The sequence below is a fragment of the Limimaricola cinnabarinus genome, assembly GCF_047631075.1.
Taxonomy (GTDB): domain Bacteria; phylum Pseudomonadota; class Alphaproteobacteria; order Rhodobacterales; family Rhodobacteraceae; genus Limimaricola; species Limimaricola cinnabarinus.
The window spans coordinates 1-46629 of the sequence record NZ_JBLHYX010000023.1 but is presented as its reverse complement, the minus strand read 5'-3'; the positions used below and the strand labels follow the sequence as shown (position 1 = coordinate 46629).

Genomic DNA, 46629 nt, shown 5'->3' with positions numbered 1-46629 from the left:
GCAGCGTCTCCTGCGCCTGTTTCACGCCGATCGACACCGCGACGATCTCCGACGCCGTGCCCCCCTCCTTGAGACGGATCGCCTCCTCGACCGCGATCTCGTCGAACGGGTTCATCGACATCTTCACATTGGCCAGATCGACGCCCGAGCCATCCGACTTCACGCGCACCTTCACGTTGTAGTCGATCACCCGCTTCACGGGGACGAGAATCTTCATAGTTTGCTCCTGTCTCAGAAGAACGCCTGAAGGCCGGTCTGGGCACGGCCCAGGATCAGCGCATGGACATCATGCGTGCCTTCATAGGTGTTCACGGTTTCCAAGTTGATCATGTGGCGCATCACCGGGAATTCGTCAGAAATGCCGTTGCCGCCATGCATGTCGCGGGCGTGGCGCGCGATTTCGAGCGCCTTGCCGCAATTGTTGCGCTTCATCAGCGAGACCAGCTCGGGCGAGGCGCGGCCCTCATCCATGAGGCGGCCCAGACGCAGGCTGCCCTGCAGGCCGAGCGCGATCTCGGTCTGCATGTCGGCGAGCTTCTTCTGGAACAGCTGGGTCTGCGCCAGCGGCTTGTTGAACTGCTTGCGGTCGAGGCCGTATTGCCGCGCGGCGTGCCAGCAGGCCTCGGCCGCGCCCATCGCGCCCCACGAGATGCCGTAGCGCGCGCGGTTGAGGCAGCCGAAAGGACCCTTGAGGCCTTGCACGTTCGGTAAAAGCGCGTCCTCGCCGACCTCGACGTCGTCCATGACGATCTCGCCGGTGGTCGAGGCGCGCAAGGACAGCTTGCCGCCGATCTTCGGGGCAGAGAGGCCCTCCATGCCCTTTTCGAGCACGAAGCCGCGGATCTTGCCTTCATGCGCCTCGGACTTGGCCCAGACCACGAAGACATCCGCAAACGGCGCGTTCGAGATCCACATCTTGGAGCCCGAGAGCCGGTAGCCGGTGTCGGTCTTCTTGGCGACGGTCTTCATGCCGGCGGGGTCCGAGCCCGCATCGGGCTCGGTCAGGCCGAAACAGCCGATCAGCTCGCCCGAGCACAGGCCGGGAAGATATTTCTTCTTCTGCTCATCGGAGCCATAGGCGTGGATCGGGTAGATCACGAGGCTCGACTGCACCGACATCATCGAGCGGTAGCCGGAGTCCACACGCTCCACCTCGCGCGCGATCAGGCCATAGGTAACGTAGGACGCGCCGAGCCCGCCATACTCCTCCTCGACCGTCACGCCCAGGAGGCCCGCCTCGCCCATCTCGCGGAAGATCGACGGATCGGCGGTCTCCTCGCGGTAGGCCTGTGCCACGCGCGGCGCGAGCTTGTCCTCGGCGAAGGCGCGCGCGGCGTCGCGCAGCATCCGCTCGTCCTCGTCAAGCTGGGTTTCGATCAGGAACGGATCGGACCAGTCGAACTGGCCCAGCTCGGGGCCGTGTCCTTGGGTGTCCTTGGGCATGTCAGTTCTCCTCCGCGTCGAGTGCGGCCAGGCGGTCGGCGAATGTGCCCAGCAGCTTGTGTTTCAGGATCTTGCCGGTCGCCGCAGCGGGCAGCCGGTCCACGATCAAAATCTTCGATGGTCGCTTGTAGCTCGAAAGCCGTTCCGAGACATGGGCTTTCAATGTCGCGGGATCGGGGGCGGGATCGATGCACTGCACGAAAGCGAGCACCTCTTCGTTGCCGCCCCGCGCCCGGCCGATGACGGCGGCCTGCACCACGCATGGGTGGTCGTTCAGCGCCGCCTCGACCTCGGGCGGATAGACGTTGAAGCCCGAGCGGATGATCAACTCCTTGCAACGGCCCACCACGTGCAGGCGGCCTTCGGCGTCGATTTTCCCGAGGTCGCCGGTCCTGAGCCAGCCATCGGCGTCGATCACTTGCGCCGTGGCCTGCGCGTTGCGGTAGTAGCCCTTCATCACATGGGGCCCCCGCGTGTGGATCTCGCCCACGCCCTCGGCATCGCTCGGGGTGGGATCGATGCGGATCTCAAGGCCGGGCAGCGCCGGGCCGACCGAGATGTCGGGATCGCCGATGGCGTTGCGGGTGCCGCTGACGCCCGCGGTACTCTCGGTCATGCCATAGCCATTCTGCAGCGGCAGGCCATAGAACGCCTCGGCCTTGCGCTTCCAGGCCGGGTCGAGTGGTGCTGCCCCCGATGAGACATAGCGCAGCTTCGCGCCCTCCAGCCGCTCGAGGCCGAGGGACGCCGTGTGCTTCATCAGGAGCGCGTGCATCTGCGGCACCGCCGGCAGCACCGTCGCGCCGTCCTTCAAGGCGGCCAGAAGCCGGTCGGGGGCGAAACGGGTCTCGAGCTGCACGGCCGCGCCGCAGGAGGCCCCCGCTATCAGCATCGAGGCCAGCCCGAACACATGGGTGAGCGGCAGCGCGCCGTAGATCCGGTCTTCGGGCACCATAGCGCGCATCCGCGCGCTCGACGCCCCGGCGAAGAGCAGGTTGGGATGGGTCAGCATCACGCCCTTGGGGTCGCCCGTGGTGCCGGTGGTGTAGAGGATCACCGCGACCTGCCCCGGCCCGGCCTCGACCGGGTCCGACGCGCCGGCGGGGCCGGAGGCCACGGCGATATCGGCGGTCGCGGTGGCAACCTGCGCCGCGCCCGCCCCTTCGGCATGGGCGCGGGCTTCGGGGGAGACGTGGCAGGTGAAGAGGATCGCGCGCGGCTCGCAATGCGCGACGATGCGCGACAGCTCCGGCCCGGTCATCCGTGCGTTGACCGGCACCGCGATGGCGTCGAGCGCCGAGGCCGCGAAGATCGCAAGCGCCGTCGCGGCGCAGTTCTCGGCCACGATCAGCACCCGGTCCCCGCCCACGACACCGCGATCGCGCAGCAGGCCGGCCATCTCCTCGATGGCGGCGAGATATTCCGCAAAGCTCAGCACCCGCCCGTCGCCATCGATCAGGCCGGGCGCCTGGCCGCGCTGCGCCGCCTGCCGCGCGATCAGCTCGTGAATGCGCCGCGTCGTCTCACCGCCGCCTTGCGTGTCGATTCCCTGCACGCTCGTCATACCGCCATCCCCTCCTTGATCCGCGCAGGCGCCGGGCGCAGTCGCGCCAGCGCCGCGAGCGCCTCCTCTTCCAGCCCGCCGACGATCCCGGCCAGCGGCGCGATATCGCCCGTGAGCCCGAGCGCCTGCCCCGCCGAGAGCATGCCGCGCGACACGTCGCCGGTCTCGTAGGCGCGGCGTCCGATCTTGCCCGAGACATGCGGCAGCAGCGCCTCGATCCCGATCTCGGGGTTCTCGGCCTCCATCCGCGCCACGGTCTGCGACGTCTCGTTTTTGAGCGTGCGGATCGTGTTGCGCAGGCTCGACATGCTGAGCATCGTGTCGGTTTCCTTGGCCCCCGCAAGCGCGCGCTTGTAGTCGGGATGCGCCGTCACCTCCTCGGCCACGAGGAACCGCGTCCCGATCACGACACCCGACGCCCCGCCCGCCAGCGCCGCGACGATCTGCCCGCCATGGCCGACGCCGCCGCCGATCAGGAACGGGATCTTCAACCGGCGTTCGGCCAGCGCGAGATTGACGAAGGAGCCGATCAGGTCGAGGCCCGGATGGCCGCCGCATTCCGCGCCGACGATCGACACCATGTCGACGCCGACCGACTGCGCCTTTTCGGCGAAGCGCACGCTTGGCACCTTGTGCAGCACGGTGATGCCCGCGTCCTTGAGCAGCGGCAGCCACGGCTCGGGGTTGCGCCCCGAGGTCTCGACGAAGTGCACGCCTTCCTCGGCAATGAGCCGGAAGATCTCCTCGGTGCGCTCGCCCGGCACCAGCTTGGGCAGCATCGACACGTTGACGCCGAACGCGCCGCCCTCGGAAAACTCACGCGTTTTGCGGATCTCGGCGCGCAGGGCGTCGGGTTCGGGAAAGCTCGCCGCCGTGAGAAAACCGATGATCCCGGCGCGGGCGCAGGCCGAGACATAGGCCGCGTCCGAAAGCCACATCAGCCCGCCCGCGACGATGGGCAGACGTGTGCCATAGGCGCGGGTAACGGCGGTGTCGAAGGCCGGATCGGTCATGAAACGCTCCTCAGCTTCGCAAAATCGGGCGCGCGCTTTTCGAGAAAGGCATTGATCCCTTCGGCCGCCTCGGGAGAGCCCTGCGCACGCGCCATCGCGTCGCGCTCGGCGTCGAGTTGGGCCATGAGATCGCCCGTCGCGGCGCTGGCGATCAGCGCCTTGATGTCCCCTTGGGTCGCCGACGGTCCCTGAGCCAGCCGGTCGGCCAGCGCCATCGCGGCGTCGAAAGCGCCCCCCTCCGGGGCCAGCTCCGACAGCGCGCCCAACGCGTGCAGCCGGTCCGCCGGGACCGGCTCGCCCAAAAGCACCATCCGCGATACCATGGCGCGCGGCAGCAGGGCGGACAGGAAATGCGTGAGGCCCGCATCGGGCACCAGCCCGGCCTTGACATAGGCGGCGGTAAAACGGGCGGTGTCGGAGGCGACCGTGAAGTCGCAGGCCAGCGCCAGCGACATCCCCGCCCCGGCGGCCCCGCCCTCGACGGCGGCGATCATCGGCTTGGGACAGCCGGTGATGGCGCGCACGAGGTCGTGCAGCCTGTCGACGTTGCCGCGCCGCTCGGCCTCGGTCTGGGCCGCGCGGGTGGCCAGAACCGACAGGTCGCCGCCGGCGCAGAAGAACCCGCCCTCGGAGGCGAGGATCACCGCGACGATGCGCGGGGTGGCGGCGGCCGTCGCGATCACCTCGTGCAGCGCCGCGTAGTAATCGGGGGTCAGCGCGCCGCGCCGGGCGGCGTTGAGGTTCCACACCACCAGCCGGTCGCCGAGATCGTCGATCCGCGCCATGCTCATGCCGTCTCCTCCCGTGGGGCCTGCGGCACCGGTTTGAACACGCCGGTCGCCGTGGCGATGAGCCGATCCTCGGGACCGCGCAGCTCGCCTTCGATGAAGACGAGCTTGCGCCCGCCGCCGGTGATCCGCCCCACCGCCACCAGCGTCTCACCCTCGCATGCGGGGGCGAGGTATTGGGTGTTGAGCGAGATCGTCAGGAACGGGTAGCGCCCCTGCGGGTCGCGGGTCAGGCTGCCGGTGGCCCCCATCGCGTTGTCGAGGATCGTCGCGACGATACCGCCATGCAACATGCCGTGCCGGTTGGTGTGCTCGGGGCCCACCGTCAGGTGGCAGCGCGCACGCCCGTCGCTCCGCCCCACGTCGAGCATGTAGCCCAAGAGCCGCTGCGCCCCGGTCTCGCCCCTGATGATCCCCTCCCCGGTCATCTCAGGCGGCCCGGAGCCGGACGAAGCGCCCCAGATGGAAGGTGCTGTCGCCAAAGCGGTGGTCGAGCATCGACAGGCGGCGCGCGAAGCGGCCCAACTCGTACTCCTCGGTCATGCCGATGCCGCCATGCATCTGGATCGCTTCCTCGGCCACGAGGCGCGCCACCTTGCCCACGAGGTGCTTGGTCGCCGAGACGTGGATCTCGCGCGTTTCGCGGTCTGCCTCCAGATGGCCACAGAGGTTGATCACCGCCGAGCGCGCCTGCTCGATCTCGATCAGCATCTCGGCGGCGCGGTGCTGCAGTGCCTGAAACTTGCCGATCGGCTGGCCGAACTGCTTGCGTGTCTTGAGATAGTCGCCGGTCAGGCGGCGCGCGGTCTCCATCGCGCCCAGACCGTCGGCGCAAAGCGCCGCCGTGGCGCGAGCATGCGCGGTCTCCAGCGCCCCGATGGCCTGCCCCTCGGCGCCCAAGAGCGCGGTCTCGGGCAGCGTGACGCCTTCGAGCATCAGCTCGGCGGCGTGGCCGCCCTGGGCCAGCGGGTAGTCGCGGATCTCGACGCCGGCCGTGCCCTTGGGCAGCACGAAGAGGCTGATCCCATCGCGGTCGCGCGCCGCGCCCGAGCTGCGGGCCGAGATCACGACATGATCGGCCTGCGCGCCGTTCACCACGACCGCCTTGCGCCCCGTGAGGGTCCAGCCGTCGCCACTGCGTTCGGCGCGGGTCTCGACCCGTTCGATGTCATAGCGGCTGCCGGGCTCGCCATGCGCGAGGGCTAGCTGGACCGAGCCTTCGACCGCCTGCTCGACGAGGGCGGCCTGCGTCTCGTCGCCCAGCGCGGCGATCAGCCCGCCCGCCAGAAGCACCTCGAGCATCGGCTCGGACGTGCCGGCGCGGCCCAGCTCCTCGAACACGGTCATCAGGTCGAAGCCCGCGCCGCCGAAGCCGCCCTGCTCTTCGGTGAACAAAGCGCCCGCGACGCCCATCTCGGACAACCCGGACCAGATCTCGGGCGAGAAGCCCTCGCCCTCTTCGGCGGCCTTGAGCGCCGCCGGTGTGACGGCATCGCCGAGATAACGGCGCAGCCCGTCCTGCAGCATCTGCCGCTCTTCGGTCAGTTGGAAGTTCATGGCCCGCTCCTCAGAGTTCCAGGATCGCCTTGGCGATGATCGTCTTCTGCACCTCGTTCGATCCGCCATAGATCGAGAGCTTGCGGTTGTTCAGGTATTGCGGCGTCGCGGCCATCGCATAGGCCGGACCCACCGGCCCCGCATTGGTGCCCGCCTCGAGCGCCTCGGAAACGAAGGGCATGGCATAGGGACCGACGGCGGCCTTGGTCAGCGCGTTGATCTCTTGCCGGATCACCGTGCCCTTGACCTTGAGCATCGAGCTTTCGGCACCGGGTGCCTGCCCCGCGGCGGCGGCCGAGACCACCCGCAGGTTGGTCGTGGCCATCGCCATCAGCGCGATCTCGACCTCGGCGATCCTGGCCGCGAAGAGCGGGTCCTCGATCAGCGGGCGGCCTTCGGATTGCTCGAGCCTCGCGATCCGCTTGAGATTGGCGAGACCCGCATTGGCAAAGCCGACACCGGCGATGTTGGTGCGCTCATGGGTCAGCAGGTACTTGGCGTAGGTCCAGCCCTTGTTCTCCTCGCCCACGAGGTTCGTGACAGGCACACGAACGTTGTCGAAGAAAACCTCGTTCACCTCGGGTTCGCCGTCGATCAGCACGATCGGGCGCACGGTGATGCCCGGATCATCCATGTCGATCAGCAGGAAGGAAATCCCTTCCTGCGGCTTGCCCTCCTTGGAGGTGCGCACGAGACAGAAGATCATGTTGGCGTACTGGCCCAGCGTGGTCCAGGTCTTCTGCCCGTTCACCACGTAATGGTCGCCGTCGCGCTCGGCCGTGGTCTTGACCGAAGCGAGGTCCGATCCGGCCCCCGGCTCGGAATAGCCCTGACACCACCAGTCGTCGCCGTTGAGGATGCGCGGCAGCCAGTAGTCCTGCTGCTCCTTGGAGCCGAACTTCTGCAGCACCGGCCCGAGCATGGCGAGGCCGAAGGGCACGATGCGCGGGGCGGCGGCGGAGGTGGTCTCCTCCTCGAAGATGTGCCGCTCGACCGCGTTCCAGCCCGCGCCGCCATGCTCCATGGGCCAGTTGCCGGCGAGCCAGCCCTTCTCATTGAGGATGGCGTGCCATTCTTCGTAATCGGCCTTTTCGAGCCGTTGGCCAAAGCGCACCTTGTCGGACAGGCGCTGTGGCAGCTTCTCTTCGAGAAAGCCGCGCACTTCGGCGCGAAAGGCCTTCTGCTCATCGGTGAAGTTCAGGTCCATCTCCGGGCCCTCCTCAATAGATCTCGAACAGGCCGGCAGCACCCTGCCCGCCGCCGATGCACATAGTCACGATGCCGAGCTTGGCGCCCCGCCTACGGCCCTCGATCAACAGGTGCCCGGTCATCCGCGCGCCGGTCATGCCGAAGGGGTGACCGATCGAGATCGACCCGCCCGAGACGTTGAGCTTGTCGTTGTCGATGCCGAGCTTGTCGCGGCAGTAGAGCGCCTGGGAGGCGAAGGCCTCGTTCAGCTCCCACAGGTCGATGTCGTCAACGGTGAGACCCTGCCGCTCCAGCAGGCGCGGCACGGCAAAGACCGGGCCGATGCCCATCTCGTCGGGTTCGCAGCCCGCGACGGCAAAGCCGCGGAACGCGCCGAGGATGTCGAGGCCGAGGCGCTCGGCCTCCTTGCGGTCCATCATCACGAGGGCGGCGGCGCCGTCGGAGAGCTGGCTCGCGTTGCCGGCGGTGATGAAGTTGCCCTCGCCGCGCACCGGGTTGAGCTTGCGCAGCCCCTCGATCTCGGTCGAGGGGCGGTTGCACTCGTCTATCGAGATCGTCTCGGTGACGTGGGAGACCTCGCCGGTCTCCTTGTCCTTGACGGCCTTGGTCACTTCCATCGGCGCGATCTCGGCGTCATAACGCCCGGCCTGCTGCGCCTCGGCGGTGCGCTGCTGGCTCGACAGCGCCAGCTCGTCCTGCGCCTCGCGGGAGATGCCGTAGCGCTTGGCCACCGTGTCGGCGGTCTCGATCATTGCCTGATAGAGCTCGGGCTTGTGCGCCTCGATCCATTCGTTGCGCGAGTGGCGCGCAGGCGGCTGGACCATCGAGATGCTTTCGACGCCGCCGACGAGAATGGCCTTGGCGCCCTCCTGGGCAATCATGTGGCCGCCCATGGCGATCGCCTGCAGCCCCGACGCGCAGAAGCGGTTCACCGTGGTCGCGGCGATCGAAACCGGCAGCCCGGCGCGGATCACCGCCTGCCGGGCAATGTTGCCGCCTGTCACGTATTCCGGATAGCCGCAGCCGAAGATCGCGTCCTCGATCAGCGCAGGGTCGATGCCCGCGCGCTCGACCGCGTGGCGGGCGGCGTGGCCGGCCATGTCGGCCCCGTGGGTGATGTTGAACGCGCCCCGTGCGGCCTTGCCGATGGGGGTGCGGGCGGTGGATACGATGACGGCGTCGGTCATGTCGTCTCTCCCTCTCAGCCGTTCAGGCTGGCGAATGTGGAATTGTCGGAGGCAAGGCGGTCGAGCAGCGGCGCGACTTTCCAGAAATGATCGTCCTCGGCGGCGTATTGCTTGATCCGGTCGCGGATCGTGGCGAGGCCTTCCGTATCGGCGTAGTGCATCGGGCCGCCGCGATGGCGCGGGAAGCCGTAGCCGTAGAGCAGCGTCACATCGACATCGAGCGGGCGTTGCGCGATGCCCTCCTCGACCACGCGGGCGCTCTCGTTGACCATGGCGGCCATGTAGCGCGCGACGATCTCCTCGTCAGTGAAGTCGCGCGGGCCGACGCCCTGCTTCTCGCGCTCGGCGGCGATGATCTCCTCGACCTCCGGGTCGGGGCGGCCGCGCGGGCTTTCCTCGTCATAGATATAATAGCCGCGTCCGGTCTTCTGGCCCAGACGCCCCATTTCATAAAGCGTGTCGGCCCAGCCGGGATAACGGTCCTTCTCATGCCGCTGCGGGGCTTTGCGCTGCCGCGTCATGTAGCCGATGTCGAGGCCGGCGAGATCGCCCACCTGATAGGGTCCCATCGGAAAGCCGAAGTCGCGCAGCGCCTTGTCGATCTGGTAGGGGCTGGCGCCGTCGAGGATCATGTGATCGGCGGCGGCCCGGTAGTGCGACAGGATGCGGTTGCCGATGAAGCCGTCGCATACGCCGGCGCGAACTGAGACCTTGCCCAGCTTCTTGCCGAGCGCGAAGGCGGTGGCGGTGACTTCGGGCGCGGTCTTGTCGGCGACGACGACCTCCAGCAGCTTCATCACATGGGCGGGCGAGAAGAAGTGCAGCCCGATCACGTCCTCGGGGCGGCTCGTCGCCTGCGCGATCTCGTCGATGTCGAGATAGGAGGTGTTGGTGGCGAGAACCGCGCCCGGCTTGGCGATCCGGTCAAGCTCGCGGAACACGTCCTTTTTGACGTCCATGCTCTCGAACACGGCCTCGATGATCACGTCGGCCTGCCCCAACGCGTCGTAGCCGGCGACGCAAGCGAGCGCATCCGACAGGATCGCGTCGCGCTTGGCCTCTTTCAGCTTGCCGCGCTTTACGGCCGCCGCGAGGTTCTTTTCGATGGTGGCGCGGGCGCGGGAGGCGGCCTCATCGTCGCGCTCGACCAGCGTCACGCTCAGGCCGCGCAGCAGCGAGGCGGTGGCGATGCCCGCCCCCATGGTGCCGCCGCCGATCACGCCGATGGCCAAGACGTCGCGGGGGCTGACGCCCTCGATCTCGGGCAGCTTGGCGACCTTGCGCTCGATGAAGAAGGCGTGGATCAGGCCCGCGCGCTGCGGCGTCTCCATCATCTTCATGAACTGGCGGCGCTCTTCGGCGAGGCCCTCGTCGAAGCCCATCGTCGTGGACGCCTCGATCGCGTCGAGCGCGGCCAGCGGTGCCACCTCGCCGCGCAGCTTCTTTCTGAGCGCGGCGCGGCGCGCGTCGAACATCTCCGCGTCATGTGCCGGGGCCGCGATCTCGCGCACAGGGCGCGGGCCCGCGCCCTGTTGCAGCAGCTCCTCCGCATAGGCCAGACCGGCATCGAGCGCCTCGCCCTCGCCCAAGCGGTCCACGAGGCCCATCTCGACGGCCTTGGCCGCCGGAACCGGCATGCCGGTCGTCGCCATCTCGATCGCGGCCTCGGCCCCGACAAGGCGCGGCGTGCGCTGCGTGCCGCCGGCACCGGGGATCACGCCGAGCTTGGTCTCGGGCAAGCCCAGCTGCGCGCCCGGAACGGCGATGCGGTAATGCGCGCCAAGCGCGACCTCCAACCCGCCGCCCAAGGCCGCGCCGTGGATCGCGGCGACGACCGGCTTAGTGCAGGCCTCGATGCGGTTCACCACGTCGGGCAACGAGGGCTCCATCGGCGGCTTGCCGAACTCGGAGATGTCGGCGCCGCCGATGAACAGGCGCCCCGCGCCGTGGATCACCGCGATCTCAGCGGCATCGGCCTCGAACCGCTCGATCGCTTCCACCAGCCCGGCCCGCACGTCGCGGCCCAGCGCGTTCACCGGCGCATGATCCACCGTGATGACCGCGATCCGGCCCCGGCTTTCGAAATGCACTGTTCCTGCCATGTGGTCCTCCCTCTCCGGCACCAATCTAACAATCGGCCTAATCTATTTCAACATGCAAATCATAATTCCACTATGCGGAAATATGATTGCGGTTAGATATCGTGTCGCGACAGGAACGGCCCCTGCCCCATGATCCGCTCAAGCTCGCGCACCCCTTGCTGCAACCGTGGCCCGACCTCGGTCTGCATTCGCTCCATGCTCAGATCCTTGGGCATCGCGCCGCAGGTGAAGATGACCGGCTCGCTCAGGTCGCGCGACTGGAACGGCACCGAAACGGCGTGGATGTTGGCGGCGAAATACGACGCCGGATCGGCGATCACGAAGCCTTCGGTGACGAGCTGCGTATAAGCGATGCGCCGCGCCTCCCGCGCCGTCTCCTCGTCAAGGCCGCGATGCCCCTCGGCATCGGCCACCGCTTCGGCAAAACCCTCCTCCGACAGCGCCGCCAGCATCGCGTGACCCGAACTCGACCCCTTGAAAGGGAGCCGATGCCCGACCTCGAGCCAGATCGAGGAGACCTCCTGCGGCCGCCATGTCTTGGTGATCAGCACCCGTCCCCGGTCGCGCACCGACAACAGCGCCAGCGTGCCGGTCTCGTCCGCCACACGCTGCATGATCGGCCCCGAAAGCTCCACAAAGGAGATCGACGCGCTCGCGACATTGCCGAGGGCCAGCAGTGCGGGCCCCGGGCGGTAGCGGTCGTGGCGGCGCGCATGGCTGAGATAGCCCAGAGATTGCAGCGTGAAGGTCAGCCGCGACACCGTGCTCTTCGGCAGGCCGGTCCGCTCCGAGATCTCGGCATTGCCCAGCCCGTCATCGGAGGGACGGAAGGCGCGCAGCACCGATAGCCCACGCGCCAGCGTGGTGGCGAAACGGCGGTCCTGGCTTTCGTCGGTGATCTTCATGTCAGCCTCACATCGAATAGGGGATCAGCAGCGACAGCGCCGGAACCGCCATGATGAGGATCAGCACCAGAACGTCCAGAGCGAGGAAGCGCGCGATGCCCGCAAAGATGCGGTCGATCGGCACCTCGCGCCCCACCACACCCGCGATGACGAAGACGTTGAGGCCGACGGGGGGCGTGATGAGACCGATCTCCAGAAGCTTGATCACCACGACACCGAACCAGATCAGGTCGAAGCCATAGGTCTCGATCAGCGGGATCATCAGCGGCAGGGTCAGCACCATGATGCCGATCGGATCGAGAAACATGCCCAAGAGCAGATAGATCGCCGCGATCGCCAGCATCAGCACCACAGGCGACAGCTCGGCCGCGGTGACCGCCTCGACGATGTCGGGGGCGACGCCGGTGAGGGCGATGAAGGCCACGAAGATCTTGGCCCCGGCCGCAATCAGGAAGATGGACGTGGTCTGGATCGCGGTTTCACGCAGGCTCTCCCATATCGCGCGCAGCGTCAGCTTGCGCTGCACGAGGCCGATCAGGATGGCGGCCGAGACACAGACCGCCGCGGCTTCGGTCGCGGTGAAGATGCCGCCATAGATGCCGCCGACGATGATCACGAAAAGCAGCACCGCGGGCCAGCTTTCGAGCGCCGCGCGGCCCCGGTCGGCCATGGTGATGGTGCCGGTGAAGGCGGGCGCGGCCGAGGGGTCGCGCTTGACCCAGATGAAGATCACCAGAAGGAAGCCCAGGAGCGAGACGAGGCCCGGCAGGATGCCCGCGAGGAACAGCTGGCTGATCGAGGTCTCGGTGAAGATGCCGTAGATGATGAAGAGCACCGAAGGCGGAATGAGCGAGCCCAATGTGCCGCCCGCCGCGACGCTCGCCGTGGCGAGACGCTTGTCATAGCCGACCGAGAGCATCTCGGGCGTGCAGATCCGGCCCATGGTCGACGCGCAGGCGATGGACGACCCGGTGATCGCCGAAAAGCCGCCGCAGCCCACGACCGAGGCCATTGCCACGCCGCCGGGCACCTTGGCGAGCCAGACCCGCGCCGCGTGGTAGATCTTGGTGGTGATGTCGGCGCGATAGGCGATGTGTCCCAGCGCCACGAAGAGCGGGATCATCGACAGATCATAGCTGTGGATGAGATCGAAGCTGTTGGAGAACACCAGCGACGAGGTTGGGCGGATCGCGCGTTCGGGCGCGAAGCTCCCGGTGCGGAAGGCGAAGATGACGAAGGTGCCTATGGTGGCGATGGCCGCCAGCGCGAAGGCGATCGGCACGCGCAGCGCCAGAAGGAAAAGAACGGAGCCGAAGGCCACGAGACCGATGAGAGTGCCGTCCATGGTCTCAGACCTCTTCGTGGGGGCTATGCGTGGGAAGACCGGTCAGCACCCGGCCGCCCGAACGGATGGTGCGGATATCGCCCACGACCTGGATCGCGAGGCGCAGCCAGCAAAAGGCGACGCCGAACAGGAAGATCACGCGGCCCGGCCACTTCGGCAAGGACAGCTGTCCGAAGAAGTAGCTGCCGGATTCCAGCGTGTGCACCGCCTCGTTCCAGCCCGCCCAGATCAGCGGCGCCAGAGCGAAGAGCCCGACCACCGAGCCCAGAACCACCAGCCAGTCCTGGGTCAGCGGCGACAGCCGTTCCGAGAGCACCTCGACCACGATGTTGGCGCGCGCGGCGGCTGTCGCGGCCAGTGGCAGCACGATGGCCGCGACCATGAGTTCGCGCACCATGTTGATCGTGTCGGGGATCCCCGAGTTCAGCGTCGCGCGCAGCAGCACGCTGGTGGTGATCAGCAGCCCAAGTCCAATCACCGCGATGGCGGCGAGGTTGAGCAGGAAACTCTCGATACGGCTCAGCATCGGCAATCCCTTCCGGCCGGGAGCCCGTGGCCCCCGCCGCTCTGGCGAATGTCAGTGTGAATGGGGCGGCGCGGGTGAGACGCGCCGCCCGGCGGTCTACCCGGTGCGGGTCAGCCGCGCTCCCAAGGATAGCCCTCGGCCTCGACCTCGGCCTGGTACTTGTCGATCAGGCCGCGATACTCCTCGAGCAACGCCTGCCCGTCGAGACCGGCGGCATCGGCCTGCGCCGACCACTCCTCGAGGTAGGTGTTGCCCTTCTCGACCAGCTTGGCGCGCTCCTCCTCGGGCAGCTCGATGATCTCGACGCCCGCTTCGCGCATCTTCTCGACGGCGGCGTCGTTGTCGGCGTTCACGAGGCGGCCGAACTCGTCGGACAGGCCCTCACCCGCTTCCATCAGCGCCTGCTGCTGGTCCTCGGGAAGCGAGTCGTAGGCATCCTTGTTCATGAAGATGCCCAGAGCACCGACCTGACCCCAGTTGAGCATGGTGTAGCTGTCCATGACCTCTTGCTGGTTCAGCGCGCCAACCGCGTAGGAATAGCCCTGAGAGCAGTCGAGCAGGCCCGAATCGAGGCCCTGATAGGCGTCGTAGATCGACATGTTGACGAGGTTCGCGCCGAAATCGGCGAAGGTCTTGCCATAGGCGCCGACACCGCGAACCTTGAGCCCGTCGATATCCTCGACCGTGCGGATCGCCTTGCCCTTGCAGCCGATATGCACGGCCGAGGTGGTGTAGGTGCCCAGATAGACGAGGTTCTGGTCGGCGAGGTTCGCCTGAATCGCCTCGGAGCCGCGCATCAGCTCGTCGGTGGCCTTCATACCGACCCAAGGGTCGGGGTTCTGCACGGGCAGGTCGGCGATGCCGTAGGCCAGCATTTCCTGTGGGAAATAGACGCCGATGATGGTGCCGGCATCCGCCACGCCGTCGGCCACGGCTTGGGCCGCGGCATCGGCCTTGAACAGCGCACCGCCCCACTGGACGTCGAAGGTCAACTCGCCCTCGGTGCGGGTCTTCACGTCCTCGACGAACCAGTTGAGCGCCTCGGCGCGGGCGCCGCGGTTGGGACCGGCCTCGCCAAAGAACAGCGTGGTTTCGGCATGGGCGATGGAGCCGAGCGTGGCACCTGCGAGAATCGTCGTGGCGAGAGCCGCCTTCAGAAATCGTGTCATTTCAGTCTCCTCCCTGAAGTTTCGCATAGTGGAATTATATTCTACTACATGAAACCTACGAGAGCGCCGACAGTCTGGCAACCCATCGCTTACGCCGCAACGCGGCATCGCCGGGCCTCAGTCGATGATAGTGCATAGATCGGCGCGCGGCGCGCCCTGCCCCGCCTGCAAAAACGCCAACGTGATCGGCAGCTTGAACCGGCGCGGCCCGGCGGAGCCGGGGTTGAGGTAGAGCACATTGCGCGATGTTTCGATCAGCGGCCTGTGCGAATGTCCGCTGATCACGACGTCGATCCCGCGCGCGGCCGCGTCGAAATCGAGCGTCTTGCGGTCATGGCGCATGTGGATGCGCAGCCCGCCGAGATCGAGATCGACCGTTTCGGGGAGCCGGGCGCACCACCCGGCCGTGTCGATATTGCCCCGGATCGCGGTGACCGGCGCGATGCGCTCGAGCGCGTCCACGATCTCCTCGCGGCCGATGTCGCCGCCATGCAGGATATGATCGACCGGCGCCGCGCCCGCTGTCCCGGCCAGCGCGGCGATCGCTTCGGGGCGCAACAGCCCGTGCGTGTCCGAGATGACCCCGATTCGCATCATGCGGCGGCGCGGCGCAGTTCGGGGGCCACCTTGGTGCCCAGAATCTCGATCGCCTTCATCAGCTGCGCGTGGTCATAGACCCCGATCGCCATCTGGATCAGCATCCGATCAAAGCCGAAAAGCTCGTGTGTCGCGAGAATCTTGTCGACCATCTCGGCGGGGCTGCCGACGAATTGCGCGCCATTGGGTCCGCGCGCCGCGTCGAACTGGGCGCGGCTCGTGGGACCCCAACCGCGCTCGCGACCGATCCGGTTCATCACCTCGGCCTGCGCGGGATAGAAGATGTCGGCGGCCTGCTGGCTCGTCTCGGCCACGAAGCCATGCACATTGAGCGAGGTCTTGAGCGTTTTCGGATCATGCCCCATCTGCGCGGCGCTCTTGCGATAGAGCTGGAAGAGCGGCGCGAAGCGCGCGGGCTCTCCGCCGATGATGGCGAGCGCCATGGGCAGCCCCAGCGCCCCCGCCCGCGCCACCGATTGCGACGATCCGCCGACCGCGCGCCAGATCGGCAGCCTGTCCTGCACGGGGCGCGGATAGACGCCGCGACCGGGGATTTCGTGGGTGTGCTCGCTGCCGGGCCAGCGGATCACCTCCCCATCGTTGAGCGCCATGAGAAGCTGCAGCTTTTCCTCGAACAGATCCTCGTAATCATCGAGGTCGTGGCCGAAGAGCGGGAAGCTCTCGATGAAGGAGCCGCGCCCCGCGATGATCTCGGCCCGCCCGTCGGTGAGGTTGTCGAGCGTAGCGAATTGCTGGAACACGCGGACCGGATCGTCGGAGCTCAGCACCGTCACCGCGCTCGACAGCCGGATGCGCGAGGTCCGCCCCGCCGCCGCCGCCAGCGCCACGGCGGGGGCCGAGACGGCATAATCGGGGCGGTGATGCTCGCCCAGACCGAACACGTCGAGGCCCACCTCGTCGGCCAGCGCGATCTCTTCGACCAACTGGCGCAGCCTGAGTGCCGGATCGACCCGTGCGCCGCTGACCGGGTCGGTGCCCACATCGCCGAATGTATAAAGGCCCAGTTCCATCTCGCTCTCCGAAGGCTTTGTGTTCCATCCGGATCTAAGGCCACGCCCCGCCCCGTCCAACCGGCGCGATCGCGCAGTGTCTGTGCGCGGCTGGCAAGGCGGGTGGTCAGGCGGAGGAACCCTGTTGCACCACCGCGGCGTTTCGCGCACATCGGGGCGACATATCGGGATTTGGCGCGCTTGTTCACCTATGACACCTTTCTGCTGACCCTTTTCGGCGTCGGCCTCGCGCTGCTCGCCACGGTGATGCTGCTGCAGCAGCGGCGCACGCCGCAATCCGCTGCCGCGTGGATCCTTGCGATCATCCTGCTGCCTTGGGTCGCGATCCCGCTGTTCTTCGCCTTGGGCTTTCGCAAGCAGGGCGGCCGCCACCCGACGATCCGCTTTTCCACGCCGCCGGGCGATGCGCCCGCTGATCCCTCGCGCGGGCCGCCGGAGGCGTTTCGTGCCTACGGCGTGCCGGCGGCGACCACGGGCAACCGGATCGAACTGCACCGCGACGCCAAACACGCCCGCGAGGCGATGCGCGAAATGGTCAAGACCGCGCGGCATGAACTCGACATCACCTTCTATCTGATCCACGACGACGCGATCGGGCGCGATTTCGTCGATCTGCTGACCTCTCGCGTCGAGGACGGCGTGCAGGTGCGGCTGATCATCGACCGCCTCGGCGGGTTCTGGGGCCCGCACAAGGCGCTCGCACGCTTCGAGGCGGCGGGCGGCAGCCTGCGCTGGCACCAGCCCTTCCTCAACTGGCCGCTCAAGGGCCACATGAACCTGCGCAACCACCGCAAGATGATCATCGCCGACCGCGCCCGCGCTTGGACCGGCGGGCGCAATGTCGGCTGCGAATACATGGGCTTTCCAGCCCATTCGCGCCACGAGAAGGGCAATCCCGAACTGTGGCGCGACCTGTCCTTCACCCTCAACGGCCCTTCGGTCGAAGTGCTGTGGGACCTGTTCCGCGCCGATTGGGGATCGGCCGAAGGCGAGGTCGACCCCCTGCCCGAGTTGCATGTCGAGGCGCGACCCGGCGAGGCCATGGTGCAGGTCGTCCCTTCCGGCCCCGACACGCATCTCGATCCGCTGCACGACGTGCTGGTGCAGATGATCCACGCGGCCACGCGCCGCGTCTGGATCGCCACGCCCTATTTCCTGCCGACCGAGCCGCTCAACGCGGCGCTGTGCACGGCGGCGCGGCGCGGGGTCGATGTGGCGGTGATGGTGCCCGCCCGCTCGAACCAGCGCATCGCCGATTTCGCGCGCGGGGCCTATCTGAGAACACTCGACGAGGCGGGCGCGCGGGTGCTGCAATTGCCGCGACAGATGACCCATGCCAAGGCGGGCGTGATCGATGACGCCGCTTGGGCCGGATCGGCCAATTTCGACGTGCGCTCGATGCTCCTCAATTTCGAGGTGGCGGTCTTCGTTTACGACGCGCCGTCGGTGGCGCTCTTGGCCGACTGGTTCGCCGCAGAAACCGCGATCTGCCGCCAGGGCGTGCGCCGCCCCAAGCTTGGCCGCAGGCTGGCCGAGGGGGTGTTCCGCCTTGGCGCTCCGATGCTCTGAAACGGCTTTCGTGAGGATCTCATGACCGACACCCATCTGCGTCCCGGTCGCCTCAGGCTGGTGAGCTATAACATCCGCAAGGCTCTCGGCACCGACCGGCGGCGCAACCCCGCGCGCATCTGCAACGTCATCGCCGCGATGGAGGCCGACATCGTGGTCCTGCAGGAGGCGGATCTGCGGCTCGGCGCGCGGCCCACGGCGATCCCGCTGACCGAGCTGTCACAGCTTGGCGGGCTCAAGGCGGTCGATTTCGGGCAATCGGCCCGGTCGCTCGGCTGGCACGGCAACGCGATGCTGGTGCGCAAGGGCATCGAGGTGGGCGCGCTGCACAAGATGGTGCTGCCGGGCTTCGAGCCGCGCGGCGCGATCTTCGCCGATCTGGAAACGCCCGCGGGACCGCTCCGGGTGGGGGGGCTGCATCTGGGCCTGCTGCGTGGGTCGCGCAGGTTGCAGCTGTCGCATATCGTCGACGAGCTGGACCGCATGGAGCCGCGCCCCACGGTGCTGGCGGGCGATCTCAACGAATGGTCGGAGCGGGTCGGCCTCGGGCGGCTGGCGCGGCGCTTCGACATCCACGCGCCGGGGCGCAGCTTTCATGCCCGCAGGCCGGTCGCCGCACTCGATCGGATCGCCATCGGGGCGGGGATCGTCATCGCCCAGAGCGGCGTGTGGCACGAACAACCCGCCCCCGCGGCCTCGGATCACCTGCCGATCTGGGCCGACCTGCGCCACGCCTGACGCGACGGATGCGTCAGACGATCACCTCATCGAGTGGACGCCGGGCGCGGGTTTCGGGCCGCTCTCCCACCGGGCCGAGGCGGACCACCTGCATCAGCCGCCGTTCGGGATCGAGCCCGACGGTGGTGGAGATTTCGGCGCGCGCCGCCTGATCGACGGTCAGCACCCCCATCGGCCAGGCCGCGAGACCCAGCTTCGACGCCTCCAGCAGCAGCCGCAGATAAGGCCGTCCGGCGGCCACGGGGCTGTCGGCCACGGGGCGGTGAAACAGCGCGATCACGGCGGCCGAGCGGATCTGCGATGCCTCGGCGGCAAGGCGATCGGTCAGCCCCATCATGTCGGCGGCCCGCCACATCGGTCCCAGCACCGCGCGCGCCTCGGCGGCGGCGCGTGGGCTCAGGCGCATCATCGCGCGGTCGAGGCCGTCGTATTTCTTGCGCGGATGCCGCGGCGACAGTCGCAGCCATGACAGCACCTCGCGCCGCGCCTCGGGGCGACGCAGATGCGCCATCATGATCCGGTCATGCATCTCGGCCAGCCAGCCGCGCCGCGCCGCGTCGGTGACGAGAACCGCGTCGCGGCGAGTCCAGCCATAAAGGTCGACCGGGCCGGGCTGATAAGGGCCACGGTGCGTGAAACGCTTGGGCAACTGTGCTGCCAGAGGGTCGGGGTCGGTCTGCGCCTCGAGCGTGATCCGCGCGGCAAGCCGCAGCCCCGGCAGGGTCGCGCGGTCGTCCTGCGCCCACAGATCGGTGAACCCCGCCCCCATCCGCCGCGCCGAAAGCGCGAGGACCGTGGCCTCGGCGGCGGCCCCGCAGGCCAGCCCCGCCGCGACGCCGTTCGGATCGCTCACCTTCAGCATCGCTGCCGGATCGCAGCCGATCAGGATCGTGTCGCCCTTGCGCCGCCAGCGGGCGGGCTGGGTATTGAGCGCGGATGGCGCGGACTGCGCCTCACGCACGATCTCACGAAACTCGTCGTTGTGCATCTGTTGCTGCTCCTCGGGTCGGACCGCCCGGCTGCGCCAGACCCTAGCGGCCGATGCCGTGACGGCAAGCGGTTCCCGCCATGCGATCCGGTGATGGCCTGCAAATGGCCGATGCTTCGTTGAAGAACGCCTCGCAGACGATTGCGACCCCAATGAAAACGACAACGCCCGCCGCGTATGGCGGCGGGCGAAATCGGGTCGAGGCGATGGTCTGTCCGCGTCGGGACGGCTCAGGCGGCGTCGCGCTTGGGGTTCTTGCCCATGATGATCATCGACAGGATGTCGTCCTCGGTCACGTCCTCGACCCGCTCGGTGCCGACGAGTTGGCCGTTCTTCATCACCGAGACCCGGTCGCACAGATCCATCATCTCGCGCGTGTCGTGCGAGATGAGGAAGATGCCGAGACCTTGCACCTTCAGCTCCTTGATCAGATCCGCAACCATCGCCGTCTCGTGCACGCCCAAGGCCGCCGTCGGCTCATCCATGATCAGGATGCGCGCGTTGAAATAGACCGCGCGCGCGATGGCAACCGACTGGCGCTGGCCGCCGGACAGCGCCGAGACCGGCTCGGAGAGCTTGCGGAAGTTGGGGTTGAGCCGCGCCATGATCTTGCGTGTCTCGGCCTCCTGCTTGGCGTCGTCGACGAAGCCCAGCTTGGTAACGATCTCGCGTCCCAGAAACAGGTTCGAGGCGGCGTCGAGATTGTCGGCCAAGGCCAGCGTCTGGTAGATCGTCTCGATGTTGTAGCGCCGTGCGTCGCGGGGGGAGTTGATCGTGGCCTTCTCGCCCTCGATGCGGATCTCGCCCGAATCTGCCTTGTATGCGCCCGAGAGGATCTTGATCAGCGTCGATTTGCCTGCGCCGTTATGGCCCAGAAGGCCCACGACCTCACCCGGGTAGAGATCGAGCGACACCCCGTCGACCGCCTGCACGCCGCCGAAGGCGATGCGGATGTCCTTGAGTTCGACCAATGGCTTGGCCCCGTTGGCACGGGGGTCGGTCCTGGTTTCCATGTCACTTCCCTCCGACGCGGCGGCGATAGATGATGTCGATCAGCACGGCGGCGACCAGCACGGTGCCAACGACCATGTTCTGCAAGGGCGCATCGACCCCGACCATGGCCATGCCCGATTGCAGCGACTGCATGATCAGCGCGCCGAGAATGGCGCCATAGATCGTGCCGATGCCGCCCGACAACGCGGTGCCGCCGATCACGGCCGCGGCGATGACGCGCAGCTCGTCGAGCGTGCCGATGTCGTTGGAGTGGTTCGTCAGTCGCGCCGAGGCGACCACCGCCGAGATGCCCACGAGGATGCCCATGATCGAGAACACCTTGACCGTGAGAAGCCGGGTGTTGATGCCCGACAGTTCGGCCGCGTCGGGGTTGCCGCCCGTGGCGAAGATATAGCGGCCGAGCCGCGTCTTGCGAGCGATCACCGTCATCACCACTGCGACCGCGATCAGCAGCAGCACCGAGTAGGGAATGCCGTAGGCTGCCGTGTAGCCCTCGGGCATCTCCATGCCGCGCGCGGCGAAGTCACGCGCCAGTACCCGGCTCGGGATCTCGTAGGCGTTGAGGATGGCGACGAAACCCAGGATCGCCGCGACGATGATGCCCATGACCACCGCCTCGGCCCAGACCGGCTTGACCGGGAAGCCGTGGCCGACCTTGTTGCGCCGCGCCGACAAGAGCGACAGCACGGCGAGACCGGCGGCGATGAACCCCGCGATCCAACTCCATTGCGCGCCCAGCGTGCCGTTGATGCCGCCGAAGGCCTGGAACGTCTCGTCGAGCGGGCCGATGGTCTGGCCGGAAGTGATGTACCAGCCGACGTTGCGCCAGATCAGCAGGCCACCCAGCGTCACGATGAAGGCGGGGATGGTGAGATAGCCCACGAGCCAGCCCTGGAACGCGCCGATCACCGCGCCGGTGACCAGACCCGCGAGGATCGCGAGCCACGGCAGCGCCGCGTGGCCCAGCGGCAGGCCCATCATGTCGGGCAGCCAGCGGGTCTGCATCATCGCCATGACGGCCGAGGCCGTGGCCAGAAGCGCGCCGACCGAAAGGTCGATGTGGCGGGTGACGATGATGAACACCATGCCGGTCGCCATGATCGCCACCGAGACGGTCTGGATCGACAGGTTGAAGATGTTGCGCGGCGTGAGAAAGCGGCCGTCTGTCAGCACGTTGAACACGACGCAGACGAGGATGAAGGCCCCGACCATGCCCAGAAGGCGCAGGTCGAGTTCGAGCTGGTTGAGGAATGAGCGCGCGGGCGCCTTGTCCGCCGGCCGCTGCCCTGAGGGCGCAGCGTTGGGGACGGTATCGGTATCGGACATCTGGGGTGCTCCTGAACGGAGAAAGGCGGCGCGGGGGAGCGCGCGCGAAAATCGAAGATGCGTCCCGGCCCGGACCACCGGGCCGGGACGCGCAGGCGTCAGTTGGCGCAGGCGGCGACGTCGCCAGAGACACCCTGACAGAGCGTTTCCTGATCGATCCAGCCGGCATCGACCACTACGTCGAGGTTCTCGCGGGTCACAGGGACCGGATCGAGGAACTTCGCGGTGAGCGTGGTGCCTCCGGGCGAGGTCCACTCTTCCGCGCCCTCGATGGCGCCCATCTCGGTGCCCCCGGCCAGCTCGATCGCGATCTCGCCGGCTTCGCGGCCCAGTTCGCGGCTGTCTTTCCAGACCGAAACGGTCTGCGTGCCCTGCGCCACGCGGTTGAGCGCGGCGTGATCGGCGTCCTGACCCGAGACCGGGATGCCATCCATGCCCTGCGCGGTCAGCGCCGCCACGGCGCCGCCCGCGGTGCCGTCGTTCGAGGCGACCACGGCGTCGACGGCGTTGTCCTCGGCGGTGAGGATCTGCTCCATGTTGCGCTGGGCGTTGGCGGGAAGCCAGCCATCGGTATAGGCCTCACCGACGATAGTGATCTTGCCGCTGTCGATCGCCTCCTGCAGGACTTCCTGCTGGCCGCCGCGCAGGAAGTCGGCGTTGGGATCGGTGGGCGAGCCCTTGATCATCACGTAGTTGCCTTCGGGGGCTGCTTCGAGCACGGCGCGGGCCTGCATCCGGCCCACTTCGACGTTGTCGAAGGTCAGGTAGAAGGCGCGGTCGTCCTCGATCAGGCGGTCATAGGCGATGACCGGGATGCCTTCGTTGAAGGCCGCATCCACGGCCGGGCCGATGGCCTGCGTGTCCTGCGCGAGGATGATCAGCGCATCGACGCCCTGCGCGATCAGGCTCTCGACGTCGGACAGCTGCTTGGAGGAGGACGACTGGGCGTCGGCCGAGACGTATTCGGCACCGGCGGCCTCGAGCGCGGACTTGATGGCGGCCTCGTCGGTCTTCCAGCGCTCTTCCTGGAAGTTCGACCAGCTGACACCCACGGTCATGCCGTGCTGTTCGGCGATCGCGGCCGTGCTGAAGCCAGCCGTCAGGGCGACGGCGGCCATGATTGCGTTGCGCATAGATATCCTCCCAAAGATGTATCCCGTCCCACCGGGATGCCGACCCCTCCTGAGGCCGGTTGAACGCCACAGTGGCATATTTAATTCGATTGTCAAAATATATTTTGCCAAACGCTGCCCGATGGCGGTAACAATCGGTGGCGGGCGCGTCGGATCTTGGGCGATTTGCAAAGATCGGCCGATGGAAGTCCGCAGATAATTCGGGGGTCGAACTATGATCGACACGCATCCGGCGAGGTCGGCCACAGATGTTGCCGCTCCGCAACAGGGGGTCGGACCGCTATTGCCGGGAAGCCAGCGCGAGGCGCGGCCTCTGCGCCAACAGATTCTCGAACATGTCCGCGCCGCCGGGCGTGCCGCGCGCGCCGACATCACCCGCGCTTTGGGTGTCAGCGCGGGATCGGTCACGACGCTGACCTCCGAATTGATCGGGCTTGGCCTGCTGCGAGAAGTCGAGACCGCCGCCGCGACCCCCACGGCGCGGGGCCGTCCACCCGTGGCGCTCGAGCTTGTCTCCGAGGGGCGGCTCGTCATCGGGATCAAGATCTCGGACGAGCGCAACACCGCCGTGCTGGCCGACTTCGCGGGCACGATCCTTGCCGACGCCGCCCGCCCCGCCCCGCCGATGCGGCGCAGCCTCGAGCAGACCTGCGACGAGATCGACGCGCTGATCGATGCCGTGCTGGCGCAGGCCGGACGCCCGCGCAAGGATCTGCTCGCGGTCGGCGTCGGACTGTCGGGCATGGTCGATCACGAGACCGGCACGGTGCTGTGGTCGCCGCATCTGGGCCCCGACATGCCGCTGGGCGCGGAGGCCAGCCGCCGGTTCGGCCTGCCGGTGCTGGTCGACAACGACGCCAACATGCTGACGCTTGCCGAGCTGTGGTTCGGCGTCGGGCGGCAGCGCTCGGACTTTGCCGTCGTCACCATCGAACACGGCGTCGGCATGGGGCTCGTCATCGACAATCGCCTCTACCGCGGCGAACGCAGCATGGGGCTTGAGTTGGGCCACACCAAGGTGCAGCTCGACGGCGCGCTGTGCCGCTGTGGCAAGCGCGGTTGCCTCGAGGCCTATATCGCCGATTACGCGCTGGCCCGTGAAGCGGCCACGGCGCTGAACCGCGCGCCGCAAAGCCCGCAAGTGATGCTCGACGCGCTCTATGCCGAGGCCAAATCCGGCAACCGCGCCGCCCGCTCGATCTTCAACCGCGCCGGGCGCTACCTCGCGCTCGGTTTGTCGAACGTGATCCAGCTCTTCGATCCCGAGCTGGTGATCCTTTCGGGCGAACGGATGCGCTATGATTATCTCTATGCCGACGGGGTGCTGGCCGAGATGCGCGCGCTCACCCTGGTCGAGGGGCGCGAACCGGCGCGGATCGAGATCCACGCCTGGGGCGATCTCGTCTGGGCGCGCGGGGCCAGCGCCCTCGCCCTCGCCGCCGTGACCGAGACGGTGCTCGCCGGGGCGCGCGCGACATGATCGGGGGCCGGACGTCCCGCTCGGGGCGGCCCATCCGCCGCGCCCCACGGCGCGGAGCCGCGCTTGCGGGACTGTCGATCCTCCTCGCGGCGGGGACCGCCGATGCGGGGCCGAAGTTCGAAGACCGCTCATCGGCCCTTCCCAAGCATGTCTATTCCGGCGGGTGGGAGCATTTCGTGGGCGGCGGCGTCGCGGTGTTCGATTGCAACGACGACGCACGGCCCGACATTTTCGCAGCGGGTGGCGAAGCGCCTGCGCTGCTGCTGCGCAACAAGGGCAATTTCGCCTTCGACCCCGTGCCGCGGCCCGACCTCCTCGGCGTCACCGGCGCCTACCCTCTCGACGCGGACGCCGACGGGCGTGCCGATCTCTTCGTGATGCGCGCCGGGCCGAACCTTCTGCTGCGCGGCTTGGGCGACTGCGCCTTCGAAGACGCGACCGAGGCCATGGGCCTGCCCGCCGGCGACGCATGGACCACCGCCTTCACCGCGTGGTGGGAGGATGATGACCGCCCCGTGATAGCGATCGGCAACTATGTCGATCGCGACGATCCCGACGGCCCGTTCGAAGCCTGCGACGACAACGCGATCCTTCGCCCCGCAGGGCATGGCTGGCGAGAGGAGACGCTTTCGCCCGGCTTCTGCGCCCTGTCGATGCTGGCGGCGCGCAACGCGCGCGGGCAGGCTGCGTTACGCATCTCCAACGACCGGCATTATTACGTGCGCGGCGGTTTCGAACAAATGTGGGACATCGAGACGCGTCGTTTTCTCGGCGAGGCCGATGGCTGGCCCACCGTCTCGCTCTGGGGCATGGGCATCGCCAGCCGCGATCTCGACGCCGACGGGCGCGACGAGGTGATGCTCACCTCCATGGGCGACCAACTCCTGCAACTCGCGCGGCCCGACGGCAGCTATGCCGCCGCCCCCTTCTCCATCGGCTCTTATGCGCAGCGTCCGCATGTCGGCGATGATGGCCGCCCCTCGACCGGCTGGCATGCCGAGTTCGGCGACATCGACAATGACGGGCGCGCCGATCTCTTCATCGCCAAGGGCAATGTCGACCAGATGCCCACCAATGCCATGCGCGACCCCAACAACCTGCTCATGCAGCAGGCCGATGGCCGCTTTGCCGAAGCCTCGGTCGCGGCCGGTATCGCCACCACCGAGAGGTCGCGCGGCGCGGCGCTTGCGGATTTCGACGGCGACGGGCGGCTCGACCTCGTCGTGGTGAACCGCCGCGCGCCGATGGAGCTTTGGCGCAACGTGACGGGGGCAACCGGCCACTGGCTCGCCATCGATCTCGTCCAGCCGGGCGGCAACCACGACGCCATCGGCGCCCGGGTGACGGTCGAGACCGAAGCCGGGCGGCAGGTCCTGCAACGCGTGATCGGCGGCGGACATGCGGGCGGGCGGCTCGGGCCGCTGCATGTCGGTCTGGGGCAGGCGACGGCCGCGCGCGTGACCGTCGAATGGCCGGACGGCACCGTCACCGGCCCGCACCCCGTCGAAGCCGACCGGACCGTCACGCTAGATCGGGCCGCCCTGCCCGGCTGATCTTGCCGTCGCCGCTGCCGACGCTAGGCTGACGGGCATGGACACACGCAGCTACGCCATCGGCGACATTCACGGCCACCCCGAAAAGCTCCGGGCGGCGCATGACCTCATCGCGGCGGATCGCGACCGCACCGGCGACGCGCAAAGCCCGGTTATCCATCTCGGCGATCTCGTCGATCGCGGCCCCGACAGCCACGGCGTGATCGAGATGCTGATCAAGGGGATCGAGGGCGGCGCGCCTTGGACGGTGATCTTGGGCAATCACGACCGCATGTTCCGCAAATTTCTCGATGATCCCGACTGGCATGATCCGGGCCTGCGCGAGGATCTCGACTGGATCAACCCCCGTCTCGGCGGCGACACCACACTGGAAAGCTACGGCGTCGCCCCGGTCGAGGGGCGCGACCCCCATGATGTGCACCGTGAGGCTCTTGACCGCGTGCCGCGCGCGCATCGCGACTTCCTCGCGATGCTGCCGCTCTACCATCTGCGGGGCGAGGCGCTCTTCGTGCATGCGGGCATCCGTCCCGGCGTGCCGATGGGCGAGCAGACCGAGGACGACCTCGTCTGGATCCGCAAGGGCTGGCTCGAGGACAGCTCCGACCACGGCCCGCTGGTGGTGCATGGCCACACCGCGCTCGAATACCCCTGCCATCACGGCAACCGGGTCAATCTCGACGGCGGCGCGGCGTACGGGCGCCCCTTGGCGGCGGCGGTGATCGAAGGGCGCGAGGTGTTCCTGCTCACGCCCGAGGGGCGCGAGAGGATGCGGCCCGATCCCGCCTAGCGCGGGATCGCGGCGGTCGCCTCGATTTCGAGAAGCGCCTCGTCCTCGACCAGACCGGCGACGATCACCATGGTCATCGCCGGAAAATTGCGGCCCAACACCCGGCGGTAAGCCGCGCCCACCTCCTTCTGCCGCGCGAGATATTCGCGCTTGTCGGTGACGAACCATGTCAGTCGGGTGATATGCTCTGGCCCGCCGCCCGCCGCTTCGACCACTGCGAGGATGTTCCTGAGCGCCTGCTCCATCTGGCCGATGAAGTCGTGGCTCTCGAACACCTGATCCGCGGTCCAGCCGATCTGGCCGCCGACGAAGAGATGCCCATCGGGGGTCGTCACGCCGTTGGCATAGCCCTTTGCGGCTGCCCAGCCTTCGGGGTGGATGATCTCATGTCCCATGCGGGGCCTCTCCTTCGGTGACTGTCGTGGCGATGTCCGCCGCGATGGCGCGGCGCAGCGCCTCGGGCCAGGTTTCGGGTCGTCCGGTGGCTTGGGCGATATGAACCAGCGTGAAGTCCGCGTGCAGCCGCGCCTCTGCTCCGCTCGATATGTCGATCTCCAGATCGAGGCTGGAACGCCCGAGCCGTCGCGGCCTGAGCGCCAGCGCCAGCGGATCGCCAATCCGGCTCGGCGCGGTGAAACGCACCTCGCAGCGCGCGGTCGGCACGGCGTGGCCGCCCTCGACATGGATCTGCCCGAAGCTGCGACCGAGACGTTCCTCGAACCAATCCTCGATGCAGGCATTCAGCATCTCGAAATAGCGCGGGTAGAAGACGATGCCCGCCGGATCGCAATGCTCGAACCGCACCTTGCGCGTGGTGGTGAATGGCATGTCACACCCCCAAATACTGCTGCGCGAGAGCGCCCGACAGCGCGGCTGGCGGCCCGTGCCAGACGTCGCGGCCGCGCTCCAGCACCACGCAGTCATCGGCCACCGTCGCAAGTTCGCGCAGCGACTTGTCGACCACGAGGATCGACTGGCCTCTCGCCTTCAGCTCGCGGATCGCGGCCCAGATCTCGGCCCGCACCACCGGGGCGAGACCTTCGGTCGCCTCGTCAAGTATCAGGAGCTTGGGGTTGGTCATCAGCGCGCGGCCGATCACCAGCATCTGCTGTTCGCCGCCCGAAAGCGTCTCGGCGCGCTGCCCGGCCCGCTCGGCAAGGCGTGGGAACAGCGTGCAGACGCGCGCCATCGTCCACTCGCCGCGTCGTGCGGCGGCCAACAGGTTCTCGCGCACCGTGAGCCCTGAAAAGGCGCGGCGTCCTTCGGGCACGAGGCCGAGGCCCAGCCTTGCCGCACGGTGCGAGGGCAGCCGCGACAGGTCCTGCCCGGCGAAGGCGATGCGCCCGGAATTCGCCGCCATCATCCGGGTGATGCAGGCGATGGTCGTGGTCTTGCCCATACCGTTGCGCCCCATCAGCGCCAGTGCCTGCCCCTCGCGCAAGCTGAAGGAGACGCCGAACAGCGCCTGGCTCGCGCCATAGGAAGCATGGAGATCCTCGACCTCGAGAAGCACGCTCATGCCTCCTCCCCCAGATAGACCCGCTGCACCTCGGGATCGGCGCGGATCTCGTCCGGCGTACCGGTGGCGATGATGCGCCCATAGACCAGCACCGAGATCCGGTCCGAAAGGCGAAACACCGCATCCATGTCATGCTCGACCAGAAGGATCGGCGCGCGGTGGCGCAGACCATCGAGCAGGTCGCCCAAGGCCCGCGCGCCCTCGGTGCCCATTCCGGCCATCGGCTCGTCGAGCAGAAACAGCCGCGGCCTGAGTGCCAGCGCCATCGCGATCTCGAGCTTGCGCCGCTCGCCATGCGCCAATGCGGCGGCGGGCACATCTTCACGCCCCATCAGCCCCGCCTGCGCGATGCAGTCGCGCGCGGGATCGAGAAGCGCGGCGTCGCGCATCACCGGGCGGAAAAAGCGGAAGGTCGCCCCCGACGCCCCCTGCGCCGCCAGCACCACGTTTTGCAGCACCGTGAATTCGGACGCGACAGAGGACACTTGAAAGCTGCGCGCCATGCCAAGCCGCGCTCGCCCGGCCGCGTCGACGCCGGAGAGCCTGCGCCCGTCGAGCCGGATCTCGCCCGCATCGGGCGCGATCTCGCCCGAGATCTGCTTGATCAGCGTGGATTTGCCCGCACCGTTCGGCCCGATCAGCGCGTGGATCTCGCCCGGGCGCAGGTCGAGCGACACGTCGTCGGTCGCCTTGAGCGCACCGAAGCTCTTTGACAGGCCCCGGATGTCGAGGATGGGTTCAGCCATGACGCTTGCCCTCCGCGAGGAAGCCGATGACGCCGCCGCGTGCGAAGAGCACGACGCCCAAGAGCAGCAGCCCGAAAAAGAGCTGCCAGTGATCGCTGACCCCGCCCAGCAGGTGTTCGAGCGTGATGTAGAGCCCCGCCCCTGCGAGCGGCGCGAAGAGCCGTCCCGTGCCGCCGAGGATCAGGAACACCAGAAGCTCGCCAGACAGGTGCCATGACAGCATGGAGGGGCTGACGAAGCGATTGAGATCGGCATAGAGCGCGCCCGCCAGCGCCGTGATCGCGCCCGAGATCACGAAGGCCACCAGCAGCACGCCGCCCGGACGGATGCCCACCGCCATCAGCCGCTGCCGGTTCTGCCGCGCCGCTTGGAGCGCGAGGCCGAAGCGCGAGCGCACCAGTATCGCGATGAGGGCCAGCACGGCGAAAAGCACGGCGCAAACGAGGCCGAAGAACTGCACCGGATCGAGCGTGTTCAGCCCCGGAAAGCCGTTGCGCACGTAGATCGGCAGCCCGTCCTCGCCGCCATAGGCGGGCCACGAAATAGCAAAGTAGAAGATCATCTGCCCGAAGGCCAAGGTGATCATGATGAAATAGACGCCCGCGGTCCGCAGCGACAGCGCGCCGATCATCGCCGCCGCCAGTGCGCCGAGGATCATGGCGGTGATCCAGATCACCGGCATCGAGGTGGTGCCTTCGAACAGGAAGGGCCATTCAAACATCGGCGTATAGTTCAGCGCATGATGCGCGAGGATGCCGGCGGTGTAGCCGCCCAGCCCGAAATAGGCGGCGTGGCCGAAGGAGACGAGCCCGCCAAAGCCCAGCACGAGGTTCAGTCCGGCGCCGGCGATGGCGAGGATCGCTACCTTGGTGGCCAGCGTCACGAGGAAGATCTCGCCCATCGCCCAGGCGCCGAGGCCGAAGCCGACGAGGCCGAGCGCCAGCGCGGCGTTTACGATCTGCGCGCGGTTCATGCGCCCTCTCTGCCTCTCGGGCGCCGCCGTGATCTCAGCGGCACTCATGCCCGCGCTCCGAACAATCCGCCGGGCTTCACGAGCAGCACCAGTGCCATGAGGATGTAGATCGCCATCGAGGCCAGCGCAGCACCCATGCTGGTGGCGGCGGATGTCTCCATGAACAGGTCGAAAACCGACGGCAGCAGCACCCGCCCCATCGTATCGGTAAGCCCGACCAGAAGCGCGCCGGTCAAAGCGCCCTTGATCGAGCCGATGCCGCCGATGACGATCACCACGAAGGCGAGGATCAGCACCGGCTCGCCCATGCCGACCTGCACCGACTGGATCGTGCCCACCAGCGCACCCGCCATGCCTGCCAGCGCCGCGCCGAGCGCAAAGACCAGCGTGTAGAGACGGCCGATATCGACGCCCAGGGCCGCGATCATCTCGCGGTCGGCCTCGCCCGCGCGGACCTGCACCCCGATCCGCGTCTTGCCGATCAGCAGGAACAGTCCCACGGCCACGAGAAGCCCTACGCCGATGATGGCGAGGCGGAACAGCGAATACTGGATGCCGCCCGGCAGGATGACACTGCCCGAAAGCGAGGGCGGCACGTTGAGATAGAGCGGGAAGGAGCCGTAGAGCCAGCGCGTGCCTTCGGAGAAGATCAGGATCAGCGCGAAGGTGGCGAGGACCTGGTCGAGATGGTCGCGCGCATAGAGCCTGCGGATCACCGCCACCTCGACGATCGCGCCCGCCGCCGCCGCCGCCGCGATCGAGGCCGCGAGGCCGAGCCAGAATGAGCCGGTCGCGGCGGCGACACCCGCGCAGGCGAAGGCGCCGACCATGTAGAGCGAGCCATGCGCGAGGTTGATGAGCCCCATCACGCCGAAGACCAGCGTCAGCCCGGCGGCCATCAGGAACAGCATCAGCCCGGACTGAAGCCCGTTCAGCAGCTGCTCTATCAGCAATAACATCGACATCGGCTCGCTTTCGTCAGGGGTGCGGCGGGCCGTGGCGCCCCGCCGCGAAGGGTCTTACATGCTGCACTCTTCGGCATAAGCGTCGCCGCGGTCTTCCATCGCCGTGGCGACGATCCTGTTGGTTAGCGTGCCGTCCTCGGAGATCACCTCGCGCACGTAGATGTCCTGCACCGGGTGCTGGTTCGGCCCGAAGGCGAAGTCGCCGCGTACGCTGTCGAACTCGGCGGCGCGGATCGCCTCGCGGAAGACGTCGGCGTCCGAGACGTCGGCTGTCTCCATCGCCGAGAGCAGCAGCCGCGCCGTGTCATAGCCCTGCGCCGCATAGAGCGAGGGCAGGCGGTCGTATTTCTCCTCGAAGCCCGCGACGAAGGCCTTGTTCGTTTCGTTGTCGAGATCCGGCGACCATTGCGCGGTGTTCTTCACGCCGACCGCCGCTTCGCCGATGGCGGGCAGGATATCCTGACTGAAGGAGAAGGCCGGACCCACGACCGGCATGTCGATGCCCGCCTCGGCCCACTGCTTCATGAAAGAGATGCCCATGCCGCCGGGCAGAAAGAAAAACAGCGCATCGGCGCCGCTGTCGCGGATCTGGGCGATCTCGGCGGCATAATCCGTCTGGCCGAGCTGGGTATAGACCTCGCTCGCGACCTCGCCCTCGTAGAAGCGCTTGAAACCAGAGAGGCTGTCCTGGCCGGCGGGGTAATTCGGCGCCATGATGAAGGTGCGGGCATAGCCTTCGTCAGTGGCGTATTGCCCCGCCGCCTCGTGCAGATTGTCGTTCTGATAGGAGACCGAGAAGTAATTCTCGTGACAGCCCTTGCCGGCGAGTTGCGAAGGCGCTGCGTTGGTGGAGAGGTAGAACTTGCCCTGCCGTGTCGCCCCCGGCACCACCGCCATGGCAAGGTTCGACCAGACGATGCCGGTCAGCACGTCGACGTTCTCGGACTGGATCATCTTGTCCGACAGCTGCACCGCGACCTCGGGCTTTTGCTGGTCGTCCTCGATCACGACCTCAAGCTCCGGATTGCCCGCCTCCTCGACCGCGAGCATGAAGCCATCGCGGGTGTCGATGCCGAGGCTGGCGCCGCCGCCCGACAGCGTGGTGATCATGCCGACCTTCACCGGCTCGGCCATGGCCGCGGTGCCGATCATCGACAGTGCCAGCGCGGTCGTCGTCAGGTATCTGGTCATTCTCGTCTCCCTGTGAATGCCGGTCTTGGAGCCGGTCATAGATTGGTACGCAAGTGCCAAAGCTCTGGAAAGAGTTCGATTTCGAGCATCCGCTTGAGGTAGCTGACGCCGCCCGTGCCCCCCGTCCCGCGCTTGAAGCCGATCACCCGTTCCACCGTCGTGAGGTGGTTGAAGCGCCAACGGCGGAAGTAGTCCTCGAAATCCACTAGTTTCTCGGCCAATTCGTAAAGCGGCCAATGGGTCTCGGGATCGCGGTACACCTCCGTCCAAGCCGCCATGATACGGTCGTTGGGATGGGTCGCGGCCTCGGGCACGTCGAAGCCTGCGCGCGCCAGACAGCCGATGGCGGTGTCGTAAAGGCTTGGGCGGGCCAGCTCGGCGCGCAGCCGCTCCACGATGTCGGGACGATGCTCGTGCGGGCCGATCATCTTCTCGTTACGGTTGCCCACGGTGAACTCGATCAACCGGTACTGCCACGACTGAAAGCCCGAGGACTGCCCCAGCGCGTCGCGGTAACGCGTGTATTCGCTCGGCGTCATGGTCCTGAGCACGTCCCATGCCGCGTTCATCTGCTCGAAGATCCGCGCCACGCGGGTCAGCATCTTGAAGGCCGGGCGCAGCCGGTCGGCGGCGATGGCCTCGCGCGCCGCGTCCAACTCGTGCAGCGCGAGGCGCATCCACAGCTCGGTCACCTGATGCTGCACGATGAACAGCATCTCGTCATGCTCCTCCGTGCGCGGGTGCTGCGCGGTGAGCACGGCGTCGAGGCCGAGATAGTCGGTGTAGGACATCCTGCCCTCGAACCGCATGACGGGATCGTCGGTCACTTGGCCTCCTCGCGCAGGCGAAAGCGCTGGATCTTGCCGCTTTCGGTCTTGGGCAACCCGTCGCAGAAAATGACGGAGCGGGGATACTTGTAGGGCGCGATCTGCGCCTTCACGTGGTCCTGCAGCAGCTTGGTCGTGAGATCCGAACGCTCGATCCCCTCGGCCAGCACCACATGCGCCTGCACCACCTGCCCGCGATCCGGGTCGGAATGGCCCACCACGGCGCATTCGGCCACCGCCTCGTGCGACAGCAGCGCCGCCTCGACCTCGGGTGCGGCGATGTTGTAGCCCGCCGAGAGAATGATGTCGTCCGAGCGCGCGGCAAAGTGGAAGCGGCCCTCTTCGTCCTGCACGAAGGCGTCGCCCGTGAGGTTCCAGCCGTCGCGGACATAGTCGCGCTGACGCTCGTCGCCGAGATAGCGGCAGCCGGTGGGGCCCTTTACCGCGAGTTGGCCGACCGTGCCGCGCGGCACTTCGTTCATCTCGTCATCGACCACCTTGGCGACATAGCCGGTGACCGGCCGCCCGGTGCAGCCCGGATAGCTGTCGTCGAGGCGGTTGGTGACGAATATGTGCAGAAGCTCGGTCGCGCCGATGCCATCGAGCATCGGCTTGCCGGTCTTTTCCATCCATTCACGATAGACTGGCGCGGGCAGCGTTTCGCCCGCCGAAACGGCGCAGCGCAGGCTCGACAGATCCGCGCCTTCGTCCATCGCGCGCAGCATGGCGCGGTAGGCGGTCGGCGCGGTGAAGCAGACGGTCGCCTTATACTTCTCGATGATCTCGATCATGTTGGGCGGCGAGGCCGTCTCCAGCAGCGTCGCCGCCGCTCCGAAGCGCAGCGGGAAGACCGCGAGGCCGCCGAGCCCGAAGGTGAAAGCCAGCGGCGGCGAGCCGACGAAGACGTCGTCCGGCGTGACGCCCAGAACTTCCTTTGCATAGCCGTCCGCGATGATCAGCAGGTCGCGGTGAAAATGCATCGTCGCCTTCGGCACGCCGGTCGAGCCGGAGGTGAAGCCCAACAGCGCCACGTCATCGCGCCCCGTTTCCACGGCGTGAAACGTCACTGGCTTGTCGAGCGCGGCGCGGTCCAGCTCGGCGTCGTGGTTGGCGGTGCCGTCGAAGCCCACCACATTGGCCAGATGCGGGCTTTGCTTGGCGCAGGCGACCATCTCGTCCATCAGCCGCGTGTCGCACAGCGCGAGGCCCACCTCGGCCTTGTCGACGATCTTGCATAATTCGCCCGCGCGCAGCATCGGCATGGTGTTGACCACCACCGCCCCCGCCTTGGTCGCCGCGAGCCAGCAGGCCACCATCGCCGGGTTGTTGGCCGAGCGGATCAGCACCCGGTTGCCGGGCTTCACGCCGTAATCCTCGACCAGCACCCGCGCGATGCGGTTGGTCCAGTCCATCAGCTCCTTGTAGCTGCGGCGGCGGCCATTGCCGATCAGCGCGGTGTGATCCCCGAAGCCCTGCGCGACCAGCCGGTCGCACAGCTCGACCCCGGCATTGAGCCGTTCGGGGTAGTCGAAGCCGTCGAGCAGAAGCTCGGGCCACTGATCGAATGGCGGCAGGTTGTCGCGCGAGAAGCTGTCCTCATGCGCGGTCGGTCCCAGCATCTTCCTCTCCTCCCCTGAGCCGCGCCGCCGGGGCTCTCCCCTTCACCGGCAGCGCGGTCCCTTGCCCTGCTAGCTCCCGTGCGCGGCCATGGCCGCGCGGGCGATGATGATCTTCTGCACGTCGCTCGCGCCCTCGTAGATCCTGAGCGCGCGGATCTCACGGTAAAGCGTCTCTGGCACCGAGCCTGCGCGCACGCCTTCGCCGCCATGGATCTGCACCGCCGCGTCGATGATCTTCTGCGCCTGGTCGGTCGAGAACAGCTTGGCCATCGCCGCCTCGCGGCTGACGCGCGGCGCACCGCTGTCCTTGGTCCAGGCGGCGCGGTAGGTCAGCAGCGCCGCCGCGTCGATGTCGAGCGCCATCTCGGCGATGTGCCCCTGCACCATCTGCATTTCGAACAACGGCGCGCCGAACAGCTCGCGAGAGGACGCCCGATCGAGGCTCGCATCCATCGCCCGACGGGCGAAGCCGAGCGCCGCCGCCGCCACGGTCGAACGAAACACGTCGAGAACCGACATCGCGATGCGAAAGCCCTCTCCCGGCGCGCCGGTGATTGCATCGGCAGGTAGTCGAGCCCCCTCGAAAGCCAGCCGCGCCAGCGGGTGTGGCGCCATGGTTTCCAGCCGCTCGGCCACCCGCAGCCCCGGCGTGTCGGCAGGCACGACGAAGGCCGAAAGACCCTTGGCGCCCGGCCCCTCGCCGGTGCGGGCAAAGACGACATAGAAATCGGCGATGCCACCATTCGAGATCCAGGTCTTCTCGCCGTTGAGCACCCAGCCGTCGCCGTCGCGCCGCGCCGTCATGGAGAGGTTGGCGACGTCCGATCCCGATTGCGGCTCGGTCAGCGCGAAGGCCGAAATCGCGCGGCCCGAGCGCACCTTCGGCAGCCATTCCGCCTTTTGCGCGTCCGAGCCGAAGAACGTGATCGCGCCCGATCCCAGCCCCTGCATCGCGAAGGCGAAATCGGCGAGGCCGCCATGCCGCGCCAGCGTCTCGCGGATCAGGCACAGGCTGCGCACGTCGAGCTTGCCGTCCTCGGAGGCCGCGTGCTCCAGCCAGCCGCCCTGCCCGAGCCGCGCCACCAGATCGCGGCAGGCCGCGTCTGTGTCGGCGTGGTCGATGCTTGAGAGCCGTCGCCCGGCCCAGTGCTCCAGCGCCTCTGACAGCTCGCGGTGCCGCTCCTCGAAGAAGGGCCAGTCGAGAAAGCTCCTGTCCGCCATGTCAGTCCCCTTCGAAGACGGGTTTTGCGCGGGCCATGAAGGCGCGGTAGGCGCGGCGGAAGTCCTCGGTCTGCATGCAGATCGCCTGCGCCTGTGCCTCGGCCTCGATCGCGCGCTCGAGCCCCATGTCCCACTCCTGCAGGAGCATCGTCTTGGTCATCATGTTGGCAAAGCGCGGACCCGCCGCGATGCGCCCCGCCAGCTTGAGCGCCTCGGCCTCCAACTCGTGGCCGCCGACGAGACGGTTGTAGAAGCCCCAAGCGGCGCCCTCTTCGGCGCTCATCACCCGGCCGGTGTAGAGCAGCTCCGCCGCGCGCCCTTGCCCGATGATCCGGGGCAGCATCGCGCAGGCTCCCATGTCGCAACCGGCCAGCCCGACGCGGTTGAACAGGAACGCCGTCTTCGCCTCCGGCGTGGCGAGCCTGATGTCGGACGCCATAGCGAGAATCGCGCCCGCGCCGACCGCGACGCCATCCACGGCGGCAATGATCGGTTTGCCGCAGGTCAGCATCGCCTTGACCAGATCGCCGGTCATGCGGGTGAAGCCCAAAAGCCCCTTCATGTCGAGCTCGGTGAGCGGGCCGATGATGTCCTCGACATCGCCGCCGGAGCTGAAGTTGCCGCCGTTCGGGGCGATGACGACAGCGTGGATCTCCTCGTCCCCCACGAGATCGCGAAACCAGTCGCGCAGCGCGGCGTAGCTTTGGAAGGTGAAGGGGTTCTTGCGCTCGGGCCGGTCGAGCCGCACCACGGCGACCGCACCGTCGCGCTCCAGCTTGAAATGCGCGCTCATCGCTTCCCCTCCAGATCGCGGGCCACGCTGTCGAGGTCCTCCATGATGCGCATGGCCTCAGCCTCGGTGATCGCGCCCATGAGTTCGTTGACCCAAGCCTCGTGCGCCACAGCCAGCGTATTGAAATGCGCGCGCCCCTTGCCGGTCAGCCGCACCTCCATGGCGCGGCGGTCGCCCGCAACCGCGTGGCGCTCGGCATGGCCCTCGGCCTCGAGCCGGTCGACGATGCCGGTGACGTTGCCGTTCGACACGCGCAGCCGCCGCGACAGCTCGGACATCTTGAGAGCTTCGGGGCTGCGCGCCAGCGCCGCCATCACGTCGAAGCGCGGCAGGGTGGTGTTGAACTCGGTGCGCAGCCGGTCGCGCAGCGCCGTCTCGACCGAGTTCGAGGTCTTCAACAGCTTGAGCCAGAGCCTGAGCCGCGTCTTGCCCATCTTCGCCTGCACATCCACGTTCATGTCTCGCCCCCGGATACCGAAATCGCCTGACCCGTCACCGCGCTCGCGCCGTCGCCCGCGAGCCACAGCACCGCGTCGGCCACCTCGTCGGGCTGTACGAAGCGGCCTTGCGGGTTGCCCGAGGCCAGCGACTTGGCGGCCTCTTCGCGGCTCCGCCCGGTCTTGGCGACAATATTGTCGATGCTCTCTTCGAGCATCGGCGTCTCGGCAAAGCCGGGACAGATCGCGTTGACGGTGATCGGCGTGCGGGCCAGCTCCAGCGCCAGCGAGCGGGTCAGCCCGACCACCGCATGCTTGGCCGCGACATAGCCGGAGACGTAAGGATAGCCCTTGAGCCCGGCGGTCGAGGCGATGACGATGAGCCGTCCGCGCCCCGCCTCGCGCATGCCCGGTAGCGCCGCCTGCCACAGGTTGAACACGCCATGCAGGTTGACGGCCAGCATCGCGTCGAGGTCCTGCGCCGTGGTCTTGGCAAACGGCTTGCTCTCGGCGGTGCCGGCATTGGCGATGGCGATGGTCACAGGGCCGCGGTCTCGTGCCGCTTGCGCCACGACGCGGCTCATGTCGGCCGCTTGCGTGACATCCCCCGTGATCCACCCCATCTCCGCCTGCCCCCCGGCGGTCTCGCGGAGCGGCGCCTCGCGCCGTCCGGTGATCGTGACGCGCGCGCCCTGCGCGGCCAATGCCAGCGCGATGGCGCGCCCCACCCCGGTGCCGCCGCCGGTGACCAGCGCGTGATGTCCCGCAAGCTGCATCATACCTTTTCCACCATCTGCTCGGCCTTGTCGGCGAGGCGCCACGCCTGATCGCGGCCCGGCAGGTAGGGATCGGGCCATGCCTCGTGGCGATCGCCGATCGCGGTCGCGGCGTGCAGCGTCCAGTAGGGATCGGCCAGGTGCGGCCGCGCGATGGCCACCAGATCGGCGCGTCCCGCCATCAGGATCGAGTTCACATGGTCGGCCTCGTAGATGTTGCCGACCGCCATGGTCGCGATCCCAGCATCGTTGCGGATGCGGTCGGAAAACGGCGCCTGGAACATGCGGCCATAGACGGGCTTCGCTTCGATGCTGGTCTGTCCGGCCGAGACGTCGATCAGGTCGGCTCCGGCCTCAGAGAAGGCGCGCGCGATCTCGACCGCCTCGTCGGGCGTAACGCCATGCGCGCCGACCCAGTCATTGGCCGAGATGCGCACCGACATCGGCTTGTTCTCGGGCCATGCCGCGCGCATCGCGCGGAACACCTCAAGCGGCCAGCGCATGCGGTTCTCGAGGCTGCCGCCGTAGTCGTCGCCGCGCCTGTTCGAGACGGGCGAGATGAAGGACGAGACGAGGTAGCCGTGCGCCGCGTGCAGCTCGATCATGTCGAAGCCCGCGCGCTCGGCCATCTGCGTGGCCGCCACGAACTGCGCCGTCACCTCCCCCATGTCCACGCGGGTCATTTCGCGCGGCGCGGGGTTGGGCTCCGACCACGGGATCGGGCTGGCAGAAATGGTCTCCCAATTGTCGTCCTTCAAGGGCGCGTCCATCTCCTCCCAGCCGAGCTGGGTCGAGCCCTTGCGGCCCGAATGGCCGATCTGACAGCAGATTTTCGCGTCGGTTTCGACATGAACGAAATCCGTGATGCGCCTCCACGCCGACTCATGCTCGGACGCATAGAGCCCCGGACAGCCCGGCGTGATGCGCCCCCGCGCGCTCACGCAGGTCATCTCGGTATAGACCAGCCCCGCGCCGCCTTTGGCCCGCTCGCCCAGATGCACGAGGTGCCAGTCGGTCGGGCAGCCATCCTTGGCCTTGTACTGGGCCATCGGTGAAACGACGACGCGGTTCTTCAGCTCCATGCCGCGCAACGCATAGGGCGCGAACATCGGCGCGCGCACGGGCGCATCCTGTGGCACCCCGGCATGGCTCTGGAACCAGCGCTCCGCGCCCTCGAGCCATTCTGGATCGCGCAGGCGCAGGTTCTCGTGGCTGATCCGCTGGCTGCGGGTCAGCAGCGAGTAGTTGAACTGCACCGGATCGAGATCGAGGTAGCGCCCCACCTCCTCGAACCATTCCATCGAGTTGCGCGCCGCCGATTGCAGCCGCAGCACCTCGACCCGGCGCGCCTCTTCGTAGCTCTCGAAGGCGGCGGTGAGATCGGGCTTGGAGGTGAGCTCCTCGGCCAGAGCGATCGCGGATTCAAGCGCGAGCTTGGTACCGCTGCCGATCGAAAAATGCGCGGTCGCGGCGGCGTCGCCCAAGAGCACGATGTTGCCTGTGTACCAGCGCTCGCATAGCACGCGGGGGAAGTTGATCCAGGCCGAGCCGCGGATATGGCGCGCGTTCGTCATCAGGGGATGGCCGCCCAAGTGATCGCGGAAGATCTCCTCACAGGTGGCGATGGAGTCGTCCTGGCTCATTTCGTCGAAGCCCCAGGCGCGGAAGGTCTCGGGCGCGCATTCGACGATGAAGGTCGCGGTGCCCGGCTCGAACTGGTAGGCATGCGCCCAGACCCAGCCGTGACGGGTCTTCTCGAAGATGAAGGTGAAGGCATCGGCGAAGGTCCGGGTCGTGCCGAGCCAGGTGAAATGGCAGCGACGGCGGTCGATCTCGGGACGGAACACCTCCTCGAACTCGGTGCGGGTGCGGGAGTTCAGACCGTCGGCGGCGACCACGAGATCATGGCTGGTGGCATAGCCGGACACCGCCCCCACCTCGGTCTCGAACCGCAGCTCGATGCCCAGCTCGCGCGCCCGCTCCTGCAGGATCAGCAACAGCCGCTTGCGCCCGATGCCGCAGAAACCATGGCCGGTCGAGACGGCGCGCGCACCGTCCTTCACCACCGCCACATCGTCCCAATAGGCAAAGTGATCACGGATCGTTGCGGCCGAGACCGGATCGTTGGCCGAGAGATTGCCCAGCGTCTCGTCAGACAGCACGACGCCCCAGCCGAAGGTGTCGTCGGCGCGGTTGCGCTCGATCACCACGATCTCGTGCGAGGGATCGCGCAGCTTGGCCGATATGGCGAAATAGAGCCCCGCCGGCCCTCCACCGATGCACGCGATCCTCATGGCCCCTCCCCGAACTGTCAGAGAGAGGCTAGGACGCACCCCGATTCATTTCAAGCTTAAAATATCTGTGCTTGAAACTTCTGCCGATTTCAGCCCGGCGCCTCCTCGATCTCGACCTCGTAACCCCACAGGTCGCGCAGGCAGACCAGCGTCGCCTCGCGTTCGCGCGGCTCGAGCGGCACCTCGTTGCGCAGCGTGTGGCGCAGCCGCAGGATCCGGTCGCCCGCGAGATCGGCGTCGAGCACCTCGATGTCCGGCGCGCGGCTCGACAGGTCGTAGCTGCGCGCCAGCGTGTCGCGCACCGCGTGATAGCCCCCCTCGTCATGGATCGCGGTGACCCTCATGGTCTCCTCGGTCTCGGCGTCGCGCAGGCCGAACAGCCGCAGGTCGCGCATCACCTTGGGGCTCAGGAATTGCTGGATGAAGCTTTCGTCGCGGTAGTTGGCCCAAGCGTCCTTGAGCACGCCGCGCCAGTCGCGCGATCCCGCGATGGCGGGAAACCAGTCGCGGTCCTCCTGCGTGGGAGCCTCGCAGATCCGCTGCACGTCGCGCATCATCGCGAAACCCAGCGCATAGGGGTTGATGCCCGAATAGCCCGGATGGTCGTAGCCGGGCTGGAACAGCACGCCCGAATGGCTGTGCAGGATCTCGAGCATCGCGCCGTCGCTGATCCGGCCCTGTTCGTGCAGGCGGTTGAGGATGTGGAAATGCACGAAGCAGGCGCAGCCCTCGTTCATCACCTGCGTCTGGCGCTGCGGATAGAAATACTGCGCGATGTTGCGCACGATGCGCAGCACCTGCCGCTGCCACGGGTCGAGCACCGGGCTGTGACGTTCGAGGAAATAGATCAGGTTCTCCTCCGGCAGGCCCAGCGCATGGCGGCGGGCCGTGGCTTCGCCCTCGTGATCCTGCGACCGATGCTCGGCCTCGATCCGGCTCCAGAGATAATGCGCCGCGCGCTCGTCATCCTCGATCCGCTTTTCGGCGCGCTGGGCCTCGGCGCGCAGCGAGGGCTGCGCCGGGCGGCGGTGCCGAAAGACGGACGCGCTCATCAGCGCATGCGCCGCATCGAGCGTGCGCTCGACCTGTGCCGGCCCGTGGCGCTCCTCGCATTGGCCGAGGAAATTGCGGGCATAGTCGAGATAATCGAGGATGCCGCGCGGGTCGGTCCATTGCCGGAACAAATGGTTCGACTTGAAGAAGTGGTTGTGGCCGAAGGCGGCGTGGGCGATCACCAGCGCCTGCATCGGCATGGTGTTCTCTTCGAGGCAGTAGCAGATGCAGGGATCGGAGTTGATGACGATCTCGTAGGCCAACCCCTGCACGCCCTTGGAATAGAGCCGCTCGTGGTGGATGAACTGCTTGCCGAAGGACCAATGGCGATACATCAGCGGCATGCCGGTCGAAGAATAGGCGTCGAGCATCTGCTCGGTCGAGATGATCTCGATCTGGTTGGGATAGGTATCGAGGCCGAGATCCTCGCGCGCGACCTTTTCGATCGCCTCGGTGGTGCGCCGCAGCGTGTCGAAATTCCAGTCGGGTCCGTCGAACAGCAACTCAGCCATGGGCGGCCTCCGATCGACGGGCAAAGAGATCGCGGAACACCGGGTAGATGTCGCCCGCCCCCGCCACGCGCCGCATCGCGAAATTGGGCCAGCGCTCGGCCACCTCGCGGTAGGCCATCCACAGCTCGGTGCCGCGCGCCGCGTCGCGCAAAATCCGCGCCTCGGCCTCACCGATGATCTCCACATAGGCGAAGTGCTGGCAGATCTTCAGAAGCTCGCTCTCGAGCCAGATCTGGCAGTCGCGGCTATCGCCCTGGTAGTTGTCGCCATCCGAAGCCTGGGCCGCGTAGATGTTCCATTCCGACGCCGGGTAGCGCTCGGACTGCACGCGGTGCATCTCGGCCAAGGCGGTCGAGACCATGGTGCCACCGCTTTCGCGCGAGTGAAAGAAGGTCTGTTCGTCGACCTCGGAGGCGAGATGCGTGTGGCGGATGAAAACGAGGTCCACCGTATCATAGCGCCGCGTGAGAAACAGGTGCAGCAGCACGAAGAACCGCTTGGCGAGGTCCTTTTCGCGCGCCCCCATCGAGGCCGAGACGTCCATCAGGCAGAACATGACCGCTTGCGCGCGCGGCTCTGGCTGCGGCTCGAAATGGCTGTAGCGCAGATCGAGCGGATCGAGATAGGGCACGCGGCGCCGATGCGCAGTGGCGGCCTCGATCTCTCCTTGCAGGCGGACCATCTCGGCGCGCTGGGCGGCGTCGGGCTCGAACACCGCCTCGAGCGCGAAGAGCCGCTCGCGCATGTCGTCGAGCTTTGCGTCCGAGGGGCGGCGCAGCGCGATGCGGCGGCCCATGGCGCGGCGCATGGTACGCCCGACATTGAGGTTGGCGGGCGAGCCCGTGACCGAGAGCCCCGCCCGGCGCGGCCGCGCGACCGAGCTTCCCGCGAGGCTGCGCTTGATCAGGTCGGGCAGTTCGAGATCTTCGAAGAAGATGTCGAGAAACTCGTCCCGCGACAGCGCGAAGACGAAGTCATCCTCGCCCTCGCCATCGGGCGCACCCTTGCGACCCGCGCCGCCACCGCCCGGCGGCGGACGCTCGATCTCGTCGCCTGCCCGAAAGTTGCGATTGCCGGGCAGCACGCCCTCGCGCAGCCCCCCCTTGGAGGCGTGGCGGAACGACGGCTCGGAGAGGCTGTCACGCGGCACGCTCACTTCCGTGCCGGCCTCCATGTCGGTGATGCCGCGCTTGCGGACGCTGGCGTCCACTGCCTCGCGCACATGCGCCTTGATGCGGCCGATGAAGCGGCGGCGGTTGCCGGTGCTGCGACCCTTGGGGTTGAGGCGACGGTCGATGAAATGGGTCATGACCCTGCGCCCCTCAGCCCGATTTGTTCACCCGCATGTACCACTCCACAAGCCTCCTGACCTGGCGCGGGGTGTAGCCCCGCTCGCCCATCCGCTCGACGAACTCGGCATGTTTCGCATCCGTGTCCTTGTCGCGCTTGGCTCCGAAGCTGACCACGGGAAGCAGGTCCTCGACACGGGAGAACATGCGCTTCTCGATCACCCGACGCAGCTTCTCGTAGCCGCGCCAGTCGGGGTTGCGGCCCTCGTTCTCGGCCCGTGCCCGCAGCACGAACTTCACCACCTCGTTGCGGAAGTCCTTGGGGTTCGACACGCCCGCGGGCTTTTCGATCTTGGCAAGCTCGGCCTCGAGCACGTCGCGGTCGAACATCTGCCCGGTATCGGGGTCCTTGTAGTCCTGATCCTCGATCCAGGCATCGGCATAGGCGATGTAGCGGTCGAACAGGTTCTGGCCGTAATCGGAATAGCTCTCCAGATAGGCCTTCTGGATCTCCTCGCCGATGAACTCGGCATAGCGCGGAGCCAGATCCGACTTGAGGAAGTCGAGATAGCGCGCCTCGGTCTCCTCGGGGAACTGCTCGCGCCGCACCGCCTGTTCGAGCACATACATCAGGTGCACCGGATCGGCGCCCACCTCGTCGACGTCGTGATTGATGGTCTCGGCCAGCACCTTGAAGGCAAAGCGGGTCGACACGCCGGTCATGCCTTCGTCTGCACCCGCCGCATCGCGATATTCCTGCAAAGAGCGCGCCTTGGGATCGGTGTGCTTGAGCGTCTCGCCATCATAGGTGCGCAGCTTAGAATAAAGCGTCGAGTTCTCGTGGTCATGAAGCCGCGTCAGCACCGAGAACCGCGCTAGGATCGGCAGGGTTTCGGGGGCGCAGGGCGCGCTCGACAGCGAGCTTTCGCGCAAGAGCTTGTCGTAGATCCGCGCCTCCTCGGTGGCGCGCAGGCAATAAGGGATCTTCACCACCGAGATTCGGTCGAGGAAGGCCTCGTTGTTGCGGTTGCCCTTGAACTGGCGCCACTCGGCCTCGTTCGAATGGGCGATGATCAGCCCCTGATAGGGCATCGCGCCGATGTTCTCGGTGCCGGTATAGCTGCCTTCTTGCGTCGCGGTGAGCAGCGGATGCAGCACCTTGATCGGCGCCTTGAACATCTCGACGAATTCCAACAGCCCCTGCGTGGTCCGGTTGAGCCCGCCCGAATAGCTGTAGGCGTCGGGGTCGTCCTGACCCATGTGTTCGAGCTTGCGGATGTCGAGCTTGCCGACCAGCGCCGAGACGTCCTGGTTGTTCTCGTCGCCCGGCTCGGTCTTGGTGACGCCGATCTGCCGAAGCCGTGACGGCTGCATCCGCACCACGGAGAACCGGCTGATATCGCCGCCGAACTCTTCGAGCCGCTTGACCGCCCAAGGGCTGATGAGCCCGGTGAGCAGGCGGCGAGGAATGTCGTACTTGTCCTCCAGCAGATCGCCGAACCGCTCGCGGTCGAACAGGCCCAGCGGGCTTTCGAAGACCGGGCTGATCTGGTCGCCCGCCTTGAGGACGTAGATCGGCTCCTTCTCCATCAGCGCCTTGAGAATTTCGGCGATGGTCGATTTGCCGCCTCCCACGGGGCCCAGCAGATAGAGGATCTGCTTGCGCTCCTCGAGGCCCTGACTTGCGTGGCGAAAGAACCCGACGATCCGCTCGACCACCTCCTCGTTGCCGTAAAGGCTTTCGAAGGCGCGGTAGATCTTCACGGTGCGATTGAGAAAGATCCGCCCCAACCTCTGGTCGTGACTGGTGTCGACCAGCTCCGGCTCGCCTATGGCGCGCATCATCCGCTCCGCGGCGGTGGCGCGCACCAAGGGATCCTCGCGACATCGCAGCAGGTAATCCTGCAACGTCAGCTCTTCTATACGGGAACTGGCATAGCTTTCGGCGTAGCGGGTAAAGACATCCATCGGCCTACTCTCTCGTCGGTTGGCGCAGCCCAAGCGCGCGGTCACCGTCCCATCAGGCGAATCTTTTTCTTTCCATCATATTATGTGGTGAGAGCGATCTGGCAAATCACGGAGATTTACGAAGCGTCACCGATCATGTTTCGGAGAGGCCGATGTGACTTGGGCGAAACCGGACTTTTCAACCGGACCGGACCGGCCAACCTGATCAAAAGCGCGACGACCCTGACACGCCCCGCGTGAACGGCCCCAAGGGGGCGGGCGTCCAGTGCAAAGGCGCGATGCCCTGTCTTACCGGCAGCATTCGCCATGGGAGGCATGTCGCGAGCATCGCGACCTTCGTTCGGGCCTTCAGGATGACTCCCGGGCGAAACGGTCGGTCCGCCGTAACTTTCGGGCCTTCGAAATTGTCTTCGGATAGCGTGTCGGAAACGTCGATTTCGCTCGTAACGCCGCGTTCGGGCCCAGCGGAACGTCACGTCCAGATAGTCGGCCACATTCCTGCCCCAAGAATTATTCACCGAAGTTTGGAAACCCGAGATCAAACTAGGGCCGCGTCCCGTCAAAAGGAGATATAGTCATGACCATCAAACGTGTCCGCCCCATTGCCCTCACACTCTTCATCGCCCTGTGCGCCGGCCTTTTCGGAGAGCTGGCCTTCACGCCACGGGCCGGTGCCGAAACGATGCGGACGCTCCCCGGTTTCGTGATCGTCGAGATGGTCATCGATGGAGAAACCCATGAAGTGCAGGTGCGCGAGAACGCGCCGAAGCTGCACGTCCATGCCGGGGCACATTACGACTGATCGCCTGGTGTCCGGACCTTCGCTCATCCGATGCCGATCGACCGCCCGGCGGGCCTTTGCCCGCAGGACAGCCGATATCGGCCAAAGCGGCGCTAACCGCCCTTCGCGCGACTGCGAGGCACAAGATGCGGCGCGACCGGCTCTTCCACGTCTGTCTCGTGGACCGACCGCGCCGCATCGGACGAAGGCGCGCGCGCCGGCCTGCCCTCCCGGCAGTCGATCGCGGCCGCCTCGCAAAGCGCCTCGATCAGGCGCGCCATGCCGATCCGCTCGACGCGGATCTCCGGCGGCCTGTCGTCATTCGCGCTCTGCGCCGCCCGTGCTATCCCGCGCGGCGATGTCATCGCTTCAGTCGCATGGTTTCGTCGAGCATCTCGTCGACGGTTGTGACGATCTTGGCGTTCGAGGAATAGGCCCGCTGGGTGCGGATCAGGTCGGTGAGTTCCTGCGCCACCTCGACGTTGGAGCTCTCCAGCGCCCCGGCGGTCAGCGTTCCGGCCGAGCCCTGCCCCGCCTGGTTCAGGCTGAACTTGCCCGAGCTGCGCGACAGCGCGTAGGCGTTGCCGTCGGCGGCCAGAAGACCGTCGGGGTTGGCCACCTCGGCCAGCGGGATGTTGTAG

Annotated in this window: 45 protein-coding genes; 6 read left to right on the top strand and 39 right to left on the bottom strand. The window is 67.4% G+C overall.

Going from position 1 to position 46629, the window contains the following annotated elements:
* The 16 genes from ACJASC_RS15420 to ACJASC_RS15345 form a co-directional block, all read right to left on the bottom strand.
* The coding region (locus tag ACJASC_RS15420) for an electron transfer flavoprotein subunit beta/FixA family protein (protein WP_415146781.1) at nt 1–217 on the bottom strand (217 nt) is incomplete at its 3' end.
* 14 nt (nt 218–231) lie between these two features.
* A complete protein-coding gene (locus ACJASC_RS15415; RefSeq protein ID WP_415146780.1) occupies nt 232–1443 on the bottom strand; it encodes an acyl-CoA dehydrogenase in 1212 nt (403 codons plus the stop codon).
* A 1-nt stretch (nt 1444) separates the two neighbouring features.
* The gene (locus tag ACJASC_RS15410; protein ID WP_415146779.1) at nt 1445–2998 is read right to left on the bottom strand and encodes a class I adenylate-forming enzyme family protein; all 1554 of its coding nucleotides are present in this window, start codon (nt 2996–2998) and stop codon (nt 1445–1447) included.
* A 5-nt stretch (nt 2999–3003) separates the two neighbouring features.
* On the bottom strand, nt 3004–4020 hold the full coding sequence (locus ACJASC_RS15405) for an NAD(P)H-dependent flavin oxidoreductase (protein ID WP_415146778.1): 1017 nt from the start codon (nt 4018–4020) through the stop codon (nt 3004–3006).
* Complete coding sequence (locus ACJASC_RS15400) at nt 4017–4811, bottom strand: oxepin-CoA hydrolase, alternative type (protein WP_415146777.1); 795 nt, start codon at nt 4809–4811, stop codon at nt 4017–4019. Before ACJASC_RS15400 ends, ACJASC_RS15405 begins: the two co-directional genes overlap by 4 nt.
* Nucleotides 4808–5236 (bottom strand): PaaI family thioesterase, encoded by a 429-nt coding sequence (locus tag ACJASC_RS15395; RefSeq protein WP_021694026.1) that lies wholly within the window; start codon nt 5234–5236, stop codon nt 4808–4810. The genes ACJASC_RS15400 and ACJASC_RS15395 overlap by 4 nt, the downstream gene beginning before the upstream one ends.
* Nucleotide 5237: 1 nt before the next feature.
* Nucleotides 5238–6365, bottom strand: coding sequence for an acyl-CoA dehydrogenase family protein (locus ACJASC_RS15390; RefSeq protein ID WP_415146776.1), 1128 nt, complete (start codon nt 6363–6365; stop codon nt 5238–5240).
* A 10-nt stretch (nt 6366–6375) separates the two neighbouring features.
* The gene (locus tag ACJASC_RS15385) at nt 6376–7572 is read right to left on the bottom strand and encodes an acyl-CoA dehydrogenase family protein (RefSeq protein ID WP_415146775.1); all 1197 of its coding nucleotides are present in this window, start codon (nt 7570–7572) and stop codon (nt 6376–6378) included.
* Between the two features lie 13 nt (nt 7573–7585).
* The gene (locus ACJASC_RS15380; RefSeq protein WP_415146774.1) at nt 7586–8761 is read right to left on the bottom strand and encodes an acetyl-CoA C-acyltransferase; all 1176 of its coding nucleotides are present in this window, start codon (nt 8759–8761) and stop codon (nt 7586–7588) included.
* A 14-nt stretch (nt 8762–8775) separates the two neighbouring features.
* The gene (locus tag ACJASC_RS15375; RefSeq protein WP_415146773.1) at nt 8776–10863 is read right to left on the bottom strand and encodes a 3-hydroxyacyl-CoA dehydrogenase NAD-binding domain-containing protein; all 2088 of its coding nucleotides are present in this window, start codon (nt 10861–10863) and stop codon (nt 8776–8778) included.
* Nucleotides 10864–10955: 92 nt separating this feature from the next.
* Nucleotides 10956–11768, bottom strand: coding sequence for an IclR family transcriptional regulator (locus ACJASC_RS15370; RefSeq protein WP_415146772.1), 813 nt, complete (start codon nt 11766–11768; stop codon nt 10956–10958).
* A 7-nt stretch (nt 11769–11775) separates the two neighbouring features.
* Entirely contained in the window at nt 11776–13113 is a 1338-nt protein-coding gene (locus ACJASC_RS15365; protein WP_415146771.1) for a TRAP transporter large permease, read from the bottom strand.
* Nucleotides 13114–13117: 4 nt separating this feature from the next.
* Entirely contained in the window at nt 13118–13639 is a 522-nt protein-coding gene (locus ACJASC_RS15360) for a TRAP transporter small permease (RefSeq protein ID WP_415146770.1), read from the bottom strand.
* A 110-nt stretch (nt 13640–13749) separates the two neighbouring features.
* Entirely contained in the window at nt 13750–14808 is a 1059-nt protein-coding gene (locus tag ACJASC_RS15355) for a C4-dicarboxylate TRAP transporter substrate-binding protein (RefSeq protein WP_021694034.1), read from the bottom strand.
* Nucleotides 14809–14925: 117 nt separating this feature from the next.
* Nucleotides 14926–15405, bottom strand: coding sequence for a metallophosphoesterase family protein (locus ACJASC_RS15350; protein ID WP_415146769.1), 480 nt, complete (start codon nt 15403–15405; stop codon nt 14926–14928).
* A complete protein-coding gene (locus ACJASC_RS15345; RefSeq protein WP_415146768.1) occupies nt 15402–16436 on the bottom strand; it encodes an LLM class flavin-dependent oxidoreductase in 1035 nt (344 codons plus the stop codon). Before ACJASC_RS15345 ends, ACJASC_RS15350 begins: the two co-directional genes overlap by 4 nt.
* A 180-nt stretch (nt 16437–16616) precedes the next feature.
* Here ACJASC_RS15345 and ACJASC_RS15340 point away from each other — a divergent pair, with 180 nt between their 5' ends.
* Together ACJASC_RS15340 and ACJASC_RS15335 are read left to right on the top strand one after the other, a co-directional pair.
* Complete coding sequence (locus ACJASC_RS15340; protein ID WP_415146767.1) at nt 16617–18005, top strand: phospholipase D-like domain-containing protein; 1389 nt, start codon at nt 16617–16619, stop codon at nt 18003–18005.
* Between the two features lie 21 nt (nt 18006–18026).
* Nucleotides 18027–18743, top strand: a complete 717-nt coding sequence (locus tag ACJASC_RS15335) for an endonuclease/exonuclease/phosphatase family protein (RefSeq protein ID WP_415146766.1) — start codon at nt 18027–18029, stop codon at nt 18741–18743.
* A gap of 13 nt (nt 18744–18756) precedes the next feature.
* Here the strand turns inward: ACJASC_RS15335 and ACJASC_RS15330 are convergent, their stop codons facing one another.
* From ACJASC_RS15330 to xylF, 4 genes are all read right to left on the bottom strand, one after another.
* Nucleotides 18757–19731: a hypothetical protein gene (locus tag ACJASC_RS15330; protein WP_415146765.1), complete on the bottom strand. Its 975-nt coding sequence runs from the start codon at nt 19729–19731 to the stop codon at nt 18757–18759.
* Between the two features lie 230 nt (nt 19732–19961).
* The gene (locus ACJASC_RS15325) at nt 19962–20744 is read right to left on the bottom strand and encodes an ATP-binding cassette domain-containing protein (RefSeq protein ID WP_415146764.1); all 783 of its coding nucleotides are present in this window, start codon (nt 20742–20744) and stop codon (nt 19962–19964) included.
* A 1-nt stretch (nt 20745) separates the two neighbouring features.
* Entirely contained in the window at nt 20746–22071 is a 1326-nt protein-coding gene (locus tag ACJASC_RS15320) for a sugar ABC transporter permease (protein ID WP_415146763.1), read from the bottom strand.
* Nucleotides 22072–22169: 98 nt separating this feature from the next.
* A complete protein-coding gene (xylF, locus tag ACJASC_RS15315) occupies nt 22170–23204 on the bottom strand; it encodes a D-xylose ABC transporter substrate-binding protein (protein WP_021694042.1) in 1035 nt (344 codons plus the stop codon).
* Between the two features lie 214 nt (nt 23205–23418).
* Here xylF and ACJASC_RS15310 point away from each other — a divergent pair, with 214 nt between their 5' ends.
* The 3 genes from ACJASC_RS15310 to ACJASC_RS15300 are packed head-to-tail and all read left to right on the top strand — an operon-like array spanning nt 23419 to nt 27024.
* Nucleotides 23419–24684, top strand: coding sequence for an ROK family protein (locus tag ACJASC_RS15310; protein ID WP_021694043.1), 1266 nt, complete (start codon nt 23419–23421; stop codon nt 24682–24684).
* On the top strand, nt 24681–26237 hold the full coding sequence (locus ACJASC_RS15305; RefSeq protein ID WP_415146762.1) for a CRTAC1 family protein: 1557 nt from the start codon (nt 24681–24683) through the stop codon (nt 26235–26237). Before ACJASC_RS15310 ends, ACJASC_RS15305 begins: the two co-directional genes overlap by 4 nt.
* Nucleotides 26238–26274: 37 nt before the next feature.
* Nucleotides 26275–27024: a metallophosphoesterase gene (locus ACJASC_RS15300; protein ID WP_021694045.1), complete on the top strand. Its 750-nt coding sequence runs from the start codon at nt 26275–26277 to the stop codon at nt 27022–27024.
* Here ACJASC_RS15300 and ACJASC_RS15295 read toward each other — a convergent pair.
* The 17 genes from ACJASC_RS15295 to ACJASC_RS15215 all read right to left on the bottom strand — a co-directional run bounded on the left by ACJASC_RS15295 (nt 27021) and on the right by ACJASC_RS15215 (nt 45207).
* A complete protein-coding gene (locus ACJASC_RS15295) occupies nt 27021–27419 on the bottom strand; it encodes a RidA family protein (protein ID WP_415146761.1) in 399 nt (132 codons plus the stop codon). The two genes, ACJASC_RS15300 and ACJASC_RS15295, sit on opposite strands and share 4 nt — an antisense overlap.
* Nucleotides 27409–27852 (bottom strand): acyl-CoA thioesterase, encoded by a 444-nt coding sequence (locus ACJASC_RS15290; RefSeq protein ID WP_021694047.1) that lies wholly within the window; start codon nt 27850–27852, stop codon nt 27409–27411. The genes ACJASC_RS15295 and ACJASC_RS15290 overlap by 11 nt, the downstream gene beginning before the upstream one ends.
* Before the next feature lies 1 nt (nt 27853).
* A complete protein-coding gene (locus ACJASC_RS15285) occupies nt 27854–28543 on the bottom strand; it encodes an ABC transporter ATP-binding protein (RefSeq protein ID WP_415146760.1) in 690 nt (229 codons plus the stop codon).
* Nucleotides 28540–29289, bottom strand: coding sequence for an ABC transporter ATP-binding protein (locus ACJASC_RS15280; protein WP_415146759.1), 750 nt, complete (start codon nt 29287–29289; stop codon nt 28540–28542). The genes ACJASC_RS15285 and ACJASC_RS15280 overlap by 4 nt, the downstream gene beginning before the upstream one ends.
* Nucleotides 29282–30262 (bottom strand): branched-chain amino acid ABC transporter permease, encoded by a 981-nt coding sequence (locus tag ACJASC_RS15275; RefSeq protein ID WP_415146783.1) that lies wholly within the window; start codon nt 30260–30262, stop codon nt 29282–29284. Before ACJASC_RS15275 ends, ACJASC_RS15280 begins: the two co-directional genes overlap by 8 nt.
* A gap of 44 nt (nt 30263–30306) precedes the next feature.
* Nucleotides 30307–31227, bottom strand: a complete 921-nt coding sequence (locus ACJASC_RS15270) for a branched-chain amino acid ABC transporter permease (RefSeq protein WP_415146758.1) — start codon at nt 31225–31227, stop codon at nt 30307–30309.
* 54 nt (nt 31228–31281) lie between these two features.
* Entirely contained in the window at nt 31282–32418 is a 1137-nt protein-coding gene (locus tag ACJASC_RS15265; protein WP_415146757.1) for an ABC transporter substrate-binding protein, read from the bottom strand.
* Between the two features lie 35 nt (nt 32419–32453).
* Nucleotides 32454–33227 carry a tryptophan 2,3-dioxygenase gene (gene kynA / locus ACJASC_RS15260; RefSeq protein ID WP_415146782.1) on the bottom strand — a complete coding sequence of 258 codons (774 nt, stop codon included), beginning with the start codon at nt 33225–33227 and terminating at the stop codon, nt 32454–32456.
* A gap of 14 nt (nt 33228–33241) precedes the next feature.
* On the bottom strand, nt 33242–34864 hold the full coding sequence (locus ACJASC_RS15255) for an AMP-binding protein (RefSeq protein ID WP_415146756.1): 1623 nt from the start codon (nt 34862–34864) through the stop codon (nt 33242–33244).
* Nucleotides 34865–34933: 69 nt separating this feature from the next.
* A complete protein-coding gene (locus tag ACJASC_RS15250) occupies nt 34934–36085 on the bottom strand; it encodes an acyl-CoA dehydrogenase family protein (RefSeq protein ID WP_415146755.1) in 1152 nt (383 codons plus the stop codon).
* Between the two features lies 1 nt (nt 36086).
* Nucleotides 36087–36878 (bottom strand): enoyl-CoA hydratase family protein, encoded by a 792-nt coding sequence (locus tag ACJASC_RS15245; RefSeq protein ID WP_415146754.1) that lies wholly within the window; start codon nt 36876–36878, stop codon nt 36087–36089.
* Nucleotides 36875–37336, bottom strand: coding sequence for a MarR family winged helix-turn-helix transcriptional regulator (locus ACJASC_RS15240; protein ID WP_415146753.1), 462 nt, complete (start codon nt 37334–37336; stop codon nt 36875–36877). The genes ACJASC_RS15245 and ACJASC_RS15240 overlap by 4 nt, the downstream gene beginning before the upstream one ends.
* Entirely contained in the window at nt 37333–38091 is a 759-nt protein-coding gene (locus ACJASC_RS15235; protein WP_415146752.1) for an SDR family NAD(P)-dependent oxidoreductase, read from the bottom strand. Before ACJASC_RS15235 ends, ACJASC_RS15240 begins: the two co-directional genes overlap by 4 nt.
* On the bottom strand, nt 38091–40385 hold the full coding sequence (locus tag ACJASC_RS15230; protein WP_415146751.1) for a bifunctional salicylyl-CoA 5-hydroxylase/oxidoreductase: 2295 nt from the start codon (nt 40383–40385) through the stop codon (nt 38091–38093). Before ACJASC_RS15230 ends, ACJASC_RS15235 begins: the two co-directional genes overlap by 1 nt.
* Nucleotides 40386–40474: 89 nt before the next feature.
* Nucleotides 40475–41950, bottom strand: a complete 1476-nt coding sequence (locus ACJASC_RS15225; RefSeq protein WP_415146750.1) for a SpoVR family protein — start codon at nt 41948–41950, stop codon at nt 40475–40477.
* Entirely contained in the window at nt 41943–43259 is a 1317-nt protein-coding gene (locus tag ACJASC_RS15220) for a YeaH/YhbH family protein (protein ID WP_415146749.1), read from the bottom strand. Before ACJASC_RS15220 ends, ACJASC_RS15225 begins: the two co-directional genes overlap by 8 nt.
* 13 nt (nt 43260–43272) lie before the next feature.
* Nucleotides 43273–45207, bottom strand: coding sequence for a PrkA family serine protein kinase (locus tag ACJASC_RS15215; protein ID WP_415146748.1), 1935 nt, complete (start codon nt 45205–45207; stop codon nt 43273–43275).
* 577 nt (nt 45208–45784) lie between these two features.
* On the opposite strand from ACJASC_RS15215, the gene ACJASC_RS15210 reads away from it, so the two are divergent.
* Entirely contained in the window at nt 45785–46009 is a 225-nt protein-coding gene (locus ACJASC_RS15210; RefSeq protein ID WP_021694063.1) for a hypothetical protein, read from the top strand.
* Nucleotides 46010–46101: 92 nt separating this feature from the next.
* Here ACJASC_RS15210 and ACJASC_RS15205 read toward each other — a convergent pair whose 3' ends face one another.
* Nucleotides 46102–46353 carry a hypothetical protein gene (locus tag ACJASC_RS15205; RefSeq protein ID WP_415146747.1) on the bottom strand — a complete coding sequence of 84 codons (252 nt, stop codon included), beginning with the start codon at nt 46351–46353 and terminating at the stop codon, nt 46102–46104.
* The coding region (locus ACJASC_RS15200; RefSeq protein ID WP_415146746.1) for a flagellar hook-basal body complex protein at nt 46350–46629 on the bottom strand (280 nt) is incomplete at its 5' end. The genes ACJASC_RS15205 and ACJASC_RS15200, both read right to left, overlap by 4 nt.

Excerpts from the sequence above, each read along its gene's own strand:
- ACJASC_RS15220 (WP_415146749.1), bottom strand. The coding sequence starts at position 43,259 with ATGACCCATTTCATCGACCGTCGCCTCAACCCCAAGGGTCGCAGCACC.
- ACJASC_RS15240 (WP_415146753.1), bottom strand. The coding sequence starts at position 37,336 with ATGAACGTGGATGTGCAGGCGAAGATGGGCAAGACGCGGCTCAGGCTC.
- ACJASC_RS15245 (WP_415146754.1), bottom strand. The coding sequence starts at position 36,878 with ATGAGCGCGCATTTCAAGCTGGAGCGCGACGGTGCGGTCGCCGTGGTG.
- ACJASC_RS15370 (WP_415146772.1), bottom strand. The coding sequence starts at position 11,768 with ATGAAGATCACCGACGAAAGCCAGGACCGCCGTTTCGCCACCACGCTG.
- ACJASC_RS15300 (WP_021694045.1), top strand. The coding sequence starts at position 26,275 with ATGGACACACGCAGCTACGCCATCGGCGACATTCACGGCCACCCCGAA.
- ACJASC_RS15325 (WP_415146764.1), bottom strand. The coding sequence starts at position 20,744 with ATGGAAACCAGGACCGACCCCCGTGCCAACGGGGCCAAGCCATTGGTC.
- ACJASC_RS15230 (WP_415146751.1), bottom strand. The coding sequence starts at position 40,385 with ATGAGGATCGCGTGCATCGGTGGAGGGCCGGCGGGGCTCTATTTCGCC.
- ACJASC_RS15255 (WP_415146756.1), bottom strand. The coding sequence starts at position 34,864 with ATGCTGGGACCGACCGCGCATGAGGACAGCTTCTCGCGCGACAACCTG.
- ACJASC_RS15225 (WP_415146750.1), bottom strand. The coding sequence starts at position 41,950 with ATGGCTGAGTTGCTGTTCGACGGACCCGACTGGAATTTCGACACGCTG.
- ACJASC_RS15305 (WP_415146762.1), top strand. The coding sequence starts at position 24,681 with ATGATCGGGGGCCGGACGTCCCGCTCGGGGCGGCCCATCCGCCGCGCC.
- ACJASC_RS15365 (WP_415146771.1), bottom strand. The coding sequence starts at position 13,113 with ATGGACGGCACTCTCATCGGTCTCGTGGCCTTCGGCTCCGTTCTTTTC.
- ACJASC_RS15250 (WP_415146755.1), bottom strand. The coding sequence starts at position 36,085 with ATGGCGGACAGGAGCTTTCTCGACTGGCCCTTCTTCGAGGAGCGGCAC.
- kynA (WP_415146782.1), bottom strand. The coding sequence starts at position 33,227 with ATGCGGTTCGAGGGCAGGATGTCCTACACCGACTATCTCGGCCTCGAC.
- ACJASC_RS15415 (WP_415146780.1), bottom strand. The coding sequence starts at position 1,443 with ATGCCCAAGGACACCCAAGGACACGGCCCCGAGCTGGGCCAGTTCGAC.
- ACJASC_RS15270 (WP_415146758.1), bottom strand. The coding sequence starts at position 31,227 with ATGTCGATGTTATTGCTGATAGAGCAGCTGCTGAACGGGCTTCAGTCC.
- ACJASC_RS15400 (WP_415146777.1), bottom strand. The coding sequence starts at position 4,811 with ATGAGCATGGCGCGGATCGACGATCTCGGCGACCGGCTGGTGGTGTGG.
- ACJASC_RS15405 (WP_415146778.1), bottom strand. The coding sequence starts at position 4,020 with ATGACCGATCCGGCCTTCGACACCGCCGTTACCCGCGCCTATGGCACA.
- ACJASC_RS15390 (WP_415146776.1), bottom strand. The coding sequence starts at position 6,365 with ATGAACTTCCAACTGACCGAAGAGCGGCAGATGCTGCAGGACGGGCTG.
- ACJASC_RS15380 (WP_415146774.1), bottom strand. The coding sequence starts at position 8,761 with ATGACCGACGCCGTCATCGTATCCACCGCCCGCACCCCCATCGGCAAG.
- ACJASC_RS15345 (WP_415146768.1), bottom strand. The coding sequence starts at position 16,436 with ATGGAACTGGGCCTTTATACATTCGGCGATGTGGGCACCGACCCGGTC.
- ACJASC_RS15235 (WP_415146752.1), bottom strand. The coding sequence starts at position 38,091 with ATGCAGCTTGCGGGACATCACGCGCTGGTCACCGGCGGCGGCACCGGG.
- ACJASC_RS15210 (WP_021694063.1), top strand. The coding sequence starts at position 45,785 with ATGACCATCAAACGTGTCCGCCCCATTGCCCTCACACTCTTCATCGCC.
- ACJASC_RS15355 (WP_021694034.1), bottom strand. The coding sequence starts at position 14,808 with ATGACACGATTTCTGAAGGCGGCTCTCGCCACGACGATTCTCGCAGGT.
- ACJASC_RS15395 (WP_021694026.1), bottom strand. The coding sequence starts at position 5,236 with ATGACCGGGGAGGGGATCATCAGGGGCGAGACCGGGGCGCAGCGGCTC.
- ACJASC_RS15360 (WP_415146770.1), bottom strand. The coding sequence starts at position 13,639 with ATGCTGAGCCGTATCGAGAGTTTCCTGCTCAACCTCGCCGCCATCGCG.
- ACJASC_RS15350 (WP_415146769.1), bottom strand. The coding sequence starts at position 15,405 with ATGATGCGAATCGGGGTCATCTCGGACACGCACGGGCTGTTGCGCCCC.
- ACJASC_RS15295 (WP_415146761.1), bottom strand. The coding sequence starts at position 27,419 with ATGGGACATGAGATCATCCACCCCGAAGGCTGGGCAGCCGCAAAGGGC.
- ACJASC_RS15385 (WP_415146775.1), bottom strand. The coding sequence starts at position 7,572 with ATGGACCTGAACTTCACCGATGAGCAGAAGGCCTTTCGCGCCGAAGTG.
- ACJASC_RS15320 (WP_415146763.1), bottom strand. The coding sequence starts at position 22,071 with ATGTCCGATACCGATACCGTCCCCAACGCTGCGCCCTCAGGGCAGCGG.
- ACJASC_RS15275 (WP_415146783.1), bottom strand. The coding sequence starts at position 30,262 with ATGAACCGCGCGCAGATCGTAAACGCCGCGCTGGCGCTCGGCCTCGTC.
- ACJASC_RS15215 (WP_415146748.1), bottom strand. The coding sequence starts at position 45,207 with ATGGATGTCTTTACCCGCTACGCCGAAAGCTATGCCAGTTCCCGTATA.
- ACJASC_RS15285 (WP_415146760.1), bottom strand. The coding sequence starts at position 28,543 with ATGAGCGTGCTTCTCGAGGTCGAGGATCTCCATGCTTCCTATGGCGCG.
- ACJASC_RS15310 (WP_021694043.1), top strand. The coding sequence starts at position 23,419 with ATGATCGACACGCATCCGGCGAGGTCGGCCACAGATGTTGCCGCTCCG.
- ACJASC_RS15330 (WP_415146765.1), bottom strand. The coding sequence starts at position 19,731 with ATGCACAACGACGAGTTTCGTGAGATCGTGCGTGAGGCGCAGTCCGCG.
- ACJASC_RS15205 (WP_415146747.1), bottom strand. The coding sequence starts at position 46,353 with ATGACATCGCCGCGCGGGATAGCACGGGCGGCGCAGAGCGCGAATGAC.
- xylF (WP_021694042.1), bottom strand. The coding sequence starts at position 23,204 with ATGCGCAACGCAATCATGGCCGCCGTCGCCCTGACGGCTGGCTTCAGC.
- ACJASC_RS15265 (WP_415146757.1), bottom strand. The coding sequence starts at position 32,418 with ATGACCAGATACCTGACGACGACCGCGCTGGCACTGTCGATGATCGGC.
- ACJASC_RS15375 (WP_415146773.1), bottom strand. The coding sequence starts at position 10,863 with ATGGCAGGAACAGTGCATTTCGAAAGCCGGGGCCGGATCGCGGTCATC.
- ACJASC_RS15280 (WP_415146759.1), bottom strand. The coding sequence starts at position 29,289 with ATGGCTGAACCCATCCTCGACATCCGGGGCCTGTCAAAGAGCTTCGGT.
- ACJASC_RS15290 (WP_021694047.1), bottom strand. The coding sequence starts at position 27,852 with ATGCCATTCACCACCACGCGCAAGGTGCGGTTCGAGCATTGCGATCCG.
- ACJASC_RS15335 (WP_415146766.1), top strand. The coding sequence starts at position 18,027 with ATGACCGACACCCATCTGCGTCCCGGTCGCCTCAGGCTGGTGAGCTAT.